Genomic DNA, 55,847 nt, shown 5'->3' on the forward strand with positions numbered 1-55,847 from the left:
GCCAGGGCACCATTGTCGACGCGACCATCATCCACGCGCCCAGTTCGACCAAGAACAAGGAAGGCAAGCGCGATCCTGAAATGCATCAAACGAAGAAGGGCAACCAGTACTATTTCGGCATGAAGGCCCACATCGGCGCGGATGCTGAATCGGGTCTGGTGCATCACGTTCATGGCACCGCCGCGAACGTAGCTGACGTGACGGAGGTCGCTCAGCTATTGCATGGCGAAGAGAATGTCGTGTGTGCGGATGCGGGTTACACAGGCGTGGAAAAGCGGCCAGAACACGAGGGACGGCAGGTGATATGGCAGGTCGCTGCCCGCCGCAGCACCTACAAACACTTGAGCAAACGCAGCGTGCTCTACCAAGCCAAGCGCAAGATCGAAAAGGCCAAGGCGCAAGTGCGTGCGAAGGTGGAGCACCCGTTCCGGGTGATCAAACGCCAGTTCGGCTATGTAAAGACTCGTTTTCGCGGCTTGGCCAAGAACACGGCGCAACTGACCACGCTGTTTGCCCTGTCGAATCTGTGGATGGTGCGCCGGCAATTATTGCCTGCTGCGGGAGAGGTGCGCCCGTGAGTCCGGATAACCAAGGCTTTGCCTTGGTTATCCAATAATCAGCGACTGAAAAGCGGGCTTTTCGGCATCCCTAAGCCGCCCATTTCCGACTGATGAGCAACTTGTTCGGAGTTTCCCTAACCAGTTCTACATGCGCACTGATGACAACGGCAACCCGCTCGACAATCAGAAGCGTTGGGAGCGTGACGTCGAAGTCAAATACGTTGTCCAAACCGGTCCAGCAAAAGATCTGTCCTTCCGGTTGCGCCAGGCAACCACACGTGCCACTGCATTCGAATCGGATCTGGATGAAACCCGTGTGATCATTGAGTACCCGCTTTCGATTCTGTAATTCGCTAACTGGACCAGTTATTCATTAACTGGTCCTATTAGTAAAACGAGCATTACGAATTCACCTTGAGTGGCTTAAGTGCTCCTTTGGTAAAAGGTGGATATTTGGCGCCCATTGGGCGCCTTTTTTTGCCTAAAATTCAAGTAGGCGTTCGATTGTACGCATCGCATGCCGGTGAAGTTCATGACTACACCAATGACCAGTCTCTTCAATGTGAGCGACCTCGCCGTCATCTGAGCGGAACGAAGCCAGCACAAAGAAGAAAATAACCCAATACTTCATAAGGTCAAATCACCTGCTGGAGAGAGGGCCCGCAACTGTCAAACCCAAACCGCGACAAGATATACCGCCAGACTATCAACTGTATTACCTAGAAATTACAAATCCGTCATTTGAGCCCCGGCACGCTCATTTTGATTTACCATCCCTTTCAATAATACCGGCGCGCGTGCGCGGTTAATTGCTCAGTGATATCGAGACAAAATCCCATGCGAATTCTGGTAATTGAGGATGAAGTAAAAACTGCGGAGTATGTGCGTCAAGGTCTGACGGAATGTGGCTATGTCGTAGATTGCGTCCACACCGGGTCAGATGGATTATTCTTGGCTAAGCAGCACGAATATGAGCTGATTATCCTGGATATAAATCTGCCAGAGATGGACGGTTGGCAGGTCCTTGAGTTGTTGCGTCGTAAAAACTGCCCTTCCCGTATCATGATGCTGACGGCGAGAAGCCGGCTGGCGGATAAGGTCCGGGGGCTGGAGAACGGAGCAGATGACTACCTGATCAAGCCATTTGAGTTCCCTGAGCTGCTGGCCCGGGTTCGCGCCTTGATGCGCAGGTCAGATCACCCTGCATCCGTAGAGGTCATTCGCGTCGCTGACCTGGAGCTTGATCAGAGCCGGCACAGGGCATTCAGGGACGGTCAGCGCATTGACCTGACCACGAAAGAATTCGCGTTACTGCATTACCTGATGCGTAATACCGGTGTGGTGCTGAGCCGCACCCAAATTATTTCGCAGGTTTGGGATATGAATTTTGACTGCGACACAAACGTTGTAGAGGTGTCGATTCGAAGACTCAGAGCCAAGATAGATGACCCTTTCGAGACCAAACTGATACATACGCTTCGGGGCGTAGGGTATGTGCTTGAAAAACGATAGTTGCCAAGCTCTCTAGTACCGAAAATCCGCTACATGCTCCCGTCGCTTGCGAACTTGAGGTTTCTGTTTACGATCCGCGGCGCTGATTCCTCACTCAACAAATGAGGTAGGCTGTACATGAGGTATAGCATTGATTATCAGCAGGTTTCGCAAGGACAATCCGATGCCAGCATTGATGCCTGTCCAGCTGACATTGTCTTCAACAGCGACCATGGCCTAGCTCTTATCCCGTGCGTTGGCGATGTTATCAACCTCCCCTCTACGGCGGTCAAAGAAGGGGTTTGCGGCATCGTTAGATCAAGGATTTTCAATTATCTCAGAGGTCCTGAAGAGCTGTACTGTCACGTCAATATTCTCGTTGAGGAGGCGGACATCAATTTCGAAAGTCTCATCTCGGAATACATGCGCAATCAGTCACGTGCTCGCTCGCCTTCTTCATAAAGTCGAAGGCGGGCCAGTCCATTAATGGTTGTGTATGGGTGAGGGTTCAGCAGAGCGAGCGCCTACTGAGCACCAGAGATGAATAGTCACAGCCTAGTGGTTTAACGCGGTACTGCTGGTGTACGCAGGGCCGGACTCATTGTTTTTTGAATGGCGCATTGCAGCACATAGAAATATAAAACCCCGGAAGCAAATACGATTGCGGACAGATAAGCAAACTCAGAGTCTAAAACCCCGGAAACCATATACAATTTAATCGTGATAGAACCCATAATAATTCCGGTACAGTACATGACGCCTGTGAACTGATTGCCCAAAAAACTCAGTATGCCGCTGAAGGCATTGTTCGCACTCAACAGCATTGCTTTCAGTATCGTCCAGCCGAGAACTGGCAGAAAAGCCTTGATCATGAAGGCGAATAACATCGACGATGCAAACAGTTTTATCGGGGTTTCTGCCCACGGCTTGATGGTGCCGTCTACTTCAACGCCGGTATACAAGATGATATTCAGAATAATCGCCATAAGGGTGCATATGCCGAGGCGTATCATTTCCCGCTTAAGCGGGGCCATCATTATCACTGCGTGAATCTTGTTTCCAAAGTATCGTTTTAGGGAAATCCTGAAAAAGACTTCCTGATTTGGCAAAATCCCCGGACACCAATCGCCGAGCTTTTCGATGATGAAACAAATGACCTTCGCCGATGCCGAGTACGCCGGTAAGCGCAAGCAGACCCGCAAGGAGCTGTTCCTGATAGAGATGGATCGGGTCGTACCCTGGGAGGGTTTGATTGCTCTGATCAAACCTCATTACCCAAAGGGCGAAGGGGGCCGTCCAGCCTATCCGCTGATGGCGATGCTGCGGATTCATCTAATGCAGAACTGGTTCGGTTACAGCGATCCGGCGATGGAAGAGGCGCTGTACGAGACGACGATCCTGCGCCAGTTTTCCGGTCTGAGCCTGGAGCGAATCCCGGATGAAACCACCATCCTCAACTTCCGTCGCCTGCTGGAAAAGCATGAGTTGGCCACCGGTATTCTCGGCGTGATCAATGGCTATTTGGGCGACCGTGGCTTGTCACTGCGACAAGGCACCATCGTCGATGCCACTCTGATTCATGCGCCCAGTTCGACCAAGAACAAGGACGGCAAACGCGACCCGGAAATGCATCAGACCAAGAAGGGCAACCAGTATTACTTCGGTGCCAAAGCTCACATTGGTGTCGACGATGAGTCCGGGCTTGTGCACAGCGTGGTGGTCACTGCGGCCAACGTCGCGGACGTAACCCAAGTCGACAAACTGCTGCACGGTGGTGAGAACGTGGTCTGCGCTGATGCGGGCTATACCGGTGTAGAGAAGCGTGAAGAGCATGAGGGGCGCCAAGTCATCTGGCAGATTGCAGCCCGGCGCAGCACTTACAAAAAGCACGGTAACCGCAGCGCGTTATACAAAGCGATACGTAAGATCGAAAGAGCCAAGGCCCAGGTTCGCTCCAAGGTTGAGCATCCATTTCGGGTGATCAAGCGCCAGTTTGGTTATACGAAAGTGCGCTTCCGAGGCTTGGTGAAAAACACTGCTCAGATGGTGACGCTGTTCGCCCTGTCGAACATTTGGATGGCGCGTCGACATTTGCTCTCCAATGCAGGAGAGGTGCGTCCGTGAAGAGTGAAGTGACTGCTGCGAGGTGCTTGCAGCGGCAAAAAAGGCTGAAATAGACGGCAGGTTTGACCGGGATTTGAGCGGCTACCGTTTTTTGAAAGTGTCGATGGCGAAGTAGCCGGAAAACAGGGGCTACTTCAGACCATCCTTAGTCCTTGGATCGACATTTTTCTTCCTATGCTCTCGGGTATGACGCTGTTGTAGCGTTGTATGACGGTCATGCTTTTACCCGAAGAGAGGTGACGCTTCAACGGTCCTGAATTGCGCAGGGGATCTCATGTCCTTCCCCTGGCTGGGTAGCTTGCTGAGAAATTCTCATCTACCTGCGTGGCAACGATGCGGCCACCCCGCCGCCGTCAGAGCTCTGGAGGACTGGCTGCTGTCAGCAACTCATCGAGTGACGGAACCTTAGCGTTTGCACTGAGGACGAGTGTTCTGGATCGGAGTATGGATACATCTGAATCGCCCCTGGTTTCGTAGACACCTCCAAGCCTCATAATGAGGCCCAAATAGGAGGTGCCATGAGTCGTCAGCGTTACCCCGAAGAATTCAAGATCGAAGCGGTCAAGCAAGTGACCGAGAAAGGCAAACCTGTCGCCGATGTCGCCCAGCGCCTGGGCATGTCCGTGCACAGTCTTTACGCCTGGATCAAGGTCTACAGCAAGCCCCAAGAGCAGCGTCAGCAAGACGACGATCAGCAGGCCGAACTGCGCAAGCTACGCGCTGAACTCAAGCGCGTGACGGAAGAGCGAGACATCTTAAAAAAGGCCGCCGCGTACTTTGCCAAGGAGTGCGGCTGAAGTACGCCTTCATCAAGAAGCACTCGACTGATTACCCGGTGCGGCGCCTTTGCCAAACCCTCAAGGTGCACCCCAGCGGCTATTACGCCTGGCTGGCCGAGCCTCAATCTGCCCGAGCAAAAGAAGATCAACGTCTGCTTGGCTTGATCAAACACGCTTGGCTGGAAAGCGGAGGTGTATACGGCTACCGCAAAATTCACGATGACCTGCGTGAGCTGGGAGAGGAATGCGGCCGAAATTGAGTGAGGCGCTTGATGCAGGCGGAGGGGCTGCGTTCTCAAACGGGCTATCGGCGGCGTCCAGGGTTCTATGGTGGAAAACCAACAGTGGCCTCGCCCAACCACCTCGCGCGGCAGTTCAAGGTAAGTGAGCCGAACAAGGTCTGGGTGACAGATATCACTTACATCCGCACCTATGAAGGGTGGCTCTACCTCGCGGTAGTGCTGGATTTGTTCTCACGCCAAGTAATTGGTTGGTCAATGAAGCCAAGGATGTGCAGCGACCTGGCTATCGACGCGATGTTGATGGCTGTTTGGCGACGCAAGCCTCAGCAGCAAGTTATGATTCACTCAGATCAAGGTAGTCAGTTCAGTAGCTCGGATTGGAAAAGCTTTTTGAAGGCCAACAATGTAATCAGCAGCATGAGCCGGCGGGGAAACTGCCACGACAATGCCGTAGCCGAGAGCTTTTTCCAGCTTTTGAAGCGAGAGCGAATCCGACGAAAGATCTACACAACCCGTGAAGAAGCCCGAAGTGATATTTTCGATTACATCGAGATGTTCTATAACCCTAAACGCCGACACAGCAGTGCTATGCAGCTGTCTCCAGTAGAGTATGAGAAACGCTATTTCCTGAGCTTGGAGAGTGTCTAGAAAACCAGGGGCGATTCACAGGCCCGGTCAGAAGGACTTCATCTCTGAATAGAGCCAGCAGATTGGGGTTTGCCATGGAGGACCTCACGATTAGATTTGAGAGCAACTGGTCAGCATAGTCCACCTCAAGATGACCACCTCCTTGACGCCCATCCTGGTGCTCCTGAGCATCAGACGAGTGAATCGCCCCGAAACCTGTAGATACAAAATGACCGCTTCTCGCCGTTAGCTGCCTTTCTTGAAGGACAGCTTTGGGTCGATAGCGGCCTTCGTGGAGGTTGGTGTCTACGGGGTCGGTTTAGTCAATCTGAATCTCCGGTTTCACCTCCGTGAGGCCGGCCATCGTCATGCATCAGATCTTGATTGACACGCGTGCCGCTTTGGATAGCCTTGCAATTGAGGGCTGCAACTGCGCATTTGTCGGGCCTGGGTACCAGCATGAGCCCCCCGCAATTTTGGCAGCAGAGGAAGCTGGTTCCTCTGAAGTAGTGACGGCGGGCATTGCCAGTCGGATTCTGAACCCAAGGTCGCCAGACTAGGAGCTAAAGGATCGCTGCGACTACTCCTCATCCCTTACCGAAAAGTCACGCGTCGGTCGTAAACGGCCCTTTCCAGGCCAATCAACTTTTGTGATTGGTGAGTAGGGATTTCTCGGCTTTTCTGTGAAAAGCACCCCTTCATTTCACAAAAAAAATGGCGAAGATTCCAATTTCACGGGGTCTGGCCTATCACCTATTTTGTGAACCTACACCGGTGTAGATCGCCAGGCACTAAAAAGCCCGCGGAAGCGGGCTTTTTAGTGCCTGCAGAAATCAGTAACCGCTGAGGACGTTGACGATCACACCACTGGCAATAGCCACCAGCACATAGTCCCCATTCACATACAACCAGCGGTGATCACGCGGTGGTGAACCCGCTCCCACAGGATGTGTGTTGCCCTCGGGGATACGCGTGCCCTTGTAGACCGCGTTAACCGAACGCGTCAATTCAGGCCAAGCTCCTTCAACCGGCGATACAGCGTGCGCTCGCTCAGGCCAAGGTGACGGGCCAGTTCACTGCGCGAGCCCTTGAACTGTTCCAGTGCCTGCGCCAGCTCACCTAGGTGATTGCGCCGGCCACCTGTCTTGATCGCCCCCGCCGGGCCAATATCCTCCGGCAAATGCTCGGGCCGGATCAGCCCGTCGTCCGCAAACAAGCGCGCCCTTTCCAGAATATTGCGCAGCTCGCGAATGTTGCCCGGGAATGGATGCAGCCCAAGCTGCTGCAAGGCCTCGTCGCTCAGCCTGGGTGTCGGCTTGCCGGCCATGCGCTGCAGCAGGCTCTGGGCGAGCAACGGCAGGTCTTCTGCTCGTTCGCGCAACGCCGGCAGACGGATCGGGAAGCCGCTGATGCGGTAGTACAGGTCTTCGCGGAAGGTGCCGTCCGCGACCATTTGCTTCAGCGGTTTATGGGTTGCCGATACCAGGCGGAAATCCGAATGCACCGTACGCAGGCTACCCACCGGGCGGAAGCTGCCGGACTCGATCAGGCGCAGCAGCTTCACTTGCATCGCCAGCGGGACCTCGCCAATTTCATCCAGAAACAGGGTGCCACCATGCGCCGCTTCAGCCAGGCCGATCTTGCGCTGGTTGGCGCCAGTGAACGCGCCCTTCTCGTAGCCGAACAACTCGCTCTCGAACAACGACTCGGTCAGGCCGGTACAGTCAACCACCACCAACGGGCCGTTGGCCCTGGGGCTGCCCATGTGCACCGCACGGGCGAACAGTTCCTTGCCGGTACCTGACTCACCCTGCAGCAACACCGGGATCTGCGCCGGCGCCGCACGTTGCAGGCTGGCCAGGGCCGCTTTGAACGCTGGCGCGCGGCCGACCAGCCCTTGTTCCTGAGGCTGCGCCGACGCGAGGGTGATGCTGGTCAGGCGTTCGACAAAGGCCACCACCCTGCCCTGTTCATCCAGGATCGGCCGCAGCTCTACATCCACATGCTCGGGGCCGCGTGGCGTGTGATGAATGTGCAAAACCCGCTCCGGTGCCTTGCTGTGCCACGCCTTGCGCATCGGGCAATGCTCGCCGGCCTGGTCGCAAGGCACGGCGTAGTGGTGCGAGACCTTGTGGCATTTCTCACCCAGCGGCGCCTGCTCATGGCGACCGAACTGGCGGCGATAGGCAGCGTTGGCCGCCAGGATGTTGTAGTCGGTATCCAGCACGATGGTTGGCAGGGCATCGTGCTCAAGATAGGAAACCAAAGCTAGGATGAGGGGATGGGCTTCAGGCATGACGGCACCGATTGGATGACCGGCGCAGGGTAACAAGGACTGCCAAACACTGCCATTGGCTGACAGTCGACTGCCATCTGCGCTGCCACTGTCGTCGGCAATTGTCAGCAACGGGCCGGTTTTATTGGCCAGACCGCAGGAAAATGCCTGGCATGCATCTTGATAAACCTCCTGGCACTGCCTACGCCTGTACAAGGCTGGGCGGATAAATTGGAGAACGCGATGATCATCGGCAACAACCTGCACGTGGACGCCTTTTACGACAAGGCGACCTCCACCATCAGCTACCTGGTCATGGACGGCGAAACGCGCAAGTGTGCGTTGATCGACAGTGTCTTGGACTATGACCCCAAGTCGGGGCGTACCTGCACTGCTTCTGCGGACCAGTTGATTGGCCGGGTGAAGGAGCTGCGAGCTGAGGTGCAGTGGGTGCTGGAAACCCATGTGCATGCCGACCACCTTTCGGCGGCGGCCTATTTGAAGGAAAAGCTTGGCGGCCATACCGCCATCGGCGCGCATATCACCCAGGTACAGAAAGTGTTCGGTGCGTTGTTCAACGCCGAGCCTGGCTTCGCCCGCGATGGCAGCCAATTCGATGTGCTGTTCGAGGACGAGGAAGGTTTCCGCATTGGCAACCTGCATGCCCGTGCGTTGCACACCCCAGGGCACACACCTGCGTGCATGAGCTTCATGATCGAGGACGCCGGCGAGACAGCGGTGTTCGTCGGCGACACCCTGTTCATGCCCGACTACGGTACTGCCCGTTGCGACTTCCCTGGGGCTGATGCTCGCACCCTGTACCGCTCGATCCGTCGCTTGCTGGCCTTCCCCGACCAGACCCGGCTGTTCATGTGCCACGACTACCTGCCAGGTGGCCGTGACATGCAGTACGTCACCACCGTGGCCGAGCAGCGCGCCAACAATATTCATATCCACCAGGGCATCGATGAGGACAGCTTCGTCGCCATGCGTGAAGCCCGCGACAAGACCCTCGACATGCCCGTGCTGATCCTGCCTTCGGTGCAGGTGAACATGCGCAGCGGCCAGTTCCCCGCGCCGGAAGATAACGGTGTGAGCTACCTGAAGATACCGCTGAACAAGCTGTGACCGCCCTGCCCCATAACCAGATTTACAGGATTTACCGCCATGCCTGCCTTGTTGTCCCCTGCCAATACCGACCACCACAAAGTGGTCATCGTCGGTGCCGGCGCCGCCGGAATCGCCACCGCTTCCAGCTTGATCAGCCGTGACCCGTCGCTGGATGTGACCTTGATCGACCCCGCCGAAGTGCATTACTACCAGCCCGGCTGGACTATGGTCGGTGCCGGTGTGTTCAAGGCGCCAAGCACTGCTCGCACCATGGCCTCGACCATTCCGCGCGGCGTTCGCTGGATAAAGGCACGTGTGCAGGGGTTCGACCCGCTGGGCCAACTGGTCCTCCTCGAAGGCGGCCGCGCCATCAGTTATGAACAGTTGGTGGTCTGCCCCGGCCTCAAGCTGGATTGGGCGGCCATTGATGGCCTCAGCGAGACCTTGGGCCGCAATGGCGTCACCTCCAACTACCGCTACGACCTGGCGCCCTACACCTGGGAACTGGTGCAGAAGCTCAAGCAAGGCCGAGCCCTGTTTTGCCAGCCGCCCATGCCGATCAAGTGCGCAGGCGCCCCGCAGAAGGCGCTGTACCTGTCTTGCGACCACTGGCTGCGGCATGGTCACCTGGGGGCTGTGAAAGCCAGTTTCTTCAATGCCGGCGCAGTATTGTTCGGTGTGGCGGACTACGTGCCCGCATTGATGAAGTACATCGACAAGTACGCCGTGGACCTCAATTTTTCCCACCGCCTGGTCGCCGTGGACGGGCCGAACAAGCGAGCCACCTTCGTGCGTACCTTGGCCGATGGCAGCAGCGAAACTCGTATTGAGGCCTTCGACATGCTGCATGTAGTACCGCCGCAGGTGGCACCGGACTTCATTCGTGAAAGCCCGTTGGCCGACAGCGCCGGCTGGGTCGATGTCGATCCGCATACCCTGCGCCATCGCCACTTCACCAATGTCCATGCCCTTGGGGACGTGGCCAATACCAGCAATGCCAAGACCGCCGCCGCTGCACGCAAGCAGGCTCCGGTCGTGGCCAACAATGTACTGGTGGCCCTGGGCAGGCTGCCTACCCTGGCCCAGTACGATGGTTATGGATCGTGCCCGCTCACCGTCGAACGCGGCAAGATCGTGCTGGCCGAGTTCACCTATGGCGGCAAGCTGGCTCCAAGCTTCCCCAATTGGTTGCTGGATGGCCGCAAGCCGACACGTCTGGCCTGGTTGCTCAAGGCGCAGGTGCTGCCACCCTTGTACTGGAAAGGCATGCTCAAGGGCCGCGAGTGGCTGGCACGGCCACAGCCGTTGGTAGCCGAGGGTCGGCAGTGATCGAACATCAAATACTGGGAGCGGGCCTGGGCGCGATCATCGGTGCCGTGCTGGCGTTGACCGGTGCCGGCGGTGGCATTCTCGCAGTGCCTTTGCTGGTGTTCGGCCTGGGGCTGTCGATGGTCGAGGCGGCACCGGTCGGCCTGCTGGCCGTAGGCATGGCGGCAGCGGTGGGTGCTGTGCTGGGCTTGCGGCAGGGCCTGGTGCGCTACCGGGCGGCGCTGTTCATCGCATTGATCGGTGTGGCAGCGGCGCCGTTCGGGCTGATGCTGGCGCACCGCCTGCCGAACACGCCACTGCAGTTGGTGTTCGCCGGGGTGTTGGTGTATGCCTGCCTGCGTATCTGGCGCAAGGCGGCCAAGGAACTGCGCGGCGAAGCCAATGATGCCCATCGCTACATCGAACCCTGCGTGCTGAACCCGCTGCAGGGCCGTTTGCGCTGGACCCTGCCCTGCGCGCGCGCCCTGGCCTTTACCGGCGCATTGTCAGGGCTGCTGTCCGGCCTGCTGGGCGTGGGCGGTGGCTTTGTCATCATCCCGGCCCTTAACCGCTACACCAACCTGCGCATGGCCAGCATCGTCTCCACTTCGCTGGCGGTGATCGCGCTGGTGTCCACCGGCAGTGTGGTCAGCGCCAGCCTCGCAGGGGTAATGCACTGGCAGGTTGGCGCCCCGTTCGCCGTCGGTGCGGTGCTCGGCCTGTTGCTGGCGCGGCCATTGGCGGCCAGGCTGGCCGGGCCGCGCTTGCAGCAGATGTTTGCCGTGGCCGGTTGGGCTGCGGCCCTGCTGCTGGCCGGCAAGGCGCTACTGGGCTAGCAGCTCGCTCTGTTCTGCCGCGCATAGCGCCAGCAGGTAGTCCCACACTACCCGCAGGCGCACCGACTTGTGCAGTTCGCGGCGGGTACAGATCCAGTAGCTGCGCTGGATGGTTTCGCCAGGCAGCACGCGCACCAGCGTCGGGTCGTGGCGGGCCATGTAGTTGGGCAGTACGGCGATGCCCAACCCGGCGCGGGCGGCGGTTTGCTGGGCGATCACGCTGGTGCTGCGAAACACCACGTTGGGGGCCCGGCAGAAGCTGTTGAGAAACAGCAGTTCCTGGCTGAACAGCAGGTCGTCGACATAGCCGATCCAGCTGTGCCGGGCCAGGTCCTCGCGGTTGCGCAGCGGGGGCGCGCGATCCAGGTAGTCCTGGCTGGCGTACAGGGCCAGGCGATAGTCGGTGAGTTTGCGGGTGATCAGCAGGTCGGCGTTGGGCCGTTCCAGGTGGATGCTGATCTCCGCCTCGCGGTTGAGGATGCTGACGAAGCGCGGCACTGCCACCAGCTCCACTTCCAGGCCGGGGTAGCGGTCGAACAGCGCATTCATGCGCGGGGTGAAGAACATGATGCCGATGCCTTCGGTCACCCCCAGGCGAATCTTGCCCAGCGGCGTGATGGCCTGGGTGATTTCTTCCTGCGCCAGCAGGGCGACGTTTTCCATGGCTTCGGCGTGCTTGAGCAGGGCCTGGCCCGAGGGGGTCAGTTCATAGCCCTGGGCATGCTGCACGAACAGCGCAGTACCCAGGCTTTGCTCGATGCTCTCGATGTGCCGGGCCACGGTGCTGTGGGTGGTGTTGAGGCGCTTGGCGGCGGTAAGCAGGCGGCCGCTGCGCTGCAACTCGAGGAAAAACCGCAGATCGTTCCAGTCGAACATGCTGATCCTTTTTGGCAGTTCGTTCCGGCCTCTTCGCGGGCACGCCCGCTCCCACAGGGATCGCGTTACCTTGTGGGAGCGGGCGTGCCCGCGAAGAGGCCAGTACAGACTTACCACTGTGCTAAAACGCACAGCGGCTGCGCGAAATCTCGTGTTTCCTCCACGAAATTACTCACTAAGATGGATCGGGACAAGAATAATAATCAGGCCCGAGGTTGCACATGCCATCAGCCGATTCTGTCTTCGACTACGTGGTCGTAGGGGCCGGTCCCGCCGGTTGCCTGTTGGCCAATCGTTTGTCCGCCGACCCTTCCTGCCGAGTGCTGCTGCTGGAAGCGGGTGGGCGCGACAACTATCCCTGGATCCATATCCCCGTCGGTTACCTCTATTGCATCGGCAACCCGCGCACCGACTGGTGCTTCAAGACCGAGGCGCAGCCCGGCCTGGGCGGTCGTGCGCTGGGCTATCCACGCGGCAAGGTGCTGGGTGGCTGCTCCTCGATCAACGGCATGATCTACATGCGCGGCCAGGCTGCCGACTACGACCGTTGGGCCGAGCAAGGCAACGACGGCTGGGCCTGGAAGGACGTACTGCCGCTGTTCAAGGCCAGCGAAAGCCACTTTGCCGGCGCCAGCGAGCACCACGGTGGTGATGGCGAATGGCGGGTCGAGCGCCAGCGCTATAGCTGGCCGATCCTCGATGCCTTCCGTGATGCCGCCGAGCAAAGCGGCATCGGCAAGGTCGATGACTTCAATACCGGCGACAACCAGGGCTGTGGATATTTCCAGGTCAACCAGCGCAGCGGTGTGCGCTGGAACGCTTCCAAGGCTTTTCTACGGCCGATCAAGGATCGCCCCAACCTCACCGTGCTGACCGGCGTTCAGGTTGACCAGGTGCTGCTCAACAACACCCGTGCACGGGCGGTAAAGGCGTTCTGGCAGGGTGCCTGGCACGAGTTTTCGGCACGTCGCGAGATCATCCTCTGTGCGGGTGCTGTGGGCTCTCCCTGTATTCTGCAGCGCTCCGGCATCGGCCCGCGGCAGTTATTGGAAAGCCTGGGCATTGGCGTGCGTCACGACATGCCCGGTGTTGGCGGCAACCTGCAGGATCACCTGCAGCTGCGCCTGATCTACCAGATCCGCAATTCCCGTACCCTGAACCAGATGGCCAACAGCCTGTGGGGCAAGATGGGCATGGGCCTGCGCTACCTCTATGACCGCAGTGGCCCGCTGGCCATGGCCCCGAGCCAGCTGGGTGCATTCGTGCGTTCAAGCCCGGAGCAGGCCACCGCCAACCTGCAGTACCACGTGCAGCCGCTGTCACTTGAGAGATTCGGCGAACCACTGCACACGTTCCCGGCCTTTACCGCCTCGGTGTGCAACCTGCGCCCGGCCAGCCGCGGGCGTATCGATATCCGCAGCAGCGACATGAACAGCACGCCGCTGATCGACCCCAACTACCTCAGCGACTCCCAGGACCTGCGCGTCGCCGCCGATGCCATTCGCCTTACCCGGCGTATCGTCCAGGCCCCTGCCCTCGCTGCGTTCGACCCAAAGGAATACCTGCCGGGCCCAGCCCTGCAAACCGAAGAAGAGCTGTTCGAAGCCGCCGGCAAGATCGGCACCACCATCTTCCACCCGGTCGGCACCTGCCGCATGGGCAATGGCGAACTGGACGTTGTGGATAACCAGTTGCGCGTACACGGCATTCCCGGCCTGCGCGTGGCGGACGCCTCGATCATGCCGCAGATCACCTCCGGCAATACCTGTTCACCCACCCTGATGATCGCCGAGAAGGCGGCGCAACTGATCCTCAAAGGAGCTGCTACCCAGACCTATCTGAACGAAGACGCGATACCGACGCCCTGACCCCGGGTGCGTGCAGTACCGGCAGCTGGCGGTCAGAAGCTGCCGACAGTGGAACAACAAGAATAATCACTGTGGCCTGCGGGCCGAGGACAGCAACGATGTCGGATTACATCCAAGAGCAGGGTGCGGCGGCCAGCAGCTCCAGCCGTCGTGAAGAACGCAAGATCATCTTCGCGTCATCCCTCGGGACAGTTTTCGAGTGGTATGACTTTTTTCTCTATGGTGCGCTGGCAGCGGTCATCAGCAAGCAGTTTTTCGCTGGCGTGAACGACACCACCGCCTTCATCTTCGCCCTCATGGCCTTTGCCGCCGGCTTTCTGGTGCGGCCATTCGGCGCGCTGGTGTTCGGCCGGCTGGGCGACATGATCGGGCGCAAGTACACCTTCCTGGTCACCATCGTGCTGATGGGCCTGTCCACCTTCGCGGTAGGGTTGTTGCCCACCTACGCCAGCATCGGCATCGCGGCACCGATCATCCTGGTGGTCCTGCGCATGCTGCAGGGGCTGGCGCTGGGTGGTGAATACGGCGGTGCGGCCACCTATGTGGCCGAGCATGCGCCGCCCGGCAAGCGCGGTTTCCACACGGGTTTCATCCAGTCCACCGCCACCCTTGGCCTATTGTTGTCGCTGGTGGTGGTGCTGGGCAGCCGCTATATCAGTGGCGACCAGTTCGAAACCTGGGGTTGGCGCCTGCCGTTCCTGTTGTCGATCGTGCTGCTGGCGATTTCCACCTGGATCCGCATGAGCATGCACGAGTCGCCGGCCTTCGTGAAAATGAAGGCTCAGGGCAAGGTCAGCAAGTCGCCGATCCGTGAGTCGTTCACTTCCTGGCCGAACCTTAAAGTGGTGCTCACCGCCCTGTTCAGCATCAACGCCGGGCAGGCCGTGACCTTCTACACGGCGCAGTTCTACGTGCTGTTCTTCATGACCCAGATGCTGAAGATGGACCCGGCCCAGGCCAACACCCTGCTGATCATCAGCGTTGTCATTGGTGCGCCGTTCTTCGTGTTCTTCGGCTGGTTGTCCGACCGGATTGGCCGCAAGCCGATCCTGATGCTCGGCCTGCTGCTGGCCACGGTGCTGTACTTCCCGCTGTTCAAGGCGCTGAGCCACTACGCCAACCCACAGATCGACGCGGCCAGCCGCCAGGCGCCGATCGTTGTCACTGCCGACCCGAGAGGCTGTACTTTCCAGTTCGACCCGGTAGGCAAGGCGCGCTTCGACAGCCCCTGCGACAAGGTCAAGACATTCCTAGTCAAGCAGGGCTTGCCATACAGCTCGGTGGATGTGGCAGGTAGCGATGTGGTGGTGAACATCGGTGACAAGACCATCAACGGCTTCGACGAAGCGGCCATGCGTGCGGCGGTGGAACAGGCTGGCTACCCGGCCAAGGCCGACCCTGGGCAGGTCAACCAAGTGATGGTGGTGGTGCTGATCGTGGCGATGATCCTGATCGCGACCATGACCTATGGCCCGCTGGCGGCGGTGATGGTCGAGCTGTTCCCCACTCGCATCCGCTACACCTCCATGTCACTGCCCTACCACATTGGCAACGGCTGGTTCGGTGGCTTCCTGCCAACGGTGTCGTTCGCGCTGGTGGTGTACACCGGGGATATCTTCTATGGGCTGTGGTACCCGGTGCTGGTGACCGGGGTCAGCCTGGTGGTGGGGATCTTCTGCCTGAAAGAAACCAAGGATGTGGATATCGACAAGATCTGACGGCTGCAACGGGCCGTTTCTACACGCCCGCATGAGGCAATAAAAAAACCGGCTGTAAAAGCCGGTTTTCTTATGCCCCAAAAAAACTTATGCACGATTTTCAGAAAAATGTCATACACAGAAATAAACAGCTAATTCAAATACTTAGCGATCACTTCAGTCTTTTAATCCAAAAACAGTTCACAAGTTATCCACAGATGGTCAGGCCATCTGTTCCTGGGGTTTTTCTTCTGCTGGCGGCAGCGAACCCATGGCCCGCTGGGTCGCTTCGTTCCACGCCGCGGCGCGGTCGTTGAGCTCGGCGATGGCCCGTGGCCCGGTGCCGTTGGCGTACATCGGCTCGCCAATCACCACCTCGATTGTGCCCGCGCGCTTGCCCCAACCGGTCTTGGGCCAGAACTTGCCGGCGTTATGGGCAATCGGCAGCACCGGCAGCCCGGCATTCACTGCCAGCGCGGTACCGCCACGGGAGAACTTTCCCATGGTGCCGAATGGCACGCGGGTGCCTTCCGGGAAGATCAGTACCCAGGTCTTCTGCTTGAGCAGCTCGTCACCCTTGCTGGCTACCTGGCGCAGGGCTTCCTTGGGGTTATCGCGGTTGATCGCGATCGGCCGCAGCATGGCCATGGCCCAACCGAAGAACGGCACGTACAGCAACTCGCGCTTGAGCACCTGGCTCAGCGGCGAGAAATACTGGGAAAGGAAGAAGGTTTCCCAGGTGCTCTGGTGGTTGGACAGGATCACGCAAGGCTCATCAGGCACGTTCTCGGCGCCAGTGATCTTGTAGTCGATACCCAGGATGGTGCGCACAAGGAACAACGCGCAACGGCACCAGTACACGTTGATGAACTTGTAGCGCTTGGGGAACGACAGGAACGGCGCGACGAAGAAGCTCAGCGAGCACCACAGCAGCGAACTGGTGCCCAGCAGCAGGTAAAAAAGAAAGATTCTGATCGCCTGCAGGATCGACATAGTGGCTTGTACCATTGCGGGGCATGCCCGCCTGAGAAAAATGCGCCCGAAGGCGCACTGTTTAAATTAGTTCTCTGGCGATAGCTGCCAGATCGTCGAAAATCAGTGTAGTTTCCGGGACGCCTTTTTCCAGGGTCCGCTCGCCCTTGCCGGTTTTCACCAACACGGGTTGTGCACCGACGGCCAGGGCGGCCTCCAGGTCACCTTTGCTGTCGCCAACGAACCAGACGCCTTCCAGGCCGACCTGGTAATGCTCGGCGATCGCCCGCAGCATGCCAGGCTTGGGCTTGCGGCAATCGCAGCCTTCGTCTGGCCCGTGCGGGCAATACACGATGTGGCCCACTTCGCCACCCTGCTCGGCCACCAGCGCGCGCAGGCGCGCGTGCATGGCCTCGAGGGTAGTCAGCGCATAGTAGCCACGGGCAATGCCGGACTGGTTGGTGGCCACGGCCACCGTCCAGCCCGCCTTGCTCAACTGCGCGATCGCTTCGACCGAGCCAGGGATCGGCACCCACTCGTCCAGCGTCTTGATGTAGGCGTCGGAGTCGTAGTTGATTACTCCGTCACGGTCGAGAATCAGCAGTTTCAAGGCTTACCCCAGCAGCGAAATGTCGGCCACGCCCAGGAACAGGCCGCGCAGGCGGCTGAGCAGGGCATAACGGTTGGCGCGTACCTTGGCATCCTCGGCGTTGACCATCACCGCCTCGAAGAAGGCGTCGACCGGGTCACGCAGGGCCGCCAGGCGGGCCAGCGATTCGCTGTACTGGCGTGCAGCAGCCATCGGTTGCACGGCCTGGTCGGCCTGCTGGATGGCCGAGTACAGGGAGAACTCGTTGGCGTTGTCGAAGTACTTCGGCTCGACGTGATCGGCGATGGCGCCTTCGGCCTTGCTCAGCAGGTTCGACACGCGCTTGTTCACCGCGGCCAGGGCCTCGGCTTCCGGCAGCTTGCGGAAGGCTTGTACAGCCTGCACGCGCTGGTCGAAGTCCAAGGCAGAACCTGGCTGCAGGGCACGGACCGACAGGTAGGTGGCCACGTCGATGCCTTCGTCTTCGTAACGCGCACGCAGGCGGTCGAAGATGAACTCCAGCACCTGTTCGGCCAAGCCGGCGGCCTTGACCTTGGCGCCGAACTGCTTGACCGCGAACTCGACCGCACCGGTCAGGTCCAGGTCCAGCTGCTTCTCGATCAGGATACGCAGCACGCCCAAGGCGGCACGGCGCAGGGCGTACGGGTCCTTGCTGCCGGTAGGCAGCATGCCGATGCCGAAGATGCCGACCAGGGTGTCGAGCTTGTCGGCGATGGCCACCGCAGCACCGGTGAGGGTCTGCGGCAGCTCGGCGCCAGCACCGCGCGGCATGTACTGCTCGTTCAGGGCCAGGGCCACGTCTTCCGGCTCACCGTCGTTGAGCGCGTAGTAGTAACCGGCAACACCCTGCATTTCAGGGAATTCGCCGACCATCTCGGTGGCCAGGTCGCACTTCGACAGCAGGCCGGCGCGGCCGGCGCGCTGGGCGTCGCCGCCGATCAGCGGGGCGATGAAGGCGGCCAGCTTGGAGACGCGCTCGGCCTTGTCGTACACGGTACCCAGCTGAGCCTGGAACACCACGTTCTTCAGGCGCTCGTTGAAGGTTTCCAGCGGCTGCTTCTTGTCCTGCTTGAAGAAGAACTCGGCGTCGGTCAGGCGTGGGCGCACGACCTTCTCGTTACCTTGCACGATCTGCTTCGGGTCGCGGCTCTCGACGTTGGCCACGGTGATGAAGCGCGGCAGCAGCTTGCCTTCGCTGTCCAGCAGGCAGAAGTACTTCTGGTTGTCCTGCATGGTGGTGATCAGGGCTTCCTGCGGGACTTCGAGGAAACGCTCCTCGAACGAGCACACCAGCGGCACTGGCCACTCGACCAGGGCGGTCACTTCGTCCAGCAGCGCCGGCGGCACGATGGCGCTGCCTTCCTGCTGCATGGCCAGCTCGGCGGTACGCTTGCTGATCAGCTCGCGGCGCTCGGCGAAGTCGGCCAGCACGTAGGCTTTGCGCAGGTCTTCGACGTAGTTGGCCGGGGTGGTAATCACCACGTTTTCCGGGTGGTGGAAGCGGTGGCCACGGGATTCACGGCCTGCCTTCTGCGACAGGATGGTGCAGTCGACCACCTGGTCGCCCAGCAGCATCACCAGCCATTGGGTCGGGCGCACGAACTCTTCACGGCTTGCCGCCCAGCGCATGCGCTTGGGGATCGGCAGGTCGTTGAGCGAATCTTCGACGATGGTCGGCAGCAGGCCGGTGGTGGCCTTGCCCGGGATGTGCTGGGAGAAGCGCAGCTTGGGGCCGCTCTGGTCGATTTCCGACAGCTCCACACCGCATTTCTTGGCAAAGCCCAAGGCAGCCTGGGTCGGCTCGCCGTCTTTGAAAGCAGCCTGCAGGGGCGGGCCGTCGATATTGATGCTGCGGTCAGGCTGTTGCACGTCCAGCTGGCGGATCAGCACGGCCAAGCGGCGCGGCGCGGCGTAAACCTGCTTGCCGGTATAGTTCAAGCCAGCGGCCTGCAGGCCCTTCTCGATACCCGCCAGGAAGGCTTCGCCAAGGCTGGCGAGGGCCTTCGGTGGCAGCTCCTCGGTGCCCAGTTCTACCAGGAAATCTTGAGCACTCATTGTGCAGCCTCCAGCTTAGCCAACACTTCGTCACGCAGTTCAGGGGTGGCCATCGGGAAGCCCAGGCGTGCGCGGGCTTGCAGATAGCTTTGCGCCACGTCCCGGGCCAGGGTACGTACACGCAGGATGTAGCGCTGGCGCTCGGTTACCGAGATGGCGCGGCGGGCGTCCAGCAGGTTGAAGGTGTGCGAGGCCTTCAGGACCATTTCATAGGTCGGCAGCGGCAGCTCAAGCTTGATCAGGCGGTTGGCTTCGCTTTCGTAGAAGTCGAACAGCTCGAACAGCTTGTCGACGTTGGCGTGCTCGAAGTTGTAGGTCGACTGCTCCACCTCGTTTTGGTGGAACACGTCGCCGTAGGTGACCTTGCCGAACGGGCCGTCGGCCCACACCAGGTCGTACACCGAGTCGACGCCCTGGATGTACATGGCCAGGCGCTCCAGGCCGTAGGTGATTTCACCCGTGACTGGGTAGCACTCGATGCCGCCTACCTGCTGGAAGTAGGTGAACTGGGTGACTTCCATGCCGTTGAGCCAGATTTCCCAGCCCAGGCCCCAGGCGCCGAGGGTCGGCGATTCCCAGTTGTCTTCGACGAAGCGAATGTCGTGGACCAGCGGGTCCAGGCCGATGGCTTTCAGCGAGCCGAGGTACAGCTCCTGGAAGTTGGCCGGGTTGGGCTTCAGTACCACCTGGAACTGGTAGTAGTGCTGCAGGCGGTTGGGGTTTTCGCCATACCGCCCGTCGGCAGGGCGACGGCTAGGCTGCACATAGGCGGCGTTCCAGGTTTCTGGACCCACGGCGCGCAGGAATGTAGCGGTGTGGAAAGTGCCGGCGCCTACTTCCATATCGTAGGGCTGAAGCACCACACAACCTTGCTCGGCCCAGTAGTTCTGCAGGGCGAGGATCAGGTCTTGGAAGGTACGCACGGCTGGCGTAGGCTGGCTCACGAAATTCACCTGTATCTGGGGATGCGGATGTAAAGAGCGGGAGTATAACCTGATTCGCCTCGCCCTCTACTCATTGGAGCCTTATGCCACGCTGCTTTTGGTGTACCGACGATCCGTTGTACCAGGCCTACCACGACCAGGAATGGGGAACGCCCCAGCGTGACCCGGCGTTGCTGTTCGAGATGCTTTTGCTCGAAGGGTTCCAGGCGGGGCTTTCGTGGATCACCGTATTGCGTAAACGCGAGCGTTATCGCGAGGTGATGCACGGCTTCGATCCGGTGAAACTCGCCGTCATGAGCGACGAACGCATCGAGGAGCTGATGCAGGATGCCGGCATCATCCGCAACCGCCTCAAGCTTAAGGCTGCCAGGCGTAATGCCCAGGCCTGGCTGGCTGTGGACAACCCCGCCGACTGGCTCTGGTCATTCGTCGGTGGTGCGCCGAAGATCAACCACTTCACTGGCCGCAGCGAGGTGCCAGCGGTTACCGATGAAGCCAAGGCGATGAGCAAAGCCCTGCAGAAAGCCGGCTTCACGTTCGTTGGCCCGACCATCTGCTATGCCTTCATGCAGGCCACCGGCATGGTCATGGACCACACCACCGATTGCGATCGCTACGCCGCCTTGTTGCGCTGAGGGGTTACAATGCGCGCCTTGCTGAAATAAGGAATTCGCCTGTGGAAAAGTTCAAGGGCGCCCTGATGGTCGGGGTGCTGCGCCTGTTTGCCAAGCTGCCCTGGGGCGCTGTGCAGCGCGTCGGCGCCGGTATCGGCTGGCTGATGTGGAAGATCCCCAACGGCTCGCGCAATGTCGTGCGCATCAACCTCGCCAAGTGCTTCCCGGAGATGGACCCGGCCGAGCGCGAGCAGCTGGTGGGCCGCGCGTTGAAGGATATCGGTAAATCCTTCGTCGAAAGTGCCTGTGCCTGGATCTGGCCGCCGCAGCGCTCGCTGGAGCTGGTCAAGGAAGTGCACGGCCTGGAAGTGCTGGAGCAGGCCCTGGCCTCGGGCAAGGGCGTGGTCGGCATCACCAGCCACCTGGGTAACTGGGAAGTGCTGAACCACTTCTACTGCAACCAGTGCAAACCGATCATCTTCTATCGCCCGCCGAAGCTGAAGGCGGTGGATGACCTGCTGCGCGAGCAGCGGGTGCAGATGGGCAACCGCGTGGCACCTTCGACCAAGGAAGGCATCCTCAGCGTGATCAAGGAAGTGCGCCGTGGTGGCCAGGTGGGTATTCCTGCCGACCCGGAGCCGGCGGAGTCGGCCGGGGTGTTCGTGCCGTTCCTGGGTACCCAGGCGCTGACCAGCAAGTTCGTTCCGAACATGCTGGCCGGGGGCAAGGCGGTTGGGGTGTTCCTGCATGCCCTGCGGTTGCCTGACGGCTCGGGCTTCAAGGTGTTCCTGGAGGCGGCGCCGGAAGAGATGTACAGCACCGACGTGACCGTGTCGGCGGCGGCGATGAGCAAGGTGGTCGAGCGCTATGTGCGCGAGTACCCGAGCCAGTACATGTGGAGCATGAAGCGCTTCAAGAAGCGCCCGGCTGGCGAGCCACGCTGGTACTGAGATTTTCACTGTCCCCTGTGGGAGCGGGTTTACCCGCGAATGCGTCGGTGAATCCAACATCGCATTCGCGGGTGAACCCGCTCCCACAGGGACTGCGTTAACCTGATGTCTTGTTGAGTTTCTTCAGAAACACGGTCATCTCTTTCTCGGCCTGCTTGTCCCCATGGGCCTGCGCGGCCACGATCCCCTCCTCCCAGGCCTTGCGCGCCGCCGCCAGGTCACCCTGCAGCTGATGCGCCTTGCCCAGCAGCTTCCACGCCGCCGAGTATTTCGGGTCCTGTTCCACGCACCGTGCCAGATGCAACGCCGCTTCAACACCATTGCCTTCGTCCAGCCAGGCCTTGCCCAGGCCGAACCTCAACAACGGGTTATCCACACCCTTGGCCAGCATCTTCTCCAGCGATTCGCGCATGCCCTGTGCTCCTAGAAGAAACTCAAGCCGACGTGGAACAGCTTCTCCACATCCCGAATATGCTTTTTATCCACAACGAACAGGATCACATGGTCGCCCGATTCGATCATGGTGTCGTCGTGGGCAATCATCACCTCTTCGTCACGAATGATCGCGCCGATGGTAGTGCCCGGCGGCAGGGCGATGTCTTCGATCGCCTTGCCGACCACCTTGCTCGACTTCGAATCCCCGTGCGCCACCGCTTCGATAGCTTCGGCAGCGCCACGGCGCAGCGAGTGCACGCTGACGATGTCGCCCCGGCGCACGTGCGCCAGCAAGGTGCCGATGGTGGCCAGCTGCGGGCTGATGGCGATGTCGATGTCGCCACCCTGCACCAGGTCGACATAGGCCGGGTTGTTGATGATGGTCATCACCTTGCGCGCACCCAGGCGCTTGGCCAGCAGCGACGACATGATGTTGGCCTCGTCGTCGTTGGTCAGGGCCAGGAAGATGTCGGCGTCGGCGATGTTCTCCTCCAGCATCAGGTCCTTATCCGAGGCGCTGCCCTGCAGCACCACGGTGCTTTCCAGGGTGTCGGAGAGGTGTCGGCAACGGGCCGGACTCATCTCGATGATCTTCACCTGGTAGCGGCTTTCGATGGCCTCGGCCAGGCGTTCGCCGATTTGCCCGCCACCGGCGATGACCACACGCTTGTTGGTTTCGTCGATACGGCGCAGCTCACCCATCACCGCGCGGATGTCCTTCTTCGCGGCGATGAAGAACACTTCGTCGTCTGCTTCGATCACCGTGTCGCCCCGCGGGGTGATCGGGCGGTCGCGGCGGAAGATGGCCGCCACGCGGGTGTCGACGTTGGGCATGTGCGCGCGGATCTGGCGCAGTTGCTGGCCTACCAGCGGGCCACCGTAGTACGCCTTAACTGCCACCAGCTGGGCCTTGCCTTCTGCGAAGTCGATCACCTGCAGCGAGCCTGGGTGCTCGATCAGGCGCTTGATGTAGTTGGTCACCACCTGTTCGGGGCTGATCAGTACGTCGACCGGGATATGGTCGTTGTCGAACAGCTCTTCGCGGGTCAGGTAGGCCGACTCGCGCACCCTGGCAATCTTGGTCGGGGTGTGGAAAAGCGAATAGGCCACCTGGCAGGCGACCATGTTGGTTTCGTCGCTGTTGGTTACCGCCACCAGCATGTCGGCGTCATCGGCACCGGCCTGGCGCAGCACCGTAGGCAGCGAGCCGCGGCCTTGCACGGTGCGGATGTCCAGGCGGTCGCCCAGGTCGCGCAGGCGGTCGCCGTCAGTGTCGACCACGGTGATGTCGTTGGCTTCGCTGGCCAGGTGCTCCGCCAGCGTACCGCCTACCTGTCCTGCGCCGAGGATGATGATCTTCATCCGCTACTCCCTACCCTTTGTTTTTATCCGCGCGAGGCGGCGATCTTGATCAGCTTGGCATAGTAGAAACCGTCGTGGCCGCCTTCCTGGGCCAACAACTGGCGGCCGTGGGGCTGGCGCAGGCCGGCTTCGGTGGCCAGGTCCAGCTCACGGGCGCCCGGGGTGCGGGCAAGGAAGGCATCGATCACTTCGGTGTTCTCGGTCGGCAGGCTGGAGCAGGTGGCGTATAGCAGCATGCCGCCCACTTCCAGGGTCGGCCACAGGGCATCGAGCAGCTCACCTTGCAGCGTGGCCAGGGCCGGGATGTCGTCGGCCTGACGGGTCAGCTTGATGTCAGGGTGGCGGCGGATCACGCCGGTGGCCGAACAGGGGGCATCGAGCAGAATGCGCTGGAACGGCTTGCCGTCCCACCAGCTGGCGGTGTCGCGGGCATCGCAGGCGATCAGCTCGGCGTCCAGTTGCAGGCGGTCGAGGTTCTCGCGCACGCGGGTCAGGCGCTTGGCTTCGAGGTCGATGGCCACCACGTGGGCCAGGCCGGTTTCGGCTTCCAGCAGGTGGCAGGTCTTGCCACCCGGTGCACAGCAGGCGTCGAGCACGCGCTGGCCGGGGGCCAGTTCCAGCAGGTCGGCGGACAGCTGCGCGGCTTCGTCCTGCACGCTCACCCAGCCTTCGGCAAAGCCTGGCAGGCCGCGCACGTCGCAGGCTTCGGCCAACACGATACCGTCACGGCTGTACTGGCAGGCGCTGGCGCCAACGCCTGCCTCGGTCAGCAGTGCCAGGTAGGCATCGCGGCTGTGGTGGCGACGGTTGACCCGCAGGATCATCGGCGGGTGGGCGTTGTTGGCGGCGCAGATGGCCTCCCACTGCTCCGGCCAGAAGGCCTTGAGCGACTTCTGCAGCCAGCGCGGGTGGGCAGTGCGTACCACCGGGTCGCGCTCCATGCCGGCCAGCAATTCTTCGCCTTCGCGTTGGGCGCGGCGCAGCACGGCATTGAGCAGGCCCTTGGCCCACGGCTTCTTCAGCTTGTCGGCACAGCCAACGGTCTCGCCAATGGCCGCGTGGGCCGGGATACGGCTGTAGAACAGCTGGTACAGGCCGACCAGCAGCAACGCCTGCACATCGGCATCGGCGGCCTTGAACGGCTTCTGCAGCAGCTGCGCCGCCAGCAGGTCGAGGCGTGGTTGCCAGCGCGCGGTACCGAACGCCAGGTCCTGGGTCAGGCCGCGGTCGCGCTCATCGACCTTGTCCAGTTGCGCTGGCAGCGAACTGTTCAGCGAGGCCTTGCCACTGAGTACAGCGGCAAGGGCACGGGCGGCGGCGAGGCGTGGGTTCATTGGCCCAGCACCTTGCCGCTGGCGAATTTCTCACGACGGCTGTTGAACAGGTCGCTGAAGTTCAGTGCCTTGCCGCCGGGCAGTTGCAGGCGGGTCAGGCTCAGTGCCTGGTCACCGCAGGCGACAACCAGGCCGTCCTTGCTGGCGGAGAGGATCTCACCCGGGGTGCCTGTCGCTGTGGACAAGTTGGCGGCCAGCACTTTCACGCTTTCGCCATCGAGGGTGCTGTGGCAAACCGGCCACGGGTTGAAGGCACGGATCAGGCGTTCCAGCTCGACGGCCGGGCGGCTCCAGTCGATGCGCGCTTCGTCCTTGTTCAGCTTGTGCGCGTAGGTGGCCAGGGCATCGTCCTGCACTTCGCCTTGCAGCGAACCGTCGGCCAGGCCGGCAATGGCCTGGACGACTGCGGGCGGGCCCATCTCGGCCAAGCGGTCGTGCAGGCTGCCGCCGGTGTCTTCGGCGCTGATCGGGGTGACCACCTTGAGCAGCATCGGGCCGGTGTCCAGGCCCGCTTCCATACGCATCACGGTCACACCGCTCTCGGCGTCGCCGGCTTCCACGGCGCGCTGGATCGGTGCGGCACCGCGCCAGCGTGGCAGCAGGGAGGCATGGCTGTTGATGCAGCCCAGGCGCGGGATATCCAGCACCACCTGCGGCAGGATCAGGCCGTAGGCGACCACTACCATCAGGTCCGGCTTCAGCGCCGCAAGTTCGGCCTGGGCTTCGGCGTTGCGCAGGGTCGGCGGTTGGAACACCGGGATGTCATGGGCCACAGCCAGTTGCTTGACCGGGCTCGGCATCAGCTTCTGGCCACGGCCAGCGGGGCGGTCGGGCTGGGTGTAGACGGCCACGATCTCGTACGGGCTGTCGAGCAGGGCCTTGAGGTGTTCGGCGGCAAACTCTGGAGTGCCTGCAAAGACGATGCGCATGGAGTTCTCGCTTCAAAAAAGAAAAAGGCTTGCCGGAGCAAGCCTTCTGGAAGGTGGGGATCAGGCTTGCTGGCGGTGCTGCTTTTCCAGCTTTTTCTTGATCCGGTCGCGCTTGAGCTGCGACAGGTAGTCGACGAACAGCTTGCCGTTGAGGTGATCGAATTCATGCTGCACGCACACCGCCAGCAGGCCTTCGCACTCGAGCTCGTAAGGCTTGCCGTCGCGGTCCTGGGCCTTGACCCGCACACGCAGCGGGCGGTCGACGTTCTCGTAGAAGCCAGGTACCGACAGGCAGCCTTCCTGGTACTGGCCCATGTCGTGGGTCAGCTCTTCGACCGTGGGGTTGATGAAGACGCGCGGCTCGCTGCGGTCTTCACTGAGGTCCATGACCACGACCTGCTGGTGCACGTTGACCTGGGTAGCGGCCAGGCCGATGCCAGGGGCTTCGTACATGGTTTCAAACATGTCGTCGATCAGCTGACGCAGGGCGTCGTCGAACACCGTCACCGGCTTGGCGATGGTGCGCAGGCGCGGGTCCGGGAATTCGAGAATGTTCAAGATGGCCATAAGGTCAGGCAGTCACTGTGCGTTCGGTTGAAAACTGAGCACACATAATAAAGGGAAACGGGGATTTCAGCACCTGTGAAAGCTCGTCTAGGGTTTTCAAGGCCAGCTTATTGCCCATTCGATGGACAGGTTGTCAAAGCGTTATCAACAAAGTTATCCACAGCTTGTGCCACGTCGATGGCCCCATTTCGATCAAGGATGATCCCCATGCAGACCTACCATTCGTCGCCTCTTCCGCCTGCCGAACTGGAGGCCCGATTACGCCTGCACCGGCTGCCGGAGACGGGATTGCGTCGCTTTAACACCTTGCTTGAGGCTTTTGGCAGTGCCTCTTCGGCGCTATGTGCACCCGCCGGCGCCTGGCGCGCATTGGGCATACCCCAGGCCACCATCGATGCCCGGCGCAGTGCCGAAGTTCGTGAGGGTGCACTGGCCGCAATGGCCTGGCTAGAGCGCCCGGCCCAGCATTTGCTGATGTGGGACGGCCCTGGCTACCCGCCACTATTGGCGGAAATCGACGATGCCCCTCCACTGCTTTTCGTAGCTGGAGACCCAGCCTTGCTCGAGCGCCCACAACTGGCAATTGTGGGCAGCAGGCGTGCTTCACCCCCAGCACTCGACACTGCTGCGGCATTTTCCCGCTACCTGGCGCAGGCCGGTTTCACCATTACCAGCGGCTTGGCGGTGGGCATCGACGGTGCCGCTCATCGGGCCGCATTGCAGGCTGGTGGGGGCACGATTGGCGTGCTCGGTACGGGGTTGCAAAAACTTTATCCACAGCGCCACAGGTCGCTTGCACAAGCGATGATCGACAACGGTAGCGCGCTGGTTTCCGAGTACCCGTTGGATGCCGGGCCGCTACCTGGCAACTTCCCGCGGCGCAATCGCATCATCAGTGGCCTGTCGCTGGGCGTGCTGGTGGTCGAGGCGAGCCTGGCCAGTGGTTCGCTGATCACCGCACGCCTGGCTGCCGAGCAAGGCCGCGAGGTGTATGCCATACCGGGCTCCATTCACCACCCCGGGGCCAAAGGCTGCCACCAGTTGATCCGTGACGGCGCGCTGTTGGTGGAGAGCGTGGAGCAGATACTGGAAAGCCTGCAGGGCTGGCAGAACCTGCCGCCTGCGGTTGTGGATAAATTCGACCATCCTCTGCTCGCCCTGCTGCATGCTGCGCCACAAACCAGCGAAAGCCTGGCCCACTGCAGCGAGCTGCCGCTTGCCGACGTGCTGGCGCAGCTGACCGAACTGGAGCTGGAAGGCCGGGTCAGCAATGAAGCCGGGCGTTGGTTTGCCCGCGCGGGCTAAGTACACTGCTCACAAGCAAGGTATATAGGCGGAGTAACAGAAATGGTGAGCAGTTTTCGTGTGCAACAAGCCGCACGTGAGATCCGGGCGGGTGCAGTGATCGCCTACCCGACGGAAGCGGTCTGGGGCCTGGGCTGCGACCCGTGGAACGAGGACGCGGTGTATCGCCTGCTGGCGCTGAAGTCGCGGCCTGTGGATAAAGGCCTGATCCTGGTAGCCGACAACATCCGCCAGTTCGACTTCTTGTTCGAGGACTTCCCCGAAGACTGGATCGACCGCATGGGCAGCACCTGGCCGGGGCCGAACACCTGGCTGGTGCCGCACCAGGACCTGTTGCCCGAATGGGTTACCGGGCAACATGACACCGTGGCACTGCGGGTCAGTGACCACCCGGTGGTACGTGAGCTGTGTGCATTGGTGGGGCCGTTGATTTCCACTTCGTGCAACCCGGGCGGGCGCCCGGCGGCTAAGACCCGGTTGCGGGTGGAGCAGTACTTCCATGGTCAGCTGGATCTGGTGCTGGGGGGGGCGTTGGGTGGACGGAAGAACCCGAGTGTGATCCGTGACCTGGTGACTGGCGAAGTCGTTCGTCCGGGCTGATACCGCAAAGCGGCCCCAGAACCCCGCAGATTTTTCTGATTTTGTCTCGAATGGCTGTCCAGCTTGTGGCTTGGGAAATATCCTACAAGCCGCGTCCCCTGCCATCACCTTCTCAGTGGGAACCAGTGCCTCTAGGCTTCATCCGTCGCTGAATACCTTGGCGATCGGGTGTGGTAGCCCGGATGCATTTTTTCCATGGCAGTCTATGGTGACTGTGCGTGGGAGGCTTTCGAGCCTGCCTGGATTGGAAAATGCCCGGGTCTACCACCTCGCGTACAGTCGCCACCCATTCACGTGGTAGTGATTGGTGGCGGCAATGAGGAGCATTTTCCAATGATGAAGAAAATAGTCCCCGATCCACCGCTTCCCTGCACCTCTACTCGCCCCTTCGGCCGCTGCGATGCCGGCCACGAACCGCTGTTCACCGTAAACCCGAACATTTCCGCCGAGGACGCCTTGGTTCATGTAGCTCTGTATCTGCGAGGCGCCTACGAAACGGGCTCGAAAGCCCTCGAGTACCTGCGCGAAGAAGGCCGTGGCATGTATTGGTCGAGCCTGCATTCCATTGAATTGGCGGAGGGATTGGTGGAGGCGATTCTCGATGGTATCGAGTCGATACCAACCACCCGTCCTCCACAGGCATAGCGCCCTGTTCAAGGCCGACGCAGTACCTGTGGGAGCGGGTTCACCCGCGAACACCGGCGCAGCCGGTGCCATCCACTGCGGTGTCTTCTTCGCGGGTAAACCCGCTCCCACAGGGATAGCGCTGTATTCAAGACTGGTGAAGTACCTGTAGGAGCGGGCGCGCCCGCGAACACCGGCGCAGCCGGTGCCATGCACTGCGGTGCTTGCTTCGCGGGCATGCCCGCTCCCACAGGGATGGCACTGCACTTAAGATCGGTGCAGTACCTGTGGGAGTGAACTCAAGGAAGCAGAATTGTGGAACCCACAGTCCGCCGAGCCGACAGCTCCGCCTGTGCCTTGGCCGCCTCGCTGAGCGGATACCGCTGTTGGATATCCACAACCAGCTTGCCACTGCCGATCATCGCAAACAGGTCATCGGCCATGGCCTGGGTATTCTCGGCATTGTTGGCATAGGTCGCCAACGTCGGGCGGGTCACATACAGCGACCCTTTCTGCGCCAGAATCCCCAGGTTCACCCCGCTCACCGCCCCCGAGGCATTGCCAAAGCTCACCATCAACCCGCGCGGCTGCAGGCAGTCCAGCGAGGTCAGCCAGGTGTCGGCACCCACACCGTCATACACCACCGGGCATTTCTTGCCGTCGGTCAGCTCCAGCACCCGCTTGGCTACGTCCTCACGGCTATAGTCGATGGTCGCCCACGCCCCAAGCGCCTTGGCCCGTTCGGCCTTCTCGGCAGAACTCACGGTACCGATCAGCTTGGCCCCCAGCGCCTTGGCCCACTGGCACGCCAACGAACCCACGCCGCCAGCTGCTGCGTGGAACAGGATCACATCACCCGCCTTCACCTCATAGGTCTGCTTCAGCAGGTACTGCACGGTCAAACCCTTGAGCATCACCGCCGCTGCCTGCTCGAAGCTGATGTTGTCGGGCAGCTTCACCAGATTGGCTTCCGGCAGCGTATGCACCTCGCTGTACGCGCCCAACGGGCCGCCGGCATGGGCCACGCGGTCACCCACTTTCAGCCGGGTCACGCCCTCGCCCACGGCCTCGACCACGCCAGCCGCTTCAGTGCCTAGCCCCGAAGGCAGGGATGGCGGTGCATACAGCCCGCTGCGGAAGTAGGTATCGATGAAGTTCAGGCCGATCGCATGGTTACGTACACGCACCTGCTGTGGCCCTGGCGGGGCTGGTTCGAATTCCACAAACTGCAGCACTTCCGGGCCGCCATGCTGGCTGAACTGGATACGCTTGGCCATCTCGCACTCCTGTCGTATGGGTCGGGAAAGACCTTCTATCGGACGCCTTTGCTTGATCGCCGTCAACTGCGGCGCGCGGGCTGGGGGTGGTATGCTACGCGGCGAATTCTTCCCTGCCCGTTCCTGGTGACCCGATGACTAGCCGCACCGAGGCCGTGAAAGCCTACCTGCTCGACCTGCAAGACCGCATCTGCTCTGCCCTCGAAGCTGAAGACGGCGGCGCCCGCTTCGTCGAGGACGCATGGGTGCGCGAAGCCGGTGGCGGGGGCCGCACGCGGGTGATCGGCGATGGCAAGGTGATCGAGAAAGGCGGGGTCAACTTCTCCCACGTGTTCGGCGCCGGTCTGCCGCCGTCGGCCAGCGCCCACCGCCCCGAGCTGGCGGGCCGTGGCTTCGAGGCCTTGGGCGTGTCGCTGGTGATCCACCCGCACAACCCGCATGTGCCCACTTCCCACGCCAACGTGCGCTTCTTCATCGCCGAAAAGGAAGGTGAAGAGGCTGTCTGGTGGTTCGGCGGCGGCTTCGACCTGACCCCGTACTACGGCAATGAAGAAGACTGCATCCACTGGCACCGTGTGGCCGAGCAGGCCTGCGCGCCGTTCGGCGCCGACGTGTACCCGCGCTACAAGGCCTGGTGCGACCGCTACTTCCACCTCAAGCACCGTGGCGAGCCACGCGGCATTGGTGGGTTGTTCTTCGATGACCTGAATGAGTGGGACTTCGACACCTGCTTCGCCTTCATCCGCGCCATTGGCGACGCCTACGTCAACGCCTACCTGCCGATCGTCCAGCGCCGCAAGGGCACGCCCTACACCCCGCAGCAGCGTGAGTTCCAGGAATACCGCCGTGGCCGCTACGTGGAGTTCAACCTGGTCTACGACCGTGGCACCCTGTTCGGCCTGCAGTCCGGTGGCCGCACCGAGTCCATCCTCATGTCGTTGCCGCCGCAGGTGCGCTGGGGCTACGACTGGAAGGCCGCGCCTGGCAGCGAAGAAGCACGCCTGACCGAGTACTTCCTGCAGGACCGCGACTGGCTCGGCCAGTAAGCCTGTGGATAATCAAGGAGCCGTCATGGACCAGTACGTCGTTTTTGGTAATCCCATCGGCCACAGCAAGTCGCCGCTGATCCATCGCCTGTTCGCCGAACAGACCGGCCAGGACCTTGAATACGCCACCCTGCTGGCGCCGCTGGACGAGTTCAGCGACTGCGCGCGCGGCTTCTTCAAGCAAGGCCGCGGCGGCAACGTCACCGTGCCGTTCAAGGAAGAGGCCTACCGCCTGTGCGACAGCCTGACCCCGCGTGCCCGGCGCGCTGGCGCAGTGAACACGCTGAGCAAGCTGGCCGATGGCAGCCTGCAGGGCGACAACACCGATGGCGCTGGCCTAGTGCGCGACCTGACGGTGAATGCCGGGGTCGAGCTGGCAGGCAAACGCATTCTGATCCTGGGTGCTGGTGGCGCGGTGCGTGGCGTGCTGGAGCCGATCCTGGCGCACAAGCCGCAGTCGCTGGTGATTGCCAACCGGACCGTGGAAAAGGCCGAGCAGCTGGCGCGTGAGTTCGATGAGCTGGGGCCGGTGGTAGCCAGCGGGTTTGCCTGGTTGCAGGAACCGGTGGATGTGATCATCAATGCCACCTCGGCGAGCCTGGCCGGTGAGTTGCCGCCGATCGCCGACAGCCTGGTCGAGGCGGGGCGCACGGTTTGCTACGACATGATGTATGGCAAGGAGCCTACGCCGTTTTTCCAGTGGGCCGAGAAGCTGGGGGCGGCCAAGGTGCTGGATGGGCTGGGGATGCTGGCTGAGCAAGCGGCTGAGGCGTTCTTTATCTGGCGTGGGGTGCGGCCGGATACGGCGCCAGTGTTGGCTGAGTTGCGCCGGCAGCTGGCTCGCGGCTGAGATTGTCGGGGACCGCTTTGCGGTCCCATCGCAGGCAAGCCAGCTCCTACAGGGACAGCGCCGGCCTCAGGCCTTCTGAAATCCCTGTGGGAGCTGGCTTGCCTGCGATGGGCTGCAAAGCAGCCCCCATATCTCAGCCTCACTCCTCAAACCGGATCGGGCACAACTCCACCCCTTCCAGCTTCTGCAACTCCTCGATCACCTGCGGCCTGGCCCGGTGCAGGGTCAGACTCCCCCCTGCCCGCCGCAACCGCCGCGCCTCGCGGTGCAACATATCCACACCCGAGTAATCGATGAAGTTCACCTGCCGCGCATCGATAACAACATGCGGCCCCTGGCAGCGCTGCAAGCGCACCTGCAGGTAATGCGCCGCGCCAAAGAAGATCGACCCGCCCACCCGCAGCACATCTGCCTCCCCTTCACGGCTCTGCTGCACCCGTGGCCGCGAGGTGCGCTTCAGATAGAAGAACAGCGACGCCAGTACTCCGGCATAGATCGCTGTCTGCAGCTCCAGCAACAAGGTCGCTGCCGCCGTCAGCGCCATTACCAGAAACTCCGAGCGGCTGACCCGGAACAGCGCACGAATCCCCCGGTGGTCCACCAACCCCCAGCAGATCAGCAGGATGCTGCCGGCCATGGCCGGAATCGGCAGGTGCGCGATCAGCCCGGCTCCGGCAACGGCGAACACGGCCACCCACAGCGCCGAGAATACCCCGGCCATGGGCGAGCGGGCACCGGCGTCGTAGCTCAGCCCGGAACGGGTGAAGGAGCCGGAAGACAGGTAACCGGAGAAAAACGCACCAACGATGTTCGACAGGCCCTGTGCGCGTATTTCCTGGTCTGCGTCGATCAACTGCTCCGAACGTGCCGACAATGAGCGGGCAATCGACAGGCTGGTGACCAGCCCGAGCATGCCCACTGCCACAGCGCTGGGCAGCAGGCGCAGGATCAGTTCCACATCCAGCAACGGCAGCGGGCTGAAGGGTGGTAGCTGGCCGGTGAATGCCGGCACACGCGGCACATGCCCAAAGAACCCGGGCAGCAGCCAGGCCAGCAGGCTTACCAAAATCAGGCTTATCAACAGGCTGGGCCAGCGCGGGCGCCAGAGCTTGAAGCCTACGCCGATCACCACTGTGGCTAGGCCCAGAATCAAGGAAGGCAGGTCGACCTCGCCGGCATGGCTGGCCAGGTCCTGCACGGTCTTCAGCGCCGTGGCCTGGCTTGGCAGGTCCATGCCCAGCAGGTTGGGCAACTGGCCCAGGGCAATGACGACAGCGGCGCCCAGGGTGAAGCCGAGCACCACGGAATGGGAGACGAAATTGACCAGTGCGCCGAAGCGCAAAAGCCCCAGCAGTAACTGAAAGATGCCGCCGAGGAACGTCAGCAGCAGCACCAGGGTGACATAGTCGGCGCTGCCAGCCACGGCCAGCGGGCTGATGCTGGCGTAGAGAACGATGGAGATGGCTGCGGTCGGGCCGCAGATCAGGTGCCAGGACGAGCCCCAGAGACAGGCGATCAGCACTGGCACGATGGCGGCGTACAGTCCGTATTCGGCGGGCAGGCCGGCGATCAGAGCGTAGGCGATGGATTGCGGCAGGGCGAGGATTGCACCGCTCAGGCCCACCAGCAGGTCCTGGCGCAGGCTGCGGCCCGATTGGCAGGGGAGCCATGAGAGGAAGGGCAGCAGGTGAGTGAGGCGATGCATGGGTTATCCACATTCCTTACTGTTTCGCCAATCCCTGTGGGAGCGGGCATGCCCGCTCCCACAGGGATAGAGGTTTTGCTTGTGAGGTTACAGTTTGGCTTTGACGGCCTCCAGCGCATTGCCATCGGCCTTGGTCGTCACCCCGGCCAACCACCCTTCCAGCAACTCGGGGTGCGCCTTCAACCAAGCCTTGGCCGCATCATCGAAGCTGATCTTCTTGTCCACAACTTCGGCCATGATGGTGTTTTCCATGTCCAGCGTGAACTTCAGGTTGCCCAGCAGCTTGGCCGCATTCGGGCAGGCTTGTGGATAACCCTTGCGGGTCAGGGTATACACCTCGCCCTTGCTGCCAAACCACTTCTCCCCGCCGCTCAGGTAATGCATCTTCAGCTTCACGTTCATCGGGTGCGGGGTCCAGCCGAGGAAGGTGATGAACTGCTGTTTCTTCACCGCCCGGTCGACCTGCGCCAGCATCGCCTGCTCGCTGGACTCCACCAGTTTCCACTGGCCGAGGTTGAATTCATTCTTGTCGATGATTTCCTTCAACGACAGGTTGGCCGGTGCCCCGGAACCAATCCCGTACAGCTTCTTGTCGAACTGGTCGGCGTGCTTCTGCAAGTCGGCGAAATCCTTCACTCCGGCATTCCACACATAGTCGGGCACTGCCAAGGTGAACTCGGTTCCTTCCAGATTGCGCGAAAGCTGCTGCACATCGCCATTGGCGATGAACTTGTCATGAAAGCCCTGCTGTGCCGGCATCCAGTTGCCGAGGAAGGCATCGACGCGGCCATCCTTGAGGCCGCCGTAGATGATCGGCACGGCCAGGCTGTCGATTTTCACCTGGTAACCCAGGCTTTCCAGAAGCAGGCGGGCCAAGGCGTTGGTCGTTGCGATGTCGCTCCAGCCGGGGTCGGCCATCTTCACGGTGGTGCATTGCGCGTCGCTGTCGGCGGCGTGGGCCGTGGCGGTACCCAGGCTCAGGGCCAGGGCGAACACGGCGGCGGAGAACTTGTGCATGGCGGCCTCTCTTCTCAATCCAGGGGGGCGGGCTGTGGATAACGTGCCTTGCGCTCGAGGTCGTCGAGATCGATGTGGTTGCGCATGTACTGTTGGCTGGCGTCCACCAGCGGTTGGTGGTCCCAGCTTTTCAGCTTGCCGATGGCCAGCGCCTCGGCCACCAGGCGGCGGCGCCGCTGGCTGGCAAGAACCTGCTGGCGCAGGCTGGGGATATCCCAACGTTGCTGTGCTTCATCGACAAATGCCTGCAGCAGCGCCTGGTGTTCCGGGCTGCCGGTGAGGTTCTCCCGCTCGTGCGGGTCGCGGCTCAGGTCATAGAGTAGGCATGGGTCGTCTTCGCTGTACACGAACTTGTACGGCCCCCGGCGGATCATCATCAGCGGGCCGACGGTGCCTTCGGCCATGTATTCGCCGATCACTTCGTCATGGCCACCCTGCCCTTGCAGGTGGCCGACCAGCGAGCGGCCATCCAGGTGAAGGTGGTTATCCACAGCACCACCAGCCAGCTCGACCAGGGTCGGCAGCAGGTCGCAGGTAGACACCGAAGCGCTGACCCTGGCTGGCGCGAAGTGCTTCGGCGCGTGCACCAGCAGAGGCACCCGCGCCGACATCTCGAACCAGTGCATCTTGTACCAGAGGCCGCGCTCGCCGAGCATGTCGCCGTGGTCGCCGGAGAACACGATCAGGGTGTCGTCGGCCAGGTCGCATTCCTCCAGGGTCTGCAGCAGCAGGCCGATGTTGTCATCGATGTAGCTGCAGGCGCCGAAGTAGGCACGACGGGCGTCACGAATCTTGTCCACAGGCAGCGGCTTGTTCCACAGGTCGTAGACCTTCAGCAGGCGCTGCGAGTGCGGGTCGAGTTCTGCCTGGTCGAATTCGGCGCGGGGCATGGGGATATCCACACCTTCGTAGCGATCCCAATAGCGCCGGGGGATGGTGTAGGGGTCGTGCGGGTGGGTCATCGACACGGTCAGGCAGAACGGTCGGCCATCGTTTTCGCGCACATGGTCGTACAGGTACTGGCGCGCCTTGAACACCACTTCCTCGTCGAAATCCAGCTGGTTGGTGCGCACGCACGGTCCGGCCTGCAGTACCGAGGACATGTTGTGATACCAGCTCGGGCGCACGTCCGGCTCATCCCAGTTCACCGCCCAGCCGTAGTCGGCCGGGTAGATATCGCTGGTCAGGCGTTCTTCGTAGCCATGCAGCTGGTCCGGGCCGCAGAAGTGCATCTTGCCCGACAGCGCGGTGCGGTAGCCAAGGCGGCGCAGATAGTGGGCGTAGGTCGGCACATCGGCGGGGAAGTCGGCGGCGTTGTCGTAGGCGCCGATGCGACTGGGCAACTGGCCGCTGACCAGGGTGAAGCGCGACGGTGCGCACAACGGGCTGTTGCAGTAAGCCGAGTCGAACACCACCGCCTGTTCGGCAAGGCGGCTCAGATGCGGCATCTGGATCGGCGAAGAGACGTAGATCGGCAGCAAGGGCGCGGCCATCTGGTCGGCCATGATGAACAGGATATTCGGGCGCGTCATGGTGGCTTCCATCGTTGAGGGTTATGCGAACCGCTTGCCTATCAAGATGCGACTGTGGATAATATGGGTAAAGCCCATGGCGGGCAATGACTGGGATTAGCCCTGCTTATGTTTGACCACCTTGCCAACTTGTCGCTGGATACACTGCGCGTGTTCGAGGCTGCCGCACGGTTGCGTGGCTTTACCGCTGCGGCACTGGAGCTGGGCACCACGCAGCCGGCGGTGAGCCAGCAAGTCAAACGGCTGGAGGCACAGCTGGGCACGCGGTTGTTCGACCGCATTTACCGGGGTATCGAGCTGACCGAGGCCGGCCAGGTGCTGTTCGAACAGGTGCATCAGGGCCTGCAGGCCATGGAGGACGGCATCGCCCAGGCCAGTGGGCGCGGTCAGCGCGAAGTGCTGCAGGTGGCTACCGACTTCGCCTTTGCGGCGTTCTGGCTGATGCCACGGCTGCAGCGTTTTCACGAGGCTTATCCGCAGGTGGATGTGAGCCTGGTGACCGGTGAGCGCAGCCAGGGCATGTTGCGACCGGACATCGATGTGGCGGTGCTGTTTGGCGACGGGCGTTTTCACCAGGGCGAGAGCCGCTGGCTATTCGATGAGGAGGTTTTCCCGGTGTGCAGCCCCCGGCTGATTCATGGCAAACCCTTGTCAGCCGTGGCTTTGCAACGATTGCCCTTGCTGCACTTGAAGGGAGAGCAGGCTAGCCGCTGGTTTGATTGGGCAGGGGTGTTTCGCGGGTTTGGCGTGGCCAGCCCGCCGCCGGCCGGGCAGTTGCGGTTTGATAACTATACGTTGCTGATCCAGGCCGCGATTGCCGGGCAAGGGGTGGCGATTGGCTGGGGGCACCTGGTGGATGGGCTGGTGGAGCAAGGGTTGCTATGCCGGCCGTTGGAGGGGAGTTTGCGCTCGGCGCGCGGGTATTACGCGGTGCTGCCACCACGCAAGCGGCGTGGGGCGTTGATCGAGCGGTTTGTGGATTGGCTGGAGCGCGAGCGCAGCCTGTGACATTCCCGGGGCTGCACAGCAGCCCCGGCAATCTAGACCACGAAGTTCAGATGCTCGCCTCGGTGCAAATCCAGCTCCAGCATATCCACCATGCCCGCAGCGACCCTGGCCAGGTGCCGCAACGGCTCGGCCAACCCCGGCTCCAGCGTACCTTCGGTGCTGCGAAAATGCTCAATCCCCAACCCGGCCAGTTCCTGTGGGGCATTGATCAGCGTCCAGTGCAAGGCACTGCGCTGTAACCCGTCCACCACCTGGTCCACACACTCCCGCTCCGCCTCGCTGTACTTGCCCGGCTCATCCAGCACATCGAAATCGCCCACCAGCAACAGCCGGCGTATAGTCGTACGCTTCAACCCCGCCACCAGCGCCTCGCTCATGCGGGCTTGCCCGGGCAGATCGTCCGGCGCCAGCGTCGACAACAGGGCAATTACTGCCGACCCGCCTGCCGCGCCCTGCTCCGCCTGGTCGGCATCGCCAAGCCCGCCTATCTTGAAATGCAGGCCGGGGCGCGGCGCGTGGCGGTTGAGGTCGTCGACCACGGCGGTGACTTCGTGCTGGCGCGACAGCAGCTCTACCATCAGGGCGTTGCCCAGGCTGCTTTCAGGCCCGAACAAGACCAGTTTGAACACTGGGGTTTCGGCGTTTTTCACTGCATCACTCCCTTTGCAGGTGGTGATGTTTGGACCGCAATCAGGAGTTATCGTGCAGAGGATCAAGGGTTACCACGCCCACGTTTACTACGACGCAGCGACCATGGACCAGGCCCGTGAGCTGTGTGAGGAAGCGGCGCGGCTGTTTCCCGTGACCATGGGGCGCATGCACCAGAAACCGGTGGGGCCGCACCCGGACTGGAGCTGCCAGCTGGCCTTCGAGCCGGAGTTTGTGGGGGTGGTGCTGCCGTGGTTGGCACTGTATCGGAAGGGGTTGGTGGTGTTCATGCACCCGCTGACCGGTGATGAGCTGGCGGACCACCGTGACCATGCGATCTGGATGGGGGCGGTGCGGCCGCTGGATCTGTCGATTTTCGGGGGATAGGCCTCTATAGCCTGTGCTGGCCTCTTCGCGGGCAAGCCCGCTCCTACAGGTCCTCCACAGCTTTCAGCATCTGTGTTGTCCCTGTGGGAGCGGGCGTGCCCGCGAAGCAGGCGACGCGGTTCAGCGGCGGGCGCCGCGCACCCCTTCAGCCAGCGCCGAGCACAGGCTCAATACATCGTTGACTGCCTGCTCGGCACTCTTGGCCTGGGCAATCTTGTCGACCAGCGCCGAGCCCACCACTACGCCGTCCGACAGGCGGGCAATGGCCGCAGCCTGCTCCGGCGTACGAATGCCGAAACCTACGCTGATTGGCAGATCGGTATGCCGACGCAGGCGGGCGATGGCTTCGGTCACGTGCTCGGTGGTCGCCGAGCCGGCGCCGGTCACACCGGCCACCGACACGTAGTAGACGAACCCGGAGCTGCGCTCCAGTACGCGCGGCAGGCGCGCGTCGTCGGTGGTTGGGGTAGTCAGGCGGATAAAGTCGATACCCGCTGCCTGGGCCGGGGTTGCCAGTTCGGCGTCGTGCTCTGGCGGCAGGTCGACGATGATCAGGCCATCTACACCCGCTTGCTTGGCTTCGGCCACGAACTTTTCCACGCCAAAGCGGTGGATCGGGTTGTAGTAGCCCATCAACACGATCGGTGTGGTCTGGTTATCCACACGGAATTCGCGAACCATCTGCAGGGTCTTGGCCAGGGTCTGGCCGGCTTCCAGGGCACGCAGGGTGGCCAGCTGGATGGCCACGCCGTCGGCCATCGGGTCGGTGAACGGCATGCCCAGTTCAATCACGTCGGCACCGGCTGCCGGCAGGCCCTTGAGGATCTGCAGCGAGGCGTCATAGCCCGGGTCGCCCGCGGTGACAAAGGTGACCAGTGCCGAGCGGCCTTCGGCCTTCAGCTCGGCGAAGCGTTTTTCAAGACGGCTCATGCCTGTTTCTCCTGGGCGGCCATGTGGTTCATGACGGTTTGCATGTCTTTGTCGCCGCGGCCCGACAGGCACACGACCATCAGGTGGTCCTTGGGCAGCTTCGGTGCGCGCTTGATCGCCTCGGCCAAGGCGTGGGAGCTTTCCAGGGCCGGGATGATGCCTTCCAGGCGGCAGGTGGCATGGAATGCATCCAGCGCTTCGTCGTCGGTGATGCTGACGTACTCGACACGCTTCACTTCGTGCAGGTAGGCGTGCTCCGGGCCGATGCCCGGGTAGTCCAGGCCGGCGGAAATCGAGTGGGCGTCGGTGATCTGACCGTCTTCGTCCTGCAGCAGGTAGGTGCGGTTGCCGTGCAGCACGCCCGGTACGCCGCCGTTCAGGCTGGCGGCGTGCTTGTCGGTGTGCACGCCGTGGCCACCGGCTTCGACGCCGATGATCTGCACGCTTGGCTCTTCGAGAAACTCATGGAACAGGCCCATGGCGTTGGAGCCACCACCGACGCAGGCAACCAGGCTGTCTGGCAGGCGGCCTTCCTTCTCTTGCAACTGGGCGCGGGTTTCCTTGCCGATGATCGACTGGAAGTCGCGGACCATGGCCGGATACGGGTGCGGGCCAGCCACGGTGCCGATCAGGTAGAAGGTGTCTTCGACGTTGGTGACCCAGTCGCGCAGAGCCTCGTTCATGGCGTCCTTCAGGGTGCCGGTGCCGGCAGTGACCGGGACGATTTCGGCGCCAAGCAGCTTCATGCGGAACACGTTGGCCTGCTGGCGCTCGATGTCGGTGGCGCCCATGTAGATCACGCAAGGCAGGCCGAAGCGGGCAGCGACGGTGGCGGTGGCCACGCCGTGCATGCCGGCGCCGGTTTCTGCGATGAGGCGCTTCTTGCCCATGCGCTTGGCCAGCAGCACCTGGCCGATGCAGTTGTTCACCTTGTGCGCGCCGGTGTGGTTGAGCTCTTCACGCTTGAAGAAGATCTTGGCGCCGCCGCAGTGCTCGGTCAGGCGCTCGGCGAAGTACAGCGGGTTGGGGCGCCCGATGTAGTCGCGCTGGAAGTAGGCCAGCTCTTCGAGGAACTTGGGGTCTGCCTTGGCCGCTTCGTATTCGCGGGCCAGGTCCAGCACCAGTGGCATCAGGGTTTCGGCCACGTAGCGGCCGCCGAACGAGCCGAACAGGCCATTGGCGTCGGGGCCGGGGCGGTATTGGGACTGGGTCATGGGGGCGCTCCAGGGCGTAATGAATGAGTGATGGGCTTTACTCTAACCACGGCAAGCCCAGCTGAAAACCGATAAGATTGCGCAAACTTGTAAGAAAAACTCACAGGTAAAATGGCCCACGACCTCCCTCCCCTCAACGCCCTTCGGGCTTTCGAGGCTGCCGCACGGCTCAACAGCGTCAGCCAGGCGGCCGAAGCGCTGCACGTCACCCATGGCGCCGTCAGCCGGCAGATCAAGGTACTTGAAGAGCACCTGGGCGTCGCGCTGTTCGTGAAGGACGGGCGTGGCATCAAACTCACAGATGCCGGCGTACGTCTGCGCGATGCAAGTGGCGAAGCTTTCGATCGCCTGCGCAGCGTGTGCGCCGAGCTCAGCCACAACGTCAGCGAGGCGCCGTTCGTGCTGGGCTGCTCGGGCAGCCTGCTGGCGCGCTGGTTCATCCCGCGACTGGGGCGGCTGCAGGCGGATTTACCTGAACTGCGTCTGCACCTTTCGGCCGGTGAAGGCGACCTGGACCCACGGCGGCCAGGGTTGGATGCGCTGCTGGTGTATGCCGAGCCGCCATGGCCGGCGGACATGCAAGTGCATGTGCTGGCCGAGGAGCGCATCGGGCCGGTGCTCAGCCCGCATTTCGCCGGTTTCGAGCGCTTGCATGGCGCGCCGGCCAAGGCTTTGCTGGACGAAACCTTGCTGCACACCACCTCGCGCCCGCAGGCTTGGCCGACCTGGGCGCTGGAACAGGGTTTGGAGCCGGCGGCCCTCCACTATGGCCAGGCCTTCGAGCACCTGTATTACCTGCTGGAAGCTGCCGTGGCCGGGCTGGGTGTGGCGATTGCGCCGCAGCCGCTGGTCGCTGACGACCTGCGAGCTGGCCGTTTGAGTGCGCCGTGGGGCTTTTCACCTACCCCTGCGGCATTGGCGCTGTGGGTGCCCAGGCGCGCCGCGGACGGGCGCGCCGAGCAGTTGGCGCAGTGGCTAAGGGCGGAACTGGCGCGACAGGGCGCTTAGTTGCGTTTGCACATCAGGTACGCCGCCAGCAAGCCTAGCGCGCCAATGGCAACGCCGGCAGTTGTGTACGGGTGTTCCTGGGCATAGTCGCGGGTGGCGATGCCGGTCTGGCGGGTGCGGTGTTTCACTTCCTCGTAGGCATCGCTCAACAGGTGGCGCGAATGACGCAGGGCACTCTCGGCGTTGCTGCGGATTGCCTTCACCGATTTTTGGGACTCCTCCGACGCATCATGCTTGAGGTTTTCCAGGCTTTTCAGAAGGCTCTCGATCTCCGCTTCCATGCTTTCCAGGGACGTTCTACGCAGCGAATTGCGGTGCATGTTGACTCTCCTTTGCAGTATGGGCTGTAAGGATTGCGACCTTGGGCACGCGGGAAAGTGCGATCGAACTTTCGTCAATGGTGACCGCTCGCAGGTAAACCAGGCCTGCGCTGCTAGGCTCAATCTCACCATCATCCGAGGAGAGCGCTCATGACCGATCATCACACCTACAAGAAGATCGAGCTGGTGGGGTCTTCGACCACCAGCATCGAAGAGGCGATCAACAATGCCTTGGCCGAAGCCGGCAAGAGCATAAAGCACCTGGAGTGGTTCGAAGTGATAGATACCCGTGGCCATATCCGTGATAACAAGGCGGCGCACTTCCAGGTCACGCTGAAGGTCGGCTTCCGTATCGCCAATAGCTGAAACACTGCCGGGCTGGATGAGCCCGGCATGATGGGGTATTTAGGGAGGGGGCGCCTTGGCGGGCGCCTTTTCTGATTTCATCTGCACAAGGAAAGCGAGTGATGAACAAACTGATTCTGGCGCTGGGCCTGATGACGCTGGCCGGTGGAGCGCTGGCGGCGGGCAAGCCGTGCGAGGAGCTCAAGGCAGAGATTGCGGCCAAGCTGGATGCCAAGGGGGTCACCGGCTACAAGCTGGAGATCGTCGACAAGGGCGACCCGGCCGGCAAGGTGATTGGCAGCTGCGAGGGTGGTACCAAGGAGATTGTGTACCGCCGCGGCTAATATGCTGGCCTCTTCGCGGGCTCGCCCGCTCCCACAGGCATATCACAGGCCAGAGAGCGACGCTGTACCTGTGGGAGCGGGCAAGCCTGCGAAGAAGATCACGCGGTCTTGAGAGCCTGCGCCATCAGTTCATAGGACCGAATCCGGTCCGCATGCTCATACAAATCACAGGTGAAGATCAGCTCATCTGCCCCGGTCTGCTCCAGCAGCACTTCCACCTTGGCCCGCACCTTCTGCGGGCTGCCAATCATCGCCAGGCCGAGGAAGCTACCCACCGCGTCCCGTTCATGGGGCAGCCACAGCCCATCCATGCTTTCCACAGGCGGCTTCTGCATCAGGCTCTGCCCGCGAATCAGCGCGAGGATGCGCTGGTACACCGAAGTGGCCAGGTACTCGGCCTTTTCGTCGGTTTCCGCCACCACCATGGGGATGCCCAGCATCACATACGGCTTGTCCAATGTGGTCGAGGGCTTGAAGTGGTTGCGGTACACGCGGATCGCCTCGTGCATGTAGCGCGGCGCAAAATGCGAGGCGAAGGCGTAGGGCATGCCGCGCATGCCGGCCAGTTGAGCGCTGAACAGGCTAGAGCCGAGGAGCCACATCGGCACCTCGGTATCGTGCCCTGGCACGGCGATCACTTTTTGATCATCGGTACGCGGGCCGAGGTAGCGTGACAGTTCCTCGACATCGTCCGGGAAGTCATCCGGGCCGCCGGCGCGGTCGCGGCGCAGGGCGTAGGCGGTCATCTGGTCGGAACCCGGTGCGCGGCCCAACCCCAGATCGATGCGTCCCGGGTGCAGGCTGGCCAGGGTGCCGAACTGCTCGGCGATCACCAGCGGCGCATGGTTGGGCAGCATGACCCCGCCAGAGCCCACGCGAATGCTCGAGGTCCCCCCGGCCAGGTAGCCGATCAGCACCGAAGTCGCCGAGCTGGCGATGCCGTCCATGTTGTGGTGCTCGGCTACCCAGAAGCGGTTGTAGCCAAAGCGCTCGACGTGCTGCGCCAGGTCCAGCGAGTTGCGCAGCGACTGCGCCGGGCCGGCGTCGGCGCGTACCGGCACCAGGTCGAGGGTGGAAATCTTCAGGTCACGCAGCTGCGTCATGGAGCCTCCGCAAAGGTGTTTGGCCACAGGCCTTTTCAACTCTGTATGGGCACATTCGACGGATTCAATGCTTGCCGTGCGATTGCTCTGAACTTGCCGTAGGCGGCTGACCTCTGAAGCCATAAGCATGTAACCCGAGACCAGGAGGCATCATGAAAAAGACAGCATCGGCGATCTGGCAAGGTGGCCTGAAGGACGGTAAAGGCCTGCTTTCTACCGAAAGTGGCGCGCTAAAGCAGAACCCCTACGGCTTCAACACCCGTTTCGAGGGCTCGCCCGGTACCAACCCGGAGGAGCTGATTGGTGCGGCGCATGCCGGCTGTTTCTCGATGGCGCTGTCGATGATGCTGGGCGAAGCGGGGTTCACCCCGGACAGGATCGACACCGCTGCCGAAGTGACACTCGACAAGCAAGCTGATGGCTTTGCCATTACGGCGGTGCATCTGGTGCTCAGGGCCAAGGTACCTGGGGCGAGTGAAGCGCAGTTCTTGCAGATCGCCGACAAGGCCAAGGCCGGGTGCCCTGTGTCCAAGGTGTTGAACGCGAAGATCAGCCTGGATGCAGCGCTGGTGGGATGAAGCCGTGCAATGAGGGCGGTTTGCTGTAGTCTAAACAGCGTCGGCAGCACGCTGCCCTTTCAGGAGCCGTTTCATGATTCGCGTAGCAATCACCGTGTTGGCTTCCCTGGTCGCCACATCTGCGTTGGCGGCGGTCAAGCCGTGCGAGGAGCTCAAAGCCGAGATCGAGGCCAAGATCCAGGCCCAGGGTGTTTCGTCCTATACCCTGGAGATCGTGCCCAACAGCGAGGTCAAGGACCAGAACATGGTCGTCGGGACCTGCGATGGCGGGACCAAGAAGATCATTTATCAGAAGAATGATCGGTAGATTCCAGAGCCTGGGGTTGCGAAGCAGCCCCATATCAAGGAATGCAGAACACCTCGCTAGGCTCGTTCACCACCACCTTGCGGCTGCCGTCATACAGTAGCACTTGCGGCTCCATTACCGGCGCCCGTGCCTCCAGGCGATAGCGCTCACCGGCCTTGAAGTTGTCAAAGCGCACAGTCAGGTAGCAGGTACGATCCCGGGGCTGGGTCATGAGGCCGCCCCCGTAGATCTCGTAATCGAAGCGCACTACCAGTTCGTGCTTGCCCGGCGTCACCTGGAAGTAACGGCCATCTTCCAGGCGCTTGCCGTCGAGGCGGTCGGCCATGATCACCCTGCCGGGAGTCATGGTGTACAGATCGACCCAGGCCTGCTTGGGGTCGACGGGCGGCAAGGGGCTGGCGCATGCCCCCAGTGCACTGAGGGCGATCAGCATCATGGGCTGGCGCATGGCAAGACTCCCACTTGCGACTTATAGGCTACAAGCATAGCGCCGTTTGTGCGTTTCAGGTGCGCTGGCAGCCTGCAGGCGAGCCCTGGCCAACCAGCTTTTGCTGACGGTCATAGAGTTTGATCCAGGGGCGGAAGCCGATGCTGCCAGCCTGCAACTGGTAGCGCTGACCGGCACTGAAATCCTTGAAGGTCAGCTTGACCTGGCAATCCCGCCACAAAGGCTCCTCGACCGGGCCGATATTGCTGGGGGTAACCGGAAACTGGTAGCGCACGGTCAGCTCGTGGCTGCCGGGCTGTACTTCGAAGTAACGGCTATCGGCCCAGTCGCGTTCATCTACCTGCACAGCGTGCAGCGAGGTGTTGTCGTAGGGCGTGAGGTCGATCCAGGCCTGGTTCGGGTCCGTGTCTGGCAAGGTCGAACAGGCGGATATCAGCAGCAATGAGCCGGTGACCAACAGTGCACGCATGGCGAAACGCCCCCTTGGCGAGATAGTCTTGGAGTGAATCGGCCTTGAGCGAGTCAGACAGTTCCGGATGCTTCGACTTATTCTTATGCAGCGCTCAGGCCCTGGGCCACTCGACCTTGTTTTCACCCGTTTGGTTCCCCTGCTGGCGGTGCTCCTGCTGAACGGTTGTAGCAGCGCCGCCTACTATGGGCAGTTGGCCGAGGGCCAGTGGCAGCTGCTACGCGCACGGCAGCCGGTGGAGCAAGTAGTGGCCAACCCGGCCACTTCGGCGCAATTGCGCGCGCGCCTGGAACACGCCAGGCAGGCGCGGGTATTTGCCAGCCAGCAGCTGAAGCTGCCGGACAATCGCAGCTACCGGGTGTATGCCGACATTGGCAGGCCCTATGTGGTGTGGAATGTGTTCGCTACCCCCGAGTTGTCGTTGCAGCCAGTGACGCACTGCTTCCCGATCGCGGGGTGTGTGGCCTATCGCGGTTATTATCAGCAAGGCGCGGCACGTGGGGCGGCGGCGTTGATGCGCCAGGATGGCATGGATGTGTACGTGGGCGGCGTGGAGGCCTATTCGACTCTGGGCTGGTTCGACGACCCTATCCTGTCGTCGATGGTGGGCTGGAGCGACGAGCGCCTGGCCACGCTGATCTTCCATGAACTGGCCCACCAGCGCTTCTATGTGCAGGACGACACCGAGTTCAACGAGTCGTTTGCCTCCTTCGTCGAGCAGGAAGGCACGCGGCAATGGCGTGTGGCGCGGGGCCTGGCTGCCTCTGGCGGGGAGCAGGGGCAGCAGCGTGAGCAATTCATCCGTTTGGTGCTGGCCAGCCGCGAGCGGTTGCAGGCGATTTATGCCGGGCCTCTGGATGATGTGCAGAAGCGGGCGGCCAAGCAGGCGGAGTTCGAGCGGCTTAGGCGGGAATACCGGCAGGTGCGTGATGCCCAGTGGGGTGGTGACAAGCGTTATGACGCCTGGATGTATGGGCCGATGAGCAATGCCAAGTTGCTGCCGTTCGGGCTGTATGACCAGTGGGTACCGGCGTTTGCGGCGGTGTTCCGTGAGGTGGGTGGGGACTGGGAGCGGTTTTATCAGCGGGTCGAGCAGTTGGGGCAGTTGCCGATTGAAGAGCGGAAGGTGGCGTTGCAGCGGTTGATGGTGAACCTGTGAGAATTTGGGGCCGCTTTGCGGCCCATCGCGACGCAAGGCCGCTCCCACAAAGGTCCTGCTTACGCCGATCGATGTGGGAGCGGCCTTGTGTCGCGATGGGCTGCAAAGCAGCCCCCAGGCCATCAAGCCTTGAGAAATGCCTGATGCATCTCGGCCAAGGTAGCAAAGTGGTAGGCCGGCTCTTCCGCCATCAGTTCTTCCTGGCTACCAAACCCGTACCCCACCGCCACCGCCTGCAAGCCATTGCTGCGCGCACCGATCAGGTCATGCTTGCGGTCGCCGATCATCAGCGTCTTCGCCGGGTCCAGCCCTTCTTCCTCAAGCAGGTGACGAATCAGCTCGACCTTGTTGGTGCGTGTGCCATCCAGCTCACTGCCATAGATCACCTTGAAGTGGTGGTCGAAGGCGAAGTGCCGGGCGATTTCGCGGGCGAACTTCCACGGTTTGGAGGTGGCGATGTACAGCGTGCGACCCTGCCCGTTCAGGGCCTCGAGCAGCTCCGGCACACCTTCGAACACCAGGTTTTCGTACAGGCCGGTGACGCTGAAGCGTTCCCGATAGAAGTTCACCGCATCCCAGGCCTTGGCTTCGTCGAAGCTGTAGAATTGCATGAAGGCCTGCAGCAGGGGTGGGCCGATGAAGTGCTCGAGGCGGGTGAGGTCCAGCTCATCGATGCCCAGTTTGGCCAGGGCATACTGGATCGAGCGGGTGATGCCCTGGCGTGGGTCGGTCAGGGTGCCGTCGAGGTCGAAGAGGATGTTTTGCTGATGCATTTGCGGGTTCCACTTTGAATGCTGCGTGGTCTTCTTCGCGGGTAAACCCGCTCCCACAGGGATATCACAGGGCCTGAGGCCGGCGCCGTACCTGTGGGAGCGGGTTTACCCGCGAATGCGGTCATTCAGGTTGATCGTAGCCTTCGGCCAGATGCTGGTCCTTGAGCTTCACGTAGTTACTGGCGCTGTAGGCGAAGAACGCGTGTTCCTGGTCGTTCAGCAACCGAGCCTGCTTCACCGGGCTGCCCATGTACAGGTACCCACTGACCAGGCGCTTGCCCGGCGGCACCAGGCTGCCGGCGCCGATGATCACTTCGTCCTCCACGATGGCACCGTCCATGATAGTGCTGCCCATGCCGACCAGGATGCGGTTGCCCAGGGTGCAGCCATGCAACATGACCTTGTGGCCGATGGTCACTTCGTCACCGATGATCAGCGGGAAGCCGTCCGGGTTGAACGGGCCGGCATGGGTGATATGCAGCACGCTGCCGTCCTGCACGCTGGTACGCGCGCCGATGCGGATGCGGTGCATGTCGCCGCGTATCACAGTCAAAGGCCATACGGAGCTGTCTTCACCGATTTCCACGTCGCCCAGTACTACCGCCGATCGGTCGACGAAGGCCCTGGGCCCAACTTTCGGAGTGTGTTGCTGGAAGCTTCGGGTGGCCATGATAGCGTCTCTCATCTGTGCCGATAGGCAGGCTGCCTGCTGCGGTCGGCGTCGATTGTAATTAAGATGGGGCAGTGTTTCTTCTGCCAAGGTATCCAAACCGTGAGTGCGAACAACCCGCTTCTGCAGTCCTACGATCTGCCGCCCTTCTCGCAAATCCGTGCCGAACACGTGTTGCCGGCGATCGAAGCGATCCTGGCCGACAACCGTAAAGCCATTGCCGAGATCCTCGAAAAGCAGGGCAAGAACCCTACCTGGGCTGGCCTGGTGCTGGCCATGGACGAACTGAATGACCGCCTGGGCGCCGCCTGGAGCCCGGTCAGCCACCTCAATGCGGTGTGCAACAGCGCGGAGCTGCGCGAAGCGTACGAGTCATGCCTGCCGGCGCTGAGCGCCTACTCTACCGAACTGGGCCAGAACCGTGCGCTGTTCGAAGCCTACCAGGCGCTGATCGACAGCCCCGAAGCCGCCGGCTTCGATGTGGCGCAAAAGACTATCCTCGAGCACGCCCTGCGGGACTTCCGCCTGTCGGGTATCGACCTGCCGGCGGATAAACAGCAGCGCTACGCCGAAGTGCAGAGCAAGCTCAGCGAGCTTGGCAGCCGTTTCTCCAACCAGCTGCTCGACGCCACACAGGCCTGGACCAAGCATGTTACCGACGAAGCCGCGCTGGCCGGCCTGACCGATTCGGCCAAGGCGCAGATGGCCGCGGCCGCCCAGGCCAAGGGCCTCGACGGCTGGCTGATCACCCTGGAATTCCCCAGCTACTACGCGGTGATGACCTACGCCAGCGACCGCGCCCTGCGCGAAGAGCTATACGCGGCCTACTGCACCCGCGCCTCGGACCAGGGCCCGAATGCCGGCCAGTTCGACAACGGCCCGGTGATGCAAGAAATCCTTGACCTGCGCCAGGAGCTGGCCGAACTGCTGGGCTACAAGAACTACGCGGAGCTTAGCCTGGCCACCAAGATGGCCGAGTCCAGTGACCAGGTGCTGAGCTTCCTGCGTGACCTGGCCAAGCGGTCCAAGCCGTTCGCCGCCCAGGACCTGGAGCAGCTCAAGGCTTATGCCGCCGAGCAGGGCTGCCCTGAGCTGGCCAGCTGGGACGCCGGGTACTTCGGCGAGAAGCTGCGCGAGCAGCGCTACAGCGTGTCGCAGGAAGCCCTGCGCGCCTACTTCCCGATCGACAAGGTGCTGGGTGGCCTGTTCAGCATCGTGCAGCGCCTTTACGGTATCGAGATTGCCGAGCTCAAGGGGTTCGACAGCTGGCACCCGGATGTGCGCCTGTTCGAGATCAAGGAAAACGGCCAGCACGTCGGCCGCTTCTTCTTCGACCTCTACGCGCGCGCCAACAAGCGTGGCGGCGCCTGGATGGATGGCGCGCGTGACCGTCGCCGCACAGCCGCTGGCCAGTTGCAGAGCCCCGTGGCCAACCTGGTGTGCAACTTCACCCCGGCCGCGCCCGGCAAGCCGGCGCTTTTGACCCACGATGAAGTCACCACCTTGTTCCACGAGTTCGGCCACGGTCTGCACCACATGCTGACCCGCATCGAGCATGCCGGTGTATCCGGTATCAACGGCGTGGCCTGGGACGCGGTCGAACTGCCGAGCCAGTTCATGGAAAACTGGTGCTGGGAGCCGGAAGGCCTCGCACTGATCTCCTCCCACTACGAAACTGGCGCCCCCCTGCCCCAGGACCTGCTGGACAAGATGCTGGCGGCAAAGAACTTCCAGTCGGGAATGATGATGGTGCGCCAGTTGGAGTTCTCGCTGTTCGACTTCGAGCTGCATGCAACCCATGGTGACGGCCGCAGCGTGCTGCAGGTGCTCGAAGGCGTGCGCGACGAGGTGTCCGTCATGCGCCCACCGGCGTACAACCGCTTCCCCAACAGCTTTGCGCACATCTTTGCTGGTGGTTATGCGGCGGGCTACTACAGCTACAAGTGGGCCGAGGTGCTGTCGGCAGACGCCTTCTCGCGCTTTGAGGAAGAAGGCGTGCTGAATGCCGAAACCGGCCGAGCCTTCCGCGAGGCGATCCTGGCACGTGGTGGTTCGCGCGAGCCGATGGAGCTATTCGTCGACTTCCGTGGCCGTGAGCCTTCCATCGATGCCTTGCTGCGCCATAGTGGCCTGAGCGAGGACGCTGCAGCATGAGCGAGGTAGCCGTGAACAAGACCAAGAAACGCTTCATTGCCGGGGCGGTATGCCCGGCGTGCAGCGAGACCGACAAGCTGATGATGTGGAACGAAGACGGCGTACCGCACCGCGAGTGCGTGGCCTGCGGCTTTACCGACACCCTCAACGAGCAGGGCTTGTCGGTGCCGAAGGAACTCGGCACCCGGGTCAATCATCTGGAACCGAAAGCCGCGCCGGCCAAGGTACAGACGGTGCAGTTCTTCCCCAACCCGAAGCTGAAGAAACCGGCTGAATAAAGCCGTCGTGCCGCCCGGGCGCCGTGCCCGGGCCGGCATGCCCGGGTGGTAGATAATCAGGCCACCTACTGCACGCTGGCCATGCAAGCTCACCTGCTCTTCCCTACGAGCAAGGTGTTGCACCATGGATAACCCACTTCTGCAAGATAGCCATATCCCCGTCGATTATCCGTCGATCACGCTTCAAAACATGCAAGTTGCCTTCGACCACGTGCTGTTGGCGCACGAGCAAGGCATCGAACGCATCATCCGCGACCAGCAGGCACTGCCAACCTGGGATGACATGGTGCTGGCGGTGGACGGGCTGGATAGTCAGCTTCTGACGGTGTTGTATGCCGCCTCGCCATTGGTTGGTCGGGATGAAGCCTGGGCTGGTGCCATTTCCGACTTCTTCGCCAAGGCTACGGAGCGGTTCGAACAGAAATTCACCAACTCCGCACTGCAGGCCCTGTATGAGCGCTTGGCCAACAGCGACATCGGCAAGCAGCTGGATGCCCAGAAACGCGCTACGTTGCGCTGGCATCTGCACAAGTTCGCCTCCAGTGGCGCATCGCTCGACCCCGCAGGCAAGGTTCGCCTGGCCGAACTGCTGAAACAGATCGGCACTGCGCGGGAGGCGTTTCGCAGCAACATCAACCGGCCAGGGCTGAGCATCACGGATGAATCTGAACTGAGCGGTGTACCTCAACGCATTCGTGACGAGCTGGCTACAAGGGCACAGGAGGCGGGTGAGCCGGGGTGGTTGATTGCGTGTGAAAGCGTGACCACCGATGCCGTGCTCAAACATGCTGACAACAGGCAGCTGCGCGAGCGCGTGTACCGGGCTTATAACACCCGAGGCGTCGGCCTTGACCAACAGCAGGATAATCGCTCGCACCTGGAGCAACTGGCGAGGCTGCTGGAAGAAAAGGCCCACTTGCTCGGCTTTGCCAGCCATCTGGAGCAGAGCCTGCATTCGAAGAGCGCGGGTTCGGTTGCCCAGGTGCGCGGCTTTCTTCATGACCTTGCCGACCATGTGCGGCCGGCCGTGCTGCAGTGGCGTGCAGATATGCAGCATCAGGCCGCAGCCAAAGGTCTGGAGAATGTCCAGCCCTGGGACATTGCCTATCTGCAGGCCTCGTCGCGCGAGGTGCTTTCCACCGAAGCCTTGCGCGAACACTTCCCGCTGAATGCCGTGGTCAGTGCATTGCAGCAGTTGGCGGAAAAACTGTTTGGCGTAACGCTGCTGGCCAAGCCGCTGGCAACCTGGGATGACAGCGTGCAACCGTTCGAGGTGTGGCAGGACAACGCCTTGATCGGTTTCCTGTACCTGGACGCCGTACAGCATGCCGGCAAGCAACCTGACTCGGTGTTCACCACCTACATTCGCAACCGCCGGGTCGATGCCGAGGGAATCTTCCAGGCGGCCTCGGTGGTGGTCTACAGCGACGTGCCTGCAGCGCTGCCGGGTAGCCAGCCGTTACTGGACCATCTATCACTGCGCAAGCTGTTCCATGAATTTGGCCATGCCTTGCACCATTTGCTGGTGCGCACGACCAACCACGTGATGTCCAACGTCACCGAACTCGGTACCGATGGCGTGGAACTGTTCGGCAAGCTGTTTGAGCGCTGGGTCTGGGACGCGGATTACCTGGTGGCGATCTCTTCGCCACTTCAGGATGGCAGCAAGCTTTCCCGGGCCCGGGTCGATGAATGCCTGCGCCGCTTGCGGCAGCAAGGTGTGGAGGAAACCGCGCGCGACCTGAGCATGGCGCTGTTCGATCTGGACCTGCATGGCACGCCGAACGATGGCCGGTCCCTCGAGCAGCGCCTGGGCGATGCTCGTGAGCGTTGTGGCTACTGGCCCTTGGCCGATTTCGAGCACCCGGCGCATGCCTTCGACCATCTGGTAAATGGCTACGATGCCGGTTATTACGCCTATCTATGGTCGGACGTGCACGCATTCGACCTGTTCACCCGCTTCAAGGCCCAAGGCCTGCTGGACCGGGCCACAGGCCGGGCGCTGCAGGAGACATTGCTTGCCCCTGGGGCATCGCGACCTTTACGTGACGGCATTGAGGCGTTTCTCGGCCGGCAGTCAAGCCAACTGCCCTTCCTGCGTTGGCATGGCCTGAAGTGAGAGTGGGCTGACCGGAGGTGCTGGAAAGAATCAGGCATGCGCGATACTGTACATGAATACAGTATCCGAGGTATGCCATGATTCCTCCAGCACCGCAAAAGGGCCGTGGCACGGCGCACAATCCGCACAACCGCTTTGCCCCCAGCCATTCGATGGCGGAGGATGACGGCTGGTATCAGGAGGTGCCGCAAACCCAGGGCACCGAGGTACGGGTAGAGACGGCCAAATCGGTGATCAGCCGCAATACATCGCCCGACCTGCCCTTCGACCGTTCCATCAACCCATACCGTGGCTGCGAGCACGGTTGCATCTACTGCTATGCCCGCCCTTCCCACGCTTACTGGGACCTTTCCCCCGGCCTGGATTTCGAGACAAAGCTGATTGCCAAGACCAACGCCGCCGAGGTGCTTGCGCAACAATTGAGCAAACCGGGTTACGTGTGCGCGCCGATCAACCTGGGTTCCAATACCGACCCGTACCAGCCGATCGAACGTGAACAACTGCTGACCCGGCGCCTGCTCGAAGTGCTGCTGCGTTTTCGCCACCCGGTGACCATCGTCACCAAGGGGTCGCTGGTGCTGCGCGACCTCGACCTGCTGGCCGAGATGGCTCGCCAGCGCCTGGTGCGGGTGATGATCAGCCTGACCACGCTGGACGATGACTTGAAACGGGTGCTGGAACCGCGTGCGGCGTCACCCAAGGCGCGCTTGCGGGCGATTCGCGTGTTGCGCGAGGCGGGAGTGCCGGTGGGCGTGTTGTGTTCGCCGATGATTCCGATGATCAACGACAGTGAACTGGAACGGCTGCTGAAGGCGGCGAGGGAGGCAGGTGCACAGAGCGCAGCCTACATGATGTTGCGCCTGCCGCTGGAAGTGGCACCGTTGTTCGAGCAATGGCTGCAGGACCATTACCCGCAGCGGGCGGCGCATGTGTTGAGCCTGATCCGCCAGAGCCGCGGCGGCGAACTGTATGACAGCCGCTTTGGTGCGCGCATGCGCGGTGAAGGCGTGTTTGCCGAGTTGCTGGCGCAGCGTTTTGCCAAGGCCATGAAGCGGCTGGAGTTCAAAGGGCGAGAAGCGCATGCGCTGGATTGTTCGGCGTTTTGCCCGCCGGGTGGGCAGATGGCGTTGTTCTGATGCTTGAGCAGAGCACGGTCTTTGTGGGAGCGGGCGCGCCCGCGAACACCGGCGCAGCCGGTGCCATGTACCGAGTTGTCTCCTTCGCGGGCACGCCCGCTCCCACAGGTTCTGCGCAGGTTCCGGGTTCCCACGTGTGGCGCATTGCCAGCCCTCAATGCAACTAATTCAAGTTGATAATTGCAGTAATGGCTCTTGGCAGTTGATGTTTTTTTGCTATTATCCAATACCCGCCTTTCTCATCTGGAACACCCGTTTTAGAGCCTTCGAATTAAGTTTCAGTTAAGTTTTCCCCGCTAGCGTAGGAAATCAGTCTTCACCGACTGTGATCTATGGCCCGTGCGTGTCATCTAAATCCCTGCATAGCCAGAATCTTTCACCGGTAAAATGGATTTACCTACACACCGTCAAGAGGATGAATCATGCCCGTCAAGGACCCATCCAAGGTCGTACCGCAGGTCCCCGCGGAGAGCGCCGATGCCGCCCTGAAGCACATCGTCGACGGCTTCCTGCGTTTTCACCATGACGTTTTCCCCGAGCAGCAAGAGCTGTTCAAGAAGCTCGCCACCGCGCAAACCCCGCGAGCCATGTTCATCACCTGCGCCGACTCGCGCATTGTTCCCGAGCTGATCACCCAAAGTTCACCTGGCGACCTGTTCGTGACCCGTAACGTCGGTAACGTGGTACCGCCGTATGGCCAGATGAACGGGGGCGTTTCCAGCGCCATCGAATACGCCGTACTGGCGTTGAAAGTGCATCACATCATCGTCTGCGGCCACTCCGACTGCGGCGCCATGCGTGCCGTACTCAACCCGCAATCGCTGACCAAGATGCCGACCGTGTCCGCCTGGTTGCGCCACGCCGAAGTGGCCCGCACCGTGGTCGAGAACAACTGCTCGTGCGGCAGCGAACATGAAACCATGCAGGTGCTGACCAAGGAAAACGTCATCGCCCAGCTGCATCACCTGCGCACCCACCCTTCGGTGGCTTCGCGCCTGGCAGCCGGTGAGCTGTACATCCATGGCTGGGTCTACGACATCGAGACCAGCAAGATCGAAGCCTACGACGCCGCCAGCGATACCTTCCTGCCCTTGGCTGCTGGCGAGCCGGTCCCCTGCGCTACTCCGAGAGGCCGCTACTAAGCGACCCATCCACCCGCTGGAACCTTGATAGCCGGCTGCACCCCGTAGGGGTGTGGCACGGCCTTCGGCTGCCTTGAATTCCCTGACTGCCTTGCCGGCACGCCCGCTGGCGGCCCGCGCCTGCGCGCTCGTCAGGGGCAAACGTGCCCACGGCCAGGGGAATGGCTGTGTGACAAAGAAAGGAGAAACACGGTGAACATTACACAGTTGAAAGCGGCCCTGCCGCGTGAGTTGCTGGCGTCGGTGGTGGTCTTCCTGGTGGCACTGCCGTTGTGCATGGGCATTGCGATCGCCTCTGGCATGCCACCGGCCAAAGGCCTGATTACCGGCATTATCGGCGGTATTGTCGTAGGTTTCCTCGCCGGTTCGCCGCTGCAGGTCAGTGGCCCGGCCGCAGGTCTGGCGGTATTGGTATTCGAGCTGGTACGCCAGCATGGCATGGCCATGCTCGGGCCGATCCTGCTGCTGGCCGGCTTGCTGCAGTTACTGGCCGGGCGCCTGCGCCTGGGCTGCTGGTTCCGGGTTACCGCTCCGGCGGTGGTGTACGGCATGTTGGCGGGGATTGGCGTGCTGATCGTGCTTTCGCAGGTGCATGTGATGTTCGACACCGCGCCGCAGCCATCCGGCATGCAGAACCTGCTGGAGTTCCCAGCGACCGTGGCCGCCGCCCTGCCGCAGGAAAGCGCCGGCTCTGGTTGGATGGCCGGTGCGCTTGGCCTGGGCACCATCGCCATCATGTGGAGCTGGGAGCGGCTGCGACCGCAGCGGCTGCGCTTCGTCCCGGGT

The 55,847-nt window shown here is 61.9% G+C and carries 55 protein-coding genes and 3 pseudogenes (2 of these 58 cut by a window edge); 32 read left to right on the forward strand and 26 right to left on the reverse strand.

Annotated features, from left to right (window positions below; translation table 11 throughout):
* The 4 genes and pseudogenes from KDB76_RS00260 to KDB76_RS00275 all read left to right on the forward strand — a co-directional run.
* Positions 1–578 carry the 3' portion of an IS5-like element IS2000 family transposase gene (locus tag KDB76_RS00260; protein ID WP_013973047.1) on the forward strand. The gene continues 406 nt to the left of window position 1, outside the view, so the window shows 578 of its 984 coding nt (coding positions 407–984); the start codon falls outside the window, past its left edge; its stop codon occupies positions 576–578.
* A gap of 118 nt (positions 579–696) precedes the next feature.
* Positions 697–909: pseudogene (locus tag KDB76_RS00265) on the forward strand (OprD family outer membrane porin); the annotation flags it as partial.
* 488 nt (positions 910–1,397) lie between these two features.
* The gene (locus KDB76_RS00270; protein ID WP_003253420.1) at positions 1,398–2,072 is read left to right on the forward strand and encodes a heavy metal response regulator transcription factor; all 675 of its coding nucleotides are present in this window, start codon (positions 1,398–1,400) and stop codon (positions 2,070–2,072) included.
* A 117-nt stretch (positions 2,073–2,189) separates the two neighbouring features.
* Positions 2,190–2,513 carry a hypothetical protein gene (locus tag KDB76_RS00275; protein WP_010951457.1) on the forward strand — a complete coding sequence of 108 codons (324 nt, stop codon included), beginning with the start codon at positions 2,190–2,192 and terminating at the stop codon, positions 2,511–2,513.
* A 101-nt stretch (positions 2,514–2,614) separates the two neighbouring features.
* Here KDB76_RS00275 and KDB76_RS00280 read toward each other — a convergent pair whose 3' ends face one another.
* Entirely contained in the window at positions 2,615–3,088 is a 474-nt protein-coding gene (locus KDB76_RS00280; RefSeq protein ID WP_049870859.1) for a hypothetical protein, read from the reverse strand.
* 106 nt (positions 3,089–3,194) lie between these two features.
* On the opposite strand from KDB76_RS00280, the gene KDB76_RS00285 reads away from it, so the two are divergent.
* On the forward strand, positions 3,195–4,175 hold the full coding sequence (locus tag KDB76_RS00285) for an IS5-like element ISPa26 family transposase (RefSeq protein ID WP_024086516.1): 981 nt from the start codon (positions 3,195–3,197) through the stop codon (positions 4,173–4,175).
* A 518-nt stretch (positions 4,176–4,693) separates the two neighbouring features.
* Positions 4,694–5,844: pseudogene (locus KDB76_RS00290) on the forward strand (IS3 family transposase).
* 812 nt (positions 5,845–6,656) lie between these two features.
* On the opposite strand, the pseudogene KDB76_RS00295 reads toward KDB76_RS00290, so the two are convergent.
* Together KDB76_RS00295 and KDB76_RS00300 are read right to left on the reverse strand one after the other, a co-directional pair.
* Positions 6,657–6,755 (reverse strand): annotated as a pseudogene (locus KDB76_RS00295) (RcnB family protein); the annotation flags it as partial.
* 71 nt (positions 6,756–6,826) lie between these two features.
* Positions 6,827–8,119, reverse strand: a complete 1,293-nt coding sequence (locus tag KDB76_RS00300; RefSeq protein WP_013970251.1) for a sigma-54-dependent Fis family transcriptional regulator — start codon at positions 8,117–8,119, stop codon at positions 6,827–6,829.
* A 222-nt stretch (positions 8,120–8,341) separates the two neighbouring features.
* On the opposite strand from KDB76_RS00300, the gene KDB76_RS00305 reads away from it, so the two are divergent.
* Genes KDB76_RS00305 through KDB76_RS00315 form a run of 3 tightly spaced genes read left to right on the forward strand, consistent with a single transcriptional unit; the run spans position 8,342 to position 11,352 of the window.
* Complete coding sequence (locus KDB76_RS00305) at positions 8,342–9,226, forward strand: MBL fold metallo-hydrolase (RefSeq protein WP_013970252.1); 885 nt, start codon at positions 8,342–8,344, stop codon at positions 9,224–9,226.
* A gap of 39 nt (positions 9,227–9,265) precedes the next feature.
* Positions 9,266–10,537, forward strand: coding sequence for an FAD/NAD(P)-binding oxidoreductase (locus KDB76_RS00310; protein WP_013970253.1), 1,272 nt, complete (start codon positions 9,266–9,268; stop codon positions 10,535–10,537).
* A complete protein-coding gene (locus KDB76_RS00315; RefSeq protein WP_013970254.1) occupies positions 10,534–11,352 on the forward strand; it encodes a sulfite exporter TauE/SafE family protein in 819 nt (272 codons plus the stop codon). Before KDB76_RS00310 ends, KDB76_RS00315 begins: the two co-directional genes overlap by 4 nt.
* Here KDB76_RS00315 and KDB76_RS00320 read toward each other — a convergent pair.
* Complete coding sequence (locus KDB76_RS00320) at positions 11,341–12,228, reverse strand: LysR family transcriptional regulator (RefSeq protein ID WP_013970255.1); 888 nt, start codon at positions 12,226–12,228, stop codon at positions 11,341–11,343. The genes KDB76_RS00315 and KDB76_RS00320 overlap by 12 nt on opposite strands.
* Before the next feature lie 221 nt (positions 12,229–12,449).
* Here KDB76_RS00320 and KDB76_RS00325 point away from each other — a divergent pair, with 221 nt between their 5' ends.
* Together KDB76_RS00325 and KDB76_RS00330 are read left to right on the forward strand one after the other, a co-directional pair.
* A complete protein-coding gene (locus KDB76_RS00325) occupies positions 12,450–14,096 on the forward strand; it encodes a GMC family oxidoreductase N-terminal domain-containing protein (RefSeq protein ID WP_024087941.1) in 1,647 nt (548 codons plus the stop codon).
* 98 nt (positions 14,097–14,194) lie between these two features.
* Entirely contained in the window at positions 14,195–15,814 is a 1,620-nt protein-coding gene (locus KDB76_RS00330) for an MFS transporter (protein WP_023662756.1), read from the forward strand.
* Positions 15,815–16,015: 201 nt separating this feature from the next.
* Here the strand turns inward: KDB76_RS00330 and KDB76_RS00335 are convergent, their stop codons facing one another.
* Genes KDB76_RS00335 through glyQ form a run of 4 tightly spaced genes read right to left on the reverse strand, consistent with a single transcriptional unit; the run spans position 16,016 to position 20,374 of the window.
* Complete coding sequence (locus KDB76_RS00335) at positions 16,016–16,801, reverse strand: lysophospholipid acyltransferase family protein (protein WP_025337179.1); 786 nt, start codon at positions 16,799–16,801, stop codon at positions 16,016–16,018.
* Positions 16,802–16,847: 46 nt separating this feature from the next.
* A complete protein-coding gene (gene gmhB / locus KDB76_RS00340; RefSeq protein WP_013970259.1) occupies positions 16,848–17,375 on the reverse strand; it encodes a D-glycero-beta-D-manno-heptose 1,7-bisphosphate 7-phosphatase in 528 nt (175 codons plus the stop codon).
* A gap of 3 nt (positions 17,376–17,378) precedes the next feature.
* Positions 17,379–19,430 carry a glycine--tRNA ligase subunit beta gene (gene glyS / locus KDB76_RS00345; protein ID WP_013970260.1) on the reverse strand — a complete coding sequence of 684 codons (2,052 nt, stop codon included), beginning with the start codon at positions 19,428–19,430 and terminating at the stop codon, positions 17,379–17,381.
* Positions 19,427–20,374: a glycine--tRNA ligase subunit alpha gene (glyQ, locus tag KDB76_RS00350; protein WP_013970261.1), complete on the reverse strand. Its 948-nt coding sequence runs from the start codon at positions 20,372–20,374 to the stop codon at positions 19,427–19,429. Before glyQ ends, glyS begins: the two co-directional genes overlap by 4 nt.
* Before the next feature lie 83 nt (positions 20,375–20,457).
* Between glyQ and KDB76_RS00355 the strand changes: the two genes are divergently transcribed.
* Positions 20,458–21,009: a DNA-3-methyladenine glycosylase I gene (locus KDB76_RS00355; RefSeq protein ID WP_003260004.1), complete on the forward strand. Its 552-nt coding sequence runs from the start codon at positions 20,458–20,460 to the stop codon at positions 21,007–21,009.
* Positions 21,010–21,050: 41 nt separating this feature from the next.
* A complete protein-coding gene (locus KDB76_RS00360) occupies positions 21,051–21,938 on the forward strand; it encodes a lysophospholipid acyltransferase (RefSeq protein ID WP_003260003.1) in 888 nt (295 codons plus the stop codon).
* Positions 21,939–22,035: 97 nt separating this feature from the next.
* On the opposite strand, the gene KDB76_RS00365 is transcribed toward KDB76_RS00360, so the two are convergent.
* Genes KDB76_RS00365 through def form a run of 5 tightly spaced genes read right to left on the reverse strand, consistent with a single transcriptional unit; the run spans position 22,036 to position 26,565 of the window.
* Positions 22,036–22,350, reverse strand: coding sequence for a tetratricopeptide repeat protein (locus KDB76_RS00365; protein WP_024087942.1), 315 nt, complete (start codon positions 22,348–22,350; stop codon positions 22,036–22,038).
* An 11-nt stretch (positions 22,351–22,361) separates the two neighbouring features.
* Complete coding sequence (gene trkA / locus KDB76_RS00370) at positions 22,362–23,735, reverse strand: Trk system potassium transporter TrkA (RefSeq protein ID WP_013970264.1); 1,374 nt, start codon at positions 23,733–23,735, stop codon at positions 22,362–22,364.
* A gap of 23 nt (positions 23,736–23,758) precedes the next feature.
* Complete coding sequence (gene rsmB, locus KDB76_RS00375; protein WP_024087943.1) at positions 23,759–25,069, reverse strand: 16S rRNA (cytosine(967)-C(5))-methyltransferase RsmB; 1,311 nt, start codon at positions 25,067–25,069, stop codon at positions 23,759–23,761.
* The gene (gene fmt, locus KDB76_RS00380) at positions 25,066–25,998 is read right to left on the reverse strand and encodes a methionyl-tRNA formyltransferase (RefSeq protein ID WP_013970266.1); all 933 of its coding nucleotides are present in this window, start codon (positions 25,996–25,998) and stop codon (positions 25,066–25,068) included. The genes rsmB and fmt overlap by 4 nt, the downstream gene beginning before the upstream one ends.
* A gap of 60 nt (positions 25,999–26,058) precedes the next feature.
* Positions 26,059–26,565: a peptide deformylase gene (gene def / locus KDB76_RS00385; protein ID WP_003260000.1), complete on the reverse strand. Its 507-nt coding sequence runs from the start codon at positions 26,563–26,565 to the stop codon at positions 26,059–26,061.
* A gap of 207 nt (positions 26,566–26,772) precedes the next feature.
* Between def and dprA the strand changes: the two genes are divergently transcribed.
* The 3 genes from dprA (at position 26,773) to KDB76_RS00400 (ending at position 29,115) form a co-directional block, all read left to right on the forward strand.
* Entirely contained in the window at positions 26,773–27,870 is a 1,098-nt protein-coding gene (dprA, locus tag KDB76_RS00390; protein WP_038408472.1) for a DNA-processing protein DprA, read from the forward strand.
* Positions 27,871–27,912: 42 nt separating this feature from the next.
* Positions 27,913–28,470, forward strand: a complete 558-nt coding sequence (locus KDB76_RS00395; RefSeq protein WP_024087945.1) for an L-threonylcarbamoyladenylate synthase — start codon at positions 27,913–27,915, stop codon at positions 28,468–28,470.
* Between the two features lie 333 nt (positions 28,471–28,803).
* Positions 28,804–29,115, forward strand: coding sequence for a hypothetical protein (locus tag KDB76_RS00400; protein ID WP_013970269.1), 312 nt, complete (start codon positions 28,804–28,806; stop codon positions 29,113–29,115).
* A gap of 278 nt (positions 29,116–29,393) precedes the next feature.
* On the opposite strand, the gene KDB76_RS00405 is transcribed toward KDB76_RS00400, so the two are convergent.
* The gene (locus KDB76_RS00405) at positions 29,394–30,371 is read right to left on the reverse strand and encodes an NADPH:quinone reductase (protein ID WP_013970270.1); all 978 of its coding nucleotides are present in this window, start codon (positions 30,369–30,371) and stop codon (positions 29,394–29,396) included.
* Between the two features lie 134 nt (positions 30,372–30,505).
* Between KDB76_RS00405 and hemF the strand changes: the two genes are divergently transcribed.
* On the forward strand, positions 30,506–31,417 hold the full coding sequence (hemF, locus tag KDB76_RS00410) for an oxygen-dependent coproporphyrinogen oxidase (protein ID WP_013970271.1): 912 nt from the start codon (positions 30,506–30,508) through the stop codon (positions 31,415–31,417).
* 25 nt (positions 31,418–31,442) lie between these two features.
* Positions 31,443–32,267, forward strand: coding sequence for a shikimate dehydrogenase (gene aroE, locus KDB76_RS00415; protein WP_038408474.1), 825 nt, complete (start codon positions 31,443–31,445; stop codon positions 32,265–32,267).
* A 139-nt stretch (positions 32,268–32,406) separates the two neighbouring features.
* Here aroE and KDB76_RS00420 read toward each other — a convergent pair whose 3' ends face one another.
* The 3 genes from KDB76_RS00420 to betC all read right to left on the reverse strand — a co-directional run bounded on the left by KDB76_RS00420 (position 32,407) and on the right by betC (position 36,521).
* Entirely contained in the window at positions 32,407–33,972 is a 1,566-nt protein-coding gene (locus tag KDB76_RS00420) for a SulP family inorganic anion transporter (protein WP_013970273.1), read from the reverse strand.
* 87 nt (positions 33,973–34,059) lie between these two features.
* Positions 34,060–34,989, reverse strand: coding sequence for a choline ABC transporter substrate-binding protein (choX, locus tag KDB76_RS00425; protein ID WP_013970274.1), 930 nt, complete (start codon positions 34,987–34,989; stop codon positions 34,060–34,062).
* 14 nt (positions 34,990–35,003) lie between these two features.
* Positions 35,004–36,521, reverse strand: coding sequence for a choline-sulfatase (betC, locus tag KDB76_RS00430; RefSeq protein ID WP_023661433.1), 1,518 nt, complete (start codon positions 36,519–36,521; stop codon positions 35,004–35,006).
* A 108-nt stretch (positions 36,522–36,629) separates the two neighbouring features.
* Here betC and KDB76_RS00435 point away from each other — a divergent pair, with 108 nt between their 5' ends.
* The gene (locus KDB76_RS00435) at positions 36,630–37,529 is read left to right on the forward strand and encodes a LysR family transcriptional regulator (protein ID WP_013970276.1); all 900 of its coding nucleotides are present in this window, start codon (positions 36,630–36,632) and stop codon (positions 37,527–37,529) included.
* A gap of 32 nt (positions 37,530–37,561) precedes the next feature.
* On the opposite strand, the gene KDB76_RS00440 is transcribed toward KDB76_RS00435, so the two are convergent.
* Positions 37,562–38,179 carry an NAD(P)H-binding protein gene (locus KDB76_RS00440; protein ID WP_013970277.1) on the reverse strand — a complete coding sequence of 206 codons (618 nt, stop codon included), beginning with the start codon at positions 38,177–38,179 and terminating at the stop codon, positions 37,562–37,564.
* A gap of 52 nt (positions 38,180–38,231) precedes the next feature.
* On the opposite strand from KDB76_RS00440, the gene KDB76_RS00445 reads away from it, so the two are divergent.
* Positions 38,232–38,564 (forward strand): DOPA 4,5-dioxygenase family protein, encoded by a 333-nt coding sequence (locus tag KDB76_RS00445; protein WP_013970278.1) that lies wholly within the window; start codon positions 38,232–38,234, stop codon positions 38,562–38,564.
* A gap of 120 nt (positions 38,565–38,684) precedes the next feature.
* Here the strand turns inward: KDB76_RS00445 and trpA are convergent, their stop codons facing one another.
* Positions 38,685–39,494 carry a tryptophan synthase subunit alpha gene (gene trpA, locus KDB76_RS00450; RefSeq protein WP_013970279.1) on the reverse strand — a complete coding sequence of 270 codons (810 nt, stop codon included), beginning with the start codon at positions 39,492–39,494 and terminating at the stop codon, positions 38,685–38,687.
* Entirely contained in the window at positions 39,491–40,708 is a 1,218-nt protein-coding gene (trpB, locus tag KDB76_RS00455) for a tryptophan synthase subunit beta (protein ID WP_015268451.1), read from the reverse strand. Before trpB ends, trpA begins: the two co-directional genes overlap by 4 nt.
* A gap of 111 nt (positions 40,709–40,819) precedes the next feature.
* Here trpB and KDB76_RS00460 point away from each other — a divergent pair, with 111 nt between their 5' ends.
* A complete protein-coding gene (locus KDB76_RS00460) occupies positions 40,820–41,716 on the forward strand; it encodes a LysR family transcriptional regulator (RefSeq protein ID WP_013970281.1) in 897 nt (298 codons plus the stop codon).
* On the opposite strand, the gene KDB76_RS00465 is transcribed toward KDB76_RS00460, so the two are convergent.
* A complete protein-coding gene (locus tag KDB76_RS00465; protein ID WP_003261039.1) occupies positions 41,713–42,036 on the reverse strand; it encodes a DUF883 family protein in 324 nt (107 codons plus the stop codon). The genes KDB76_RS00460 and KDB76_RS00465 overlap by 4 nt on opposite strands.
* A gap of 150 nt (positions 42,037–42,186) precedes the next feature.
* Here KDB76_RS00465 and KDB76_RS00470 point away from each other — a divergent pair, with 150 nt between their 5' ends.
* Together KDB76_RS00470 and KDB76_RS00475 are read left to right on the forward strand one after the other, a co-directional pair.
* On the forward strand, positions 42,187–42,402 hold the full coding sequence (locus KDB76_RS00470) for a dodecin (protein ID WP_013970282.1): 216 nt from the start codon (positions 42,187–42,189) through the stop codon (positions 42,400–42,402).
* 101 nt (positions 42,403–42,503) lie between these two features.
* Entirely contained in the window at positions 42,504–42,725 is a 222-nt protein-coding gene (locus tag KDB76_RS00475; protein WP_023661435.1) for a DUF1161 domain-containing protein, read from the forward strand.
* Positions 42,726–42,823: 98 nt separating this feature from the next.
* Here KDB76_RS00475 and KDB76_RS00480 read toward each other — a convergent pair whose 3' ends face one another.
* Entirely contained in the window at positions 42,824–43,828 is a 1,005-nt protein-coding gene (locus tag KDB76_RS00480; RefSeq protein WP_013970284.1) for an LLM class flavin-dependent oxidoreductase, read from the reverse strand.
* A gap of 152 nt (positions 43,829–43,980) precedes the next feature.
* Here KDB76_RS00480 and KDB76_RS00485 point away from each other — a divergent pair, with 152 nt between their 5' ends.
* Entirely contained in the window at positions 43,981–44,406 is a 426-nt protein-coding gene (locus KDB76_RS00485) for an OsmC family protein (protein WP_013970285.1), read from the forward strand.
* A gap of 73 nt (positions 44,407–44,479) precedes the next feature.
* Entirely contained in the window at positions 44,480–44,713 is a 234-nt protein-coding gene (locus KDB76_RS00490; RefSeq protein ID WP_003261043.1) for a DUF1161 domain-containing protein, read from the forward strand.
* 34 nt (positions 44,714–44,747) lie between these two features.
* On the opposite strand, the gene KDB76_RS00495 is transcribed toward KDB76_RS00490, so the two are convergent.
* Both KDB76_RS00495 and KDB76_RS00500 read right to left on the reverse strand, forming a co-directional pair.
* Positions 44,748–45,161, reverse strand: a complete 414-nt coding sequence (locus KDB76_RS00495; RefSeq protein WP_013970286.1) for a hypothetical protein — start codon at positions 45,159–45,161, stop codon at positions 44,748–44,750.
* Positions 45,162–45,216: 55 nt separating this feature from the next.
* A complete protein-coding gene (locus KDB76_RS00500) occupies positions 45,217–45,630 on the reverse strand; it encodes a hypothetical protein (protein WP_038408476.1) in 414 nt (137 codons plus the stop codon).
* Positions 45,631–45,715: 85 nt separating this feature from the next.
* Between KDB76_RS00500 and KDB76_RS00505 the strand changes: the two genes are divergently transcribed.
* The gene (locus tag KDB76_RS00505) at positions 45,716–46,789 is read left to right on the forward strand and encodes an aminopeptidase (protein WP_038408478.1); all 1,074 of its coding nucleotides are present in this window, start codon (positions 45,716–45,718) and stop codon (positions 46,787–46,789) included.
* 122 nt (positions 46,790–46,911) lie between these two features.
* On the opposite strand, the gene KDB76_RS00510 is transcribed toward KDB76_RS00505, so the two are convergent.
* Together KDB76_RS00510 and KDB76_RS00515 are read right to left on the reverse strand one after the other, a co-directional pair.
* A complete protein-coding gene (locus KDB76_RS00510; protein ID WP_038408479.1) occupies positions 46,912–47,562 on the reverse strand; it encodes an HAD family hydrolase in 651 nt (216 codons plus the stop codon).
* A 121-nt stretch (positions 47,563–47,683) separates the two neighbouring features.
* Positions 47,684–48,232: a gamma carbonic anhydrase family protein gene (locus KDB76_RS00515; protein ID WP_023661439.1), complete on the reverse strand. Its 549-nt coding sequence runs from the start codon at positions 48,230–48,232 to the stop codon at positions 47,684–47,686.
* 66 nt (positions 48,233–48,298) lie between these two features.
* Here KDB76_RS00515 and prlC point away from each other — a divergent pair, with 66 nt between their 5' ends.
* The 6 genes from prlC to KDB76_RS00545 all read left to right on the forward strand — a co-directional run.
* On the forward strand, positions 48,299–50,386 hold the full coding sequence (gene prlC, locus KDB76_RS00520; protein WP_023661440.1) for an oligopeptidase A: 2,088 nt from the start codon (positions 48,299–48,301) through the stop codon (positions 50,384–50,386).
* Positions 50,383–50,664, forward strand: a complete 282-nt coding sequence (locus KDB76_RS00525) for a YheV family putative zinc ribbon protein (RefSeq protein WP_013970292.1) — start codon at positions 50,383–50,385, stop codon at positions 50,662–50,664. Before prlC ends, KDB76_RS00525 begins: the two co-directional genes overlap by 4 nt.
* 124 nt (positions 50,665–50,788) lie before the next feature.
* Positions 50,789–52,783, forward strand: coding sequence for a M3 family metallopeptidase (locus tag KDB76_RS00530; protein ID WP_013970293.1), 1,995 nt, complete (start codon positions 50,789–50,791; stop codon positions 52,781–52,783).
* A gap of 77 nt (positions 52,784–52,860) precedes the next feature.
* Positions 52,861–53,919: a PA0069 family radical SAM protein gene (locus KDB76_RS00535; RefSeq protein WP_013970294.1), complete on the forward strand. Its 1,059-nt coding sequence runs from the start codon at positions 52,861–52,863 to the stop codon at positions 53,917–53,919.
* A 422-nt stretch (positions 53,920–54,341) separates the two neighbouring features.
* Positions 54,342–55,061: a carbonic anhydrase gene (locus KDB76_RS00540; protein WP_013970295.1), complete on the forward strand. Its 720-nt coding sequence runs from the start codon at positions 54,342–54,344 to the stop codon at positions 55,059–55,061.
* A 192-nt stretch (positions 55,062–55,253) separates the two neighbouring features.
* Positions 55,254–55,847 carry the beginning of a SulP family inorganic anion transporter gene (locus KDB76_RS00545; RefSeq protein ID WP_013970296.1) on the forward strand. Its footprint extends 939 nt past the window's final position, so the window shows 594 of its 1,533 coding nt (coding positions 1–594); it begins with the start codon at positions 55,254–55,256; its stop codon lies off the right edge, out of view.

This window comes from Pseudomonas sp. JS425, assembly GCF_018223845.1.
In the GTDB taxonomy this organism is placed as follows: Bacteria; Pseudomonadota; Gammaproteobacteria; order Pseudomonadales; family Pseudomonadaceae; genus Aquipseudomonas; species Aquipseudomonas asiatica.

Coding starts and splice junctions, on each gene's coding strand:
- KDB76_RS00420 (WP_013970273.1), bottom strand. CDS start 33,972: ATGCATCGCCTCACTCACCTGCTGCCCTTCCTCTCATGGCTCCCCTGC.
- KDB76_RS00500 (WP_038408476.1), bottom strand. CDS start 45,630: ATGCGTGCACTGTTGGTCACCGGCTCATTGCTGCTGATATCCGCCTGT.
- KDB76_RS00400 (WP_013970269.1), top strand. CDS start 28,804: ATGATGAAGAAAATAGTCCCCGATCCACCGCTTCCCTGCACCTCTACT.
- def (WP_003260000.1), bottom strand. CDS start 26,565: ATGGCCATCTTGAACATTCTCGAATTCCCGGACCCGCGCCTGCGCACC.
- KDB76_RS00505 (WP_038408478.1), top strand. CDS start 45,716: ATGCAGCGCTCAGGCCCTGGGCCACTCGACCTTGTTTTCACCCGTTTG.
- KDB76_RS00330 (WP_023662756.1), top strand. CDS start 14,195: ATGTCGGATTACATCCAAGAGCAGGGTGCGGCGGCCAGCAGCTCCAGC.
- KDB76_RS00305 (WP_013970252.1), top strand. CDS start 8,342: ATGATCATCGGCAACAACCTGCACGTGGACGCCTTTTACGACAAGGCG.
- KDB76_RS00485 (WP_013970285.1), top strand. CDS start 43,981: ATGAAAAAGACAGCATCGGCGATCTGGCAAGGTGGCCTGAAGGACGGT.
- KDB76_RS00280 (WP_049870859.1), bottom strand. CDS start 3,088: ATGATGGCCCCGCTTAAGCGGGAAATGATACGCCTCGGCATATGCACC.
- KDB76_RS00320 (WP_013970255.1), bottom strand. CDS start 12,228: ATGTTCGACTGGAACGATCTGCGGTTTTTCCTCGAGTTGCAGCGCAGC.
- betC (WP_023661433.1), bottom strand. CDS start 36,521: ATGACGCGCCCGAATATCCTGTTCATCATGGCCGACCAGATGGCCGCG.
- KDB76_RS00310 (WP_013970253.1), top strand. CDS start 9,266: ATGCCTGCCTTGTTGTCCCCTGCCAATACCGACCACCACAAAGTGGTC.
- KDB76_RS00270 (WP_003253420.1), top strand. CDS start 1,398: ATGCGAATTCTGGTAATTGAGGATGAAGTAAAAACTGCGGAGTATGTG.
- KDB76_RS00510 (WP_038408479.1), bottom strand. CDS start 47,562: ATGCATCAGCAAAACATCCTCTTCGACCTCGACGGCACCCTGACCGAC.
- KDB76_RS00300 (WP_013970251.1), bottom strand. CDS start 8,119: ATGCCTGAAGCCCATCCCCTCATCCTAGCTTTGGTTTCCTATCTTGAG.
- KDB76_RS00530 (WP_013970293.1), top strand. CDS start 50,789: ATGGATAACCCACTTCTGCAAGATAGCCATATCCCCGTCGATTATCCG.
- KDB76_RS00475 (WP_023661435.1), top strand. CDS start 42,504: ATGAACAAACTGATTCTGGCGCTGGGCCTGATGACGCTGGCCGGTGGA.
- KDB76_RS00525 (WP_013970292.1), top strand. CDS start 50,383: ATGAGCGAGGTAGCCGTGAACAAGACCAAGAAACGCTTCATTGCCGGG.
- KDB76_RS00355 (WP_003260004.1), top strand. CDS start 20,458: ATGCCACGCTGCTTTTGGTGTACCGACGATCCGTTGTACCAGGCCTAC.
- rsmB (WP_024087943.1), bottom strand. CDS start 25,069: ATGAACCCACGCCTCGCCGCCGCCCGTGCCCTTGCCGCTGTACTCAGT.
- KDB76_RS00285 (WP_024086516.1), top strand. CDS start 3,195: ATGAAACAAATGACCTTCGCCGATGCCGAGTACGCCGGTAAGCGCAAG.
- KDB76_RS00540 (WP_013970295.1), top strand. CDS start 54,342: ATGCCCGTCAAGGACCCATCCAAGGTCGTACCGCAGGTCCCCGCGGAG.
- hemF (WP_013970271.1), top strand. CDS start 30,506: ATGACTAGCCGCACCGAGGCCGTGAAAGCCTACCTGCTCGACCTGCAA.
- trpB (WP_015268451.1), bottom strand. CDS start 40,708: ATGACCCAGTCCCAATACCGCCCCGGCCCCGACGCCAATGGCCTGTTC.
- KDB76_RS00365 (WP_024087942.1), bottom strand. CDS start 22,350: ATGCGCGAATCGCTGGAGAAGATGCTGGCCAAGGGTGTGGATAACCCG.
- fmt (WP_013970266.1), bottom strand. CDS start 25,998: ATGCGCATCGTCTTTGCAGGCACTCCAGAGTTTGCCGCCGAACACCTC.
- KDB76_RS00335 (WP_025337179.1), bottom strand. CDS start 16,801: ATGGTACAAGCCACTATGTCGATCCTGCAGGCGATCAGAATCTTTCTT.
- aroE (WP_038408474.1), top strand. CDS start 31,443: ATGGACCAGTACGTCGTTTTTGGTAATCCCATCGGCCACAGCAAGTCG.
- KDB76_RS00535 (WP_013970294.1), top strand. CDS start 52,861: ATGATTCCTCCAGCACCGCAAAAGGGCCGTGGCACGGCGCACAATCCG.
- KDB76_RS00470 (WP_013970282.1), top strand. CDS start 42,187: ATGACCGATCATCACACCTACAAGAAGATCGAGCTGGTGGGGTCTTCG.
- trpA (WP_013970279.1), bottom strand. CDS start 39,494: ATGAGCCGTCTTGAAAAACGCTTCGCCGAGCTGAAGGCCGAAGGCCGC.
- KDB76_RS00490 (WP_003261043.1), top strand. CDS start 44,480: ATGATTCGCGTAGCAATCACCGTGTTGGCTTCCCTGGTCGCCACATCT.
- dprA (WP_038408472.1), top strand. CDS start 26,773: ATGCAGACCTACCATTCGTCGCCTCTTCCGCCTGCCGAACTGGAGGCC.
- KDB76_RS00495 (WP_013970286.1), bottom strand. CDS start 45,161: ATGCGCCAGCCCATGATGCTGATCGCCCTCAGTGCACTGGGGGCATGC.
- glyS (WP_013970260.1), bottom strand. CDS start 19,430: ATGAGTGCTCAAGATTTCCTGGTAGAACTGGGCACCGAGGAGCTGCCA.
- KDB76_RS00460 (WP_013970281.1), top strand. CDS start 40,820: ATGGCCCACGACCTCCCTCCCCTCAACGCCCTTCGGGCTTTCGAGGCT.
- KDB76_RS00515 (WP_023661439.1), bottom strand. CDS start 48,232: ATGGCCACCCGAAGCTTCCAGCAACACACTCCGAAAGTTGGGCCCAGG.
- KDB76_RS00480 (WP_013970284.1), bottom strand. CDS start 43,828: ATGACGCAGCTGCGTGACCTGAAGATTTCCACCCTCGACCTGGTGCCG.
- KDB76_RS00395 (WP_024087945.1), top strand. CDS start 27,913: ATGGTGAGCAGTTTTCGTGTGCAACAAGCCGCACGTGAGATCCGGGCG.
- KDB76_RS00405 (WP_013970270.1), bottom strand. CDS start 30,371: ATGGCCAAGCGTATCCAGTTCAGCCAGCATGGCGGCCCGGAAGTGCTG.
- prlC (WP_023661440.1), top strand. CDS start 48,299: ATGGGGCAGTGTTTCTTCTGCCAAGGTATCCAAACCGTGAGTGCGAAC.
- KDB76_RS00325 (WP_024087941.1), top strand. CDS start 12,450: ATGCCATCAGCCGATTCTGTCTTCGACTACGTGGTCGTAGGGGCCGGT.
- KDB76_RS00465 (WP_003261039.1), bottom strand. CDS start 42,036: ATGCACCGCAATTCGCTGCGTAGAACGTCCCTGGAAAGCATGGAAGCG.
- KDB76_RS00275 (WP_010951457.1), top strand. CDS start 2,190: ATGAGGTATAGCATTGATTATCAGCAGGTTTCGCAAGGACAATCCGAT.
- choX (WP_013970274.1), bottom strand. CDS start 34,989: ATGCACAAGTTCTCCGCCGCCGTGTTCGCCCTGGCCCTGAGCCTGGGT.
- KDB76_RS00435 (WP_013970276.1), top strand. CDS start 36,630: ATGTTTGACCACCTTGCCAACTTGTCGCTGGATACACTGCGCGTGTTC.
- trkA (WP_013970264.1), bottom strand. CDS start 23,735: ATGAAGATCATCATCCTCGGCGCAGGACAGGTAGGCGGTACGCTGGCG.